Origin of the sequence: Acinetobacter sp. COS3, assembly GCF_000475335.1 — a bacterium.
Lineage (GTDB): Bacteria > Pseudomonadota > Gammaproteobacteria > Pseudomonadales > Moraxellaceae > Acinetobacter > Acinetobacter venetianus.
Genome location: NZ_AXCD01000025.1, coordinates 1 through 57,006 on the forward strand (window position 1 = coordinate 1; position 57,006 = coordinate 57,006).

Sequence of the window (57,006 nt, forward strand, 5' to 3'; positions counted from 1 at the left end):
CTTTTTTTGTCGTGTACAAAGTCGCTTTTTATATTATTGAGATGTTTTGAAACATACGAAAACTCGATAGCCATACAAGACATATGGTTTTTGCTATACTAAGGTCACTCCCAACATCTCAAGCGTAAATAATGACTGAACTTTGTTATCCAAGCTGTGCCAAACCTCAAACTCGTCGTGGTGAAGAACGTCGTCTTGCACTTTTGCTTTGTGCAACTGATTTGTTTTTAGAACGAGGTTATGACGCTGTGTCTTTGGATGATATTGTTAATCATGCTGGCGGCTCTAAAGCATCGATTTATAAATATTTTGGCAATAAAGAAGGTCTTTTTACTGCGATTTGTGAATATCGTCGTGAACTTTTCTTTGCTGGCGTATGCTTTCCATTTGATCCTGAAAGAATCAATTTAAGAAACTATTTAACTCAAACATTACAACGTTTCTACCAACACATCATACTACCTGACAATATCGCTTTTATGCGCATGTTCACCGAACAATCGCAGAAGGACATACAACTCGCTCAGTATTTCTATGACAAATGTGCCTTAAATATCCAAGACACGATTGCTTTTGCTCTCGAATACGCCCACTCAAAGAATGAAATCTATTGCTTGCAACCTAAATTCTCCGCAATGATGTATTTTGGTATTTTGAGAGATGTAGAATGGCGCAACTTAATGGGGTTAGATGTCCCTGAAAATAATGCTGAAATATTTGATTATATTAATTATTCTGTCGATTTATTTTTAAAAGCCCACCAAAAGGTCTAATTCTTTTGCATTTTTTTGGGTGTATAGTATAGTAGTCAATTCATTTTTTGTTCACCACCCATTAAATAACAATTAATTATTGTTTTTATTCAATAATTATTGTGGGAGTAATTATGGCGCTTCGGCATTTCCTAACTTTACGTGACCTATCCTCTTTAGAACTGCAACGCATTTTAGATCGTGCTCACGAGCTCAAACGCATGCAGCATAGCAATACGGTATTTCAGCCTTTTGTTGGCAAAGTTTTGGGAATGATTTTCGAAAAATCGAGTACACGTACTCGTATTTCATTTGAAGCTGGTATCTGCCAATTTGGTGGTAGCGCTATTTTCTTATCTCCTCGCGATACCCAACTTGGCCGTGGCGAACCGATCGAAGATTCAGCACGTGTTATTTCAAGCATGCTTGATATTGTGATGATCCGAACTTTTGGTCATGACATCGTAGAGCGTTTTGCTTCTTATTCTAAAGTACCTGTGATTAATGGTCTGACCGATGACCATCATCCATGCCAACTTTTAGCTGACCTACAAACTTATCAAGAGCATCGTGGTAGTATTGAAGGCAAAACAGTTGCTTGGATTGGTGATGGCAATAATATGTGTAATTCATATATTGAAGCTGCACATATGATGGGCTTTAAACTGAAAATTGCTGCACCTGAAGGCTATGAACCAAAACCTGAGTTTTTAGCTGAATTTGCTGATTGTGTTGAAGTGTTCAACAAAGCTGAAGATGCCGCTGTAAATGCCGATTTAATCGTTACTGATGTATGGGCAAGCATGGGACAAGAAGAAGAGCAAAAATTACGTGAGAAAGCTTTTGCTGATTTCCAAGTGAACGAAAAGCTCATGGACTTAGCTCATCCAGACTGTTTATTCATGCACTGCTTACCTGCACACCGCGGTGAAGAGATTTCAGAAAATATGTTAGATCACAAAAATGCAGTAGTTTGGGATGAAGCTGAAAACCGCCTTCATGCACAAAAAGCACTGGTGGAATTTTTGCTCAATGAAAATCTAAAAAAAGACTGATTTGTGCATTAAAAAACAGCATCTTCTGATGCTGTTTTTATTTATAAAATCTAAATTGAACACTTAAATAAAAAGACTTATAGTAGCAACAGCTTTTACAATAAATTTCTCATAATATGAGAACTGCAACCCACTATGGTACAGCGGACGTTATGACTTCACTTGAACAAGCACTTTCTCAAATACCAAGCTTTTCTTTAGTTCACGAGCATCTATTTACCTCAGCTCAACCCAGCGCTGAGCAGCTTCAACAGATTAAAGAATATGGTTGCAGCACAATTATTAACCTTGCAACCAGCAAGTCTGAAAACCATTTATCCAAACAGGATCAAATTTGTTTAGATTTAGGTCTAAATTACATTTACATTCCGATTGATTGGGATGTACCATGTTCTGAGCAATGTTTATTGGTCTTAGATTTAATTGATCATCTTGTACAAAATGAAATCGTTTGGTTGCATTGCGCCAAAAATATGCGTGTGAGCAGCCTAATGTATTTATATCGCCAATTTTATATGAATTTGGATATGCCAGCCGCACAAGAGCTATTGCATCAGATTTGGGAACCAAATGAAACTTGGACGGGTTTAATTCATAGCATTACTTTACAACTGCAAGGCCGTAAAGCAACACAAGAATTACAACAATCTCTAATCAACAGTAATCATTTCGCTTGATGTGAAACCAATACTGTCGCGGTTGCCAATATCCCTTCTTGGCGACCTGTAAAACCCAACTTCTCAGTTGTTGTGGCCTTAATGCTAATTTGAGTAATATCAACATCAAGTACATCAGCAATACTTTGGCGCATTTCTAAATTATGTTTTGCGAGTTTTGGACGCTCACATGCAACTGTGATATCTGCATTATTTAAATGATAACCACGATCCAAAATCAACTGATAAACATGTTTGAGTAAAACACGGCTATCAGCACCTTTAAATTCAGGGTCTGTATCAGGAAAATGTTGCCCAATATCTCCCAACGCTAAAGCTCCCAACAATGCATCACATAGCGCATGTAATACGACATCACCATCTGAATGTGCCTTTAGGCCATGCGTATGTGGGATTTTTATACCTGCCAAAGTAACAAAATTACCTTCTTCAAACGCATGTACATCAATCCCTTGACCAATACGAATATGAGCAACCATATGATTTTCCTTTTACAATATACTGAACTAATCTTGTATTCAGGCTTTCTATTTCGCTATAGTACATTGAGCAAATTAGACTGAAAGTATAAGTGATTATGCTGTTTAACACTGTAAGAAATCAATTAAAGAAATCTGGTTACATCCTGACATTGAGTTGTTTTTGCTCAACATTTGCGTTTGCAGCTTCGATCGAATGTTCAAATCACAATATTGAACTAGGTAAAATATGCTCTAAAAAATATGAAGAGCAGCGCACACAGTTAAATACCAAGTTTCTAACCGCTTATTTAGTGACAGATGCTCCTTTACAACTATTGCATGACACACAAACCCTTTGGCTAAACCAAATAAGGCAGTGCAAAACCAAGTCATGTTTTCAACAGCAATTTGATGCACGTATTGATGATTTGAATTTTTTCACATCAATGAACCAAACATTGACACAGCATTATTTAAAATATGAACATGGCAAAATTGCAAAACAACCTGTGCATTTAAAAGTTCATCAATTAGATAAAGACAAATTAAAAATTGAAGGTTTGGCTTATCGCAACCCGAATAATCGAATCGAAACTCAGACTATTTCACTTTTGTCATACAGCACGCCAAGTGAAAAAAATGAAATTATCGACAATGAAAAAAAATGCCAGTATCAATTTGACTATCAAAAAGCATTGTTGGTTGTGAAAACAAAACAAAAAGGTTGTGAACGTTTTACAGGTATTTACCGTCCATACGATTAAGCTTTTATAGAAAAATAAAGCCGATGTTTTCACATCGGCTTTTTAGTTTTAGCGAGGGAATTTTTGAGCAATCTCTTGGCTAATGATTACTGCTGTTGCAGCAGATAATGTCCAACCAAGATGACCGTGACCTGTATTATAGAAAACTCTCGATTGTTTACCCTGCTTAACAACTGGCAGCATATTCGGCATCATTGGACGTAAGCCTGCCCAAGGAACTGAATGCTCTGTTGAAATATCAAAATTTTGATTTACCCAATTAATCAAAGGCTGGATTCGGTCTGCGCGTATATCACGGTTATAACCATTGAATTCTGCCGTTCCTGCAACACGGAAACGATCAGCGCCAAGACGAGACGTTACGATCTTTGCACTTTCATCCAATAAACTCACCCAAGGTGCATTTTGTACACTGCGTTCATCTTTCAATTGGACTGTAATTGAGTAGCCTTTTACAGGGTAAACATTGACACTATCACCAAGTAAGTCAGCAAGCTGATAACTGCCTACGCCACCACAAACTAAAATAACATCTGCCTCAATTTGAGTCAGTTGATTAGTATCTGGATCAACATTTTCCGAACTGTTTTTACAATCAACAACTACTTTGTCTTGTAGAAACTTCACATCAACAACATCTAAACCAAAACGATATTTGACCCCATATTGTTGCGTTTTTTCAGCAAGTCCAACAGAGTATTTATGAATATCGCCCGTAGCATCACCTGCCGTATAGTAACCACCATAATAATTACCTGTTAGATTAGGCTCAATCGCTTTCATTTCTTCAGGCGTAATCGCATTTCGCTCTAGTTTCCCTTCAACTAAAACATCATTTACTCTTTTAGCGATTTCAAAATCTTCTTTGGTATGGTACATGTGCAAAATGCCACGTTTTTCCAAATCAAAGGAAATATTTTCTTTCTCAGCAATTTCAAAAAGACGTTGTCTAGCCAACAGGGCTAAACGGACTGTTTCGATTGTATTAGCTTTATAATCTTTAATATGAGTCAGGAACTCAACCAACCAACGGTATTTGTGCACACTAAACGATGGGTTGAGCAATAATGGTGCATCTTTTTTACTCATCCACTTAATACCTTTCAGTACCGTAGATTTCTGGTTCCAAACTTCAGCATTACATGCTGATAATTGACCACCATTTGCAAAAGAAGTTTCCATTGCAGGGAACAAATGGCGATCAATAACGGTCACCTCATATCCCAATTTAATTAATTCATAAGCAGACGTTACACCTGTAATCCCCGCACCAACTATCACAACATGAGGCATAGCAAACTCCTAGAAATGCATAACATTTCTTAATGCATAGCCCCATCTGTCATGGTACCTGAGAGTTTCGGCAAATGATTACCAATTAATCATCGAGCCATCCCCTTCGGTGAGTGTTACACGTAGAAGACCTTAGTTTATGAATAAATTCCTACGTGTAGCGCACTACTCTCCAGATTGTATTTCTATTATTACAGTCCTTCTGCCTGAGAGTTTCCGGGGTCGTTGCTCCTTCGGCGAGTTCTTTGCAGAACCTCTCTCCCGCAATAATATTTATATCCATATAAGCAATATATATGCCGTCTCAACATTCCAACACTAAAATCTTGTAATTGTTTTTAGGTCAAGACTTGCTCTATCTTATCAGTGAAATAATAAAAAAGCAGGTTAAATAACCTGCTTTTTCAAATTAAAATTTACATTGTAAAATTTGATCTGATAGTTGACTTTTCCAAAGATCACGTAATGTTGGTAAATAGAATTTTTCACCAATCATAACTAGTTCCGCATCAATAAGCGCATGAATCTCATGCATCAAGATATAATCCAAAGCAATCAATGATAATTGCTGATGCTTTTGAGAAATTTGCTTACGTTTGAATTGTGCTTTTTTAACCAAGTCATTCGCAAAGTTCTTATCTTTATAAGCTGTAATTGCGCTCAAACGAAGCTCGATAATCCCCCAACCTTCTAATAGTTTTTTAAATGTTTCAAAGTCTTTTGACTTTGCTTCCCACGTCACATTCTCCAAGTTATTGTCCTCTGGTAAAACAGGTAACAATAAATCCGCAGTACTTGGGAAAATTTTCTTTAAATTCAACAGAAACTTAACAGGATTTTCGTTTGGAAGATCAGCAAACTGGATGTTAGTTTTAGTATCTGTTAAATAGATATTCAGCATAATGAAGCAACAATCAGATAAATCAAAAGCATATTGTACGCAGTTCACTTTATAAAAACTACTCATAAAAAATCCCTCTTTAAAAGAAGGATTGTTTGTTCGGTGCTAAGGCTTACTTGCTATTTGGAGATACCATATTTTCAGGTTTGACCACCTCATCAAATTGCTCTGCTGTCACTAGTCCAAGTTCAACAGCAACTTGTTTTAATGTCTTATTTTCCTTATAAGCTGTTTTAGCAACTTTGGCCGAGTTTTCATAACCAATTACTGGGTTCAGTGCAGTCACCAACATCAATGAGTTATGTAAAAAGTGATCAATTTTCTCTCTGTTCGGCTCAATGCCCACCGCACAGTGATCATTAAAGCTATTGCACGCGTCACCAAGCAACTGAATGGATTGTAATAAGTTATATGCAATGACAGGCATGAAAACATTAAGTTCAAAATTACCTGATGCACCTGCAACGTTAATCGTTGTGTCATTACCTAAGACTTGAGCAACAACCATTGTCATTGCTTCGCTCTGAGTAGGATTGACCTTACCAGGCATAATACTCGATCCAGGTTCATTCTCAGGAATACGAATTTCTCCAAAGCCACAACGAGGGCCGCTCGCCAACCAACGAATATCGTTGGCAATTTTATTTAAACTCGCAGCCAGTGTTTTCAACGCACCTGAAGCAAAGACAGCGGCATCACGCCCCGCTAATGCCTCAAATTTATTAGGCGCAGTGACAAATGGTAAACCCGTAAGCAGTGCCAGTTGCTCTGCTGCTTTCACTGCATAATCAGGATGCGCATTTAACCCCGTACCTACAGCTGTACCACCCAAAGGCAACTCATATAAACCAGCCAATGCTTGATTTAAACGCTTCAATCCATGCTCTAACTGAGATACGTAGCCGCTAAACTCTTGACCTAGGGTCAAAGGCGTCGCATCTTGTAAATGTGTGCGACCAATTTTAACAATGTCGTCAAACTCTTCAGATTTCCGCTGTAAAGTTTCTTTCAGTTTCTCAACAGCAGGAATGAGTAACTCATTGATTTGCAAACTAGCAGCAACATGGATTGCCGTTGGGAAGGAATCATTTGTTGATTGCGCCCGATTGACGTGATCATTAGGATGTACTGGTTTTTGAGCACCTAATGCTTGACCTAGTTTTTGATTCGCAATATTTGCAATCACTTCATTGCAATTCATATTGCTCTGCGTACCGGAACCTGTTTGCCACACGACCAATGGAAATTGTGAATCCCATTGCCCAGCAATCACTTCTTCAGCGGCACCCACAATATATTGACTTAGATCTTCAGGAAGTTGTTTCAGATCAGCATTAGTAATCGCAGCAGCTTTTTTTACCAAACCCATTGCGCGAATCATTGCGCGCGGTAAACGCTCTTGCCCTATTTTGAAGTTTTGTAAGCTTCGCTGAGTTTGAGCGCCCCACAAAGCTTCATTAGGGACTTCAACTTCACCCATTGTGTCATGTTCAATACGCATTTGCATAAACAACCTCTGCTCTATTTGGTTGAAAATATTTTGGGCTGAAGCAAATAGATGCTTTGGCTAATCAATATCCATTAAAAATTTATTGGAATATTTAACGGATAGTTATTATCCTAATTAAACCACGCATTAATGTAAATAAGAATCATTATCCTAATTACCTTTTAATGTATTCAAATAAAAACGCCACTCATCTTCAATCATCTGACTTAAAGGCCTTTTTGGCGACCAATTTAAAATGCGTTCGGCTTTTTCAATTTTTGCACCCAGCTGAGCCAGTTCCTGATGTTGATAAACTGCAGGTTGCACGCGTACTTCAGTTTGGGTTACTTTTGAAACTTCGTCCAAAAGCACCTGTATTGAAGTCATTTGATCATGCGCAATATTAAAGTTTTCCAAACAACCTTGCTGTGTTGTAAACCAATTCAATGTTGCTAATACAGCATCACAAACATCGAGGACGTGTAAAAAACTCCGCTCAACGGTACCATCATCCGTCTCTGCTTGATTTTGTAATTCAATAGAATCACGTTGCATTGCTGCAACTTGTAAAGCCAAAGGCACAATATTCTTAGGAAGTTGAGTAACATATTCACCCAATACTCCGTGCTCAAATGCGCCGACGATATTGGACAAACGAAGGTTCACAATCTTCCATTCATGGTCAACTCTATATGTATCCGCGATAATATTTTCTACCATTTGTTGCGTACGAACATATGGATTTGGATAGTTATAATTAAATTCAGTTGCTTCAGTCAGTTCAGCATCAGATTTTCCATAAACTGCCAAACTAGACAGATTAACGAGTTGCCTAACTCCCATTCGCTGCATTGCGCGAAGTAAACTCATAATACTGCTGACATTGTCATTGTAGTACTCAAGAGGTTTTAAGTTGGATTCCTCCAGTGATTTAAAACTCGCTGTGTGAATCACGGTATCAATTGAATATTGTTCAAAAACTTTATTTAAAGCAGGCGTATTTCTTACATCAAGCTTCGCAAATGGAATATACATTCCAGAAATATATTCTAGACGCTCCAAGGTCTGCAAAGTCGAATTGGCTAAGTTATCAACAATGACGATCTCTTGACCGCGGGCCAATAGACTCAAAGCAATATGTGAACCGATAAAGCCTAAACCACCTGTCACCAAAATCATTGTATACTTACCTTCTTTTTAATATATCCATCATCGTTTTGTCTTCGCGACCATAGTGAATGTTCAATGAGTACACTACTGTTAATTACCTCAGCACCTACTTCGATTATGGCTTGGCATGCATTTGGTTTAGCGCAAGCACTGCAAAATAAGCATGAGGAATTTCGTGTCTTCTTTTACCAAGACGGTGTTCATGTTGCGAATGATTTACAGTGGTATCCTGATGATCAACGCAACTTAAAACAAGAATGGCAAAAGCTTGGCATTCGACTCCCTGTCTGTGTCAGTGCTGCCCTTGCACGGGGTATCACTGATGCCAGCAATGCACAACGTCATTCACTTCAACACCACAACCTAGCTCAAAGTTTTGAGTTAGTTGGACTTGGAGAGCTTGCTGATGCTGTGCAAAGCTGTTCTCGTTTAATTCAATTTTAATTCAAGTTTTTTAATAGAGTGTTGCTTTAAAAAGGTAAATTGTGTGAAATCTGTACTCGTCATCCTAACGCAGCCCAATTTAACTAGTTTGCAGATCAATGAAAGTTTGTCTGCAACTATGGTTTTAGCAACCTTTGGTATTTCTGTCAAAGTATTATTGAAAGATGCTGCACTAAGTTTATTGGACAATAAATTAGAGTTCGATCAATTGAAATTCGCGTTTAAAATCGCTGCCAATATGGTCGAAAGTTTTGAATTTTACGACCTGACGCCAATATTGGTTGAAACTAAAAATCAAGCGCTACCAATCGTAAAAAATACTGATCAGGAAATTGAATTTATCAACATTCAACCTGAGTTTATTCAATCATTTGACCATGTTTTATATTGGTAAGGTCATTTATGCAAAAGCACACTCTTTTTCTTGTTCAAGCACCCTATGCTAATTTAGATAAAATCTGGACTGAGTTACCTCTGATGGCTCAAGCCAATGATTCTATTGTTGTAATGGGTGAAGCATTACTTCACATTCCTGAGAATATTTTGGCTGCTTTTCCTCCTATCTACTGTTTAAGTAACGAACAAAACCTACTCAATGACTCAGTAAAAGATCGAATGAGCATCATCGAATATTCGCAATTTGCAGATTTAGTTTTACAATTTGAGCGTTCTATTTCTTTGAAATAAAGAAATATGAATTTAATTTAAAATTTACTTAGGCTATTTTATGCAATTAGAATTGGATCAAGATGGTCATTTGGTGGATTACACCATTTGGAATCAAGAAGTTGCACAAGAACTCGCTAAATCTTTGGATTTGGAATTAACAGAATGGCACTTTGAGGTGCTTAATGCTGTTCGTCAATTCTATCAGCAGTATGGTCATTCGCCAGCAACTCGTCCGTTGATCAAGTTTTTAATGAAAACTGTGAGTCCTGAAATCAACAATGCTGAGCTGCAACAAAGATTCAATACAGGTTTAGTCGCTCGTCATTTAAGTCGACTTGCTGGTGTGCCTAAACCTGCAAATTGCTTATAAATATCATGTTCAAGCAAATTTCTTTGCACAAGCAACACAAATAATGACTGCAACGGTTACCATAAACATTGCAACACTCACTTGCTCGTGTAAGAGGACAGCTGCTATTGCAAGCACAAAAATCGGTTGAAGCAACTGCAATTGACCAACCTTTGCAATGCCGCCTTGTGCCAAGCCTTTGTACCAAAAAAAGAAACCAATCAACATACTAAAAATCGAAACATAAGCTAACCCCAATTTTGCCTGTACAGGAATCAACTGAAAATTTGTAGGTAAATACAAATACGAGAGCAATAACATGATCGGAAGTGTTATTAACAATGCCCAACAAATCACTTGCCAGCCACCTAAATGCTTTGACAACTTCCCACCTTCTGCATAACCAAAACCACAAAGTAAAATCGCCACCAACATAAAAAAATCACCAGAGTTAAATGACCAACTTTGCGTTTGAAACAACATAAAAGCAAAAACAAGAGAAGCACCGAAAATAGCAAATAACCAAAAGATTACACTTGGTCTTTCTCCACTACGTATGACACCAAAGATAGCCGTAGCCAATGGCAACAAACCAATAAAAACGATGGTGTGCGCTGCACTCACATACTGTAAAGCAAGTGCGGTAAAGAGTGGAAATCCGACAACAACACCTATCGAAACATATAAGAGAGAAAGCCAGTCTTGTCTTTCGGGTAATTTTTGTCGAGAAAGTATGAGGAGAAATAATGCTAAAACACCAGCTATAGCCGCCCTCGCTGCAGTTAAAAAAGTCGGGCTCATATCCATCACGGCAACTCGAGTAGCTGGCAAAGACCCTGCAAATATCACGACACCAACAAGCCCATTCAACCAACCATCACGCATCGCTTTCATATGTATTCTCCAAACCTATATGGAGAATTTAAACTGTGATAAGGTAACTGCACCATACACAATACAGTACAATATTAAATAACTGTATTGGTATCAAAACCAATACAGTTGAGATCATTCATGAAAAATACAAAAATAGATTTTGTGGTATCGCATATAAACGAACAAATTAAGACGCGGTCATTAACAACAGGCTCACGGCTTCCTTCAGTGCGTGCTTTAGCCAAAACACTGAATCTATCTATCTCAACAATCGTTGAAGCATATGAAAGACTGGCTGCTAAAGGCCTAATTGAGTCTAAAACAGGCTCAGGTTTTTTTGTCTCAGCACCTTTAGCTCCTTTATCTATCTCAGAGATCCATCCTAAAATAATCGACAGAACGATTGATCCACTTTGGATTTCTAGACAATCTTTAGAAGCACAACAAAATGTTTTAAAGCCGGGCTGTGGTTGGCTACCAGATGACTGGATGCCACACGAAAATATACGCAAAGCCATCAGAACGGTTTCAAAAACCCATGCCAATATCCTGACAGATTACTCAACACCGCTTGGTTTAAAGTCACTTAGAGAATTAATTTCCCGTAGAATCTTGAACAAAGGTATTGAAGCATTACCTGATCAAATCTTACTGACGGATTCAGGTACACAAGCGATTGATTTAATTTGTCGTTATTTTCTTAAACCAAATGATGTGGTTTTAGTCGATGATCCTTGTTATTTCAATTTCCATGCTTTACTCAAAGTTCATCAAATTCAGATCATTGGTATCCGATATACTCAAACTGGGCCAGATTTAGATGCATTTGCAGAAGCAATCCAGACCCATAATCCTCGGCTCTACATTACGAATTCAGGTATACACAACCCAACAGGTGCTGTATTAACACCAACAACCGCTTATCAAGTTTTAAAATTGGTTGAGAACTCCAATCTCATCGTAATTGAAGATGATATTTTTGCTGATCTTGAATTAAATCCAGCCCCTCGCCTTGCCGCCTTAGATGGTCTTTCTCGTGTAATACAAATCGGTAGTTTCTCAAAAACATTATCTGGTTCTGTACGGACTGGCTATATCGCGAGCAAATCAGAATGGATTGATGATTTGACCGATATTAAAATTGCGACAAGTTTTGGAGGTAATCATCTATCCGCTGAAATTCTGTATATTGCACTTACAGATGGAAGTTATCGCAAATATTTAGAGGAATTAAAAATACGGCTTGCAAAAGCGATGGATTTTACAATCAAAAATTTAGAAAAATTAGGAATTCAGCCTTGGCTTAAACCTCAAGCAGGCATCTTCTTATGGTGTGAATTAGATAAGCATTTAGACAGTTCTCGTATCGCACTAAAATGTCTTGAACAAGGTGTTATTTTAGCACCCGGAAATGCATTTAGTCAGAGTCAGCAATATCAAAACTTTATCCGATTTAATGTTGCACAATGCCAAAATTCAAAAGTTTTTGAAGTCCTATCTCATGCTATAAAACATGAAATAGAACAATATCCATTATGAATTAAGCTGTTTTTTGCTTTTGTTCAACAAAGGCAAAATATCCTGGACCAGCGGCTACGCGTACATCTTGGACATGAATAGGATCATTACATTCAGAGCAAACTACTTTAGGATTAATTTTTTTACCACAACTTTTATGAGTAAATTCAAGCGGCTTCCCCATTCCTAGATCCATCCATTTATCCGCCCATTGCACCATCGCAAGGATGATTGGATATAAATCCAAACCTTTTTCAGTAAGTTGGTATTCAAAACGTTCTTGGCGTTGTACATAAGGAACTTTGACTAAAATTTCATGTTCTACTAAACGCTTCAAACGCTCAGAGAGAACATGCCGCGTCAATCCTAAGCTACGTTGGAAATCATCAAAACGGCGTACACCCATAAAAGCATTCCGCAGAATTAACATTGTCCAACGATCGCCCAAAACTGAAAGTGTTCTCGCGACAGAACACGGCTGATCACCAATTTCTTCCCATTTCATTATTATCACCTGATTATTTTTAAAGTTTTAAAAAGACATCTTCCATGTCTTGAACCGTAATGTTTAGAATCTAAACAATATAAAATATACACTAAACCACCTTTGCTATCAGATGCAATATTGGCACTTGGCTAAAAGTACCAAAAATGTATCGATTCGATAACTTGATGGAAATCAATCAGCTGATAATAAACAATCCAGATAATTCGCGACCTGCTTCTAGCTTTTCATTTGCTGGAATTCGCACTAAACAGTTTGCCTGCATCAAATTACTGAGCATATGTGATTGCTGCTTCGCCAAACTTTTCAGTTTTAATTGGCCTTGTTCAAAATAAGCATACATTCTTAAAAAGCGTTCACGTGCATCCGACTTGAGATCATGGGTTAAAATACCATTAAACCATTGGATGTCTTGTCGTTGATTTTGCAACGCATCAAGTAAAACTTTGCCGTAAACCTGCATAGAAACGTAAACCGCAGCAGGATTCCCTGGTAAACCTAATAAGTAGCAGTGGTGTAGATTGTACTTATATTCAGCAAAAAACAGTGGCTTCCCCGGTTTCTGTTTTACTTTCCAAAAAATTTGCTCAAACCCTGTTTCAAACGCACATGGACGTACAAAGTCGTAATCACCGACTGAAACACCACCTGTGGTAATAATCACATCAAATTGCTGTTTTAAACGTTCAAAACACTGAGTCACCAGTGAGGCTTCATCAGCAATATGTAAGATCTCAACCTCTAGCCCATAGTCTTTAAACCATGCTTTTAAAAGTGGACCATTGGCATCAAAGACTTTACCTGCTTTGAGATCATCTGCTGTTTCAGCGACTTCATCACCCGTGATCACCACAGCGACTTTAGGGATTTTAAATACATTGAGTTGTTGAACACCTGCCATGCTTAAAGCAGCTAATCTACCAATATTGATTTTCTGGCTGGCTTCGGCAAGCGTTTGTCCCAGTTGGACTTCTTCACCAGTAAAACGAATATCTGCTTGTGGCTTAATGTGTTCAGCTAAACGAATTTTTTGATCCGACTCAATCGCAACAATCTCTTGTCGGGCAACATGCGTCGTCCCCTCTGGTACTTTACCACCCGTAAAAATACGAATCGCCTGCCCATCTAAAAGTTGATGTTCAGCATCACTCCCTGCTTTAATTTCGCCAATCACATGAAATACACTGTCTTGAAGCTGCTCAGCAGTCGTATGTAAAGCATAACCATCGACAGCACTTTGTGAAAAACTTGGCAAATCAACAGGCGAGAAAACATCTTGAGCTAAGTAACGATTGAGGCATTCCCCTAAAGGTAATGTCTCTGTCCTTAATGTTTGAGGTGTTGATCGCATCAACGTAAGTGCTTCATCAATACTTATGAGACCTTTCTCAGCACCACATCCCGACATTATTCATATCCTCCTGGATGCGGTAGATCACGACAAACATCAAAGATATGTACCAAGGCAGGCAAAATGGCAGCCATTGATTCACTTGCACCACCACGACTTCCCGGTAAAGTCACAATCAATGAACGATCAATAAATCCTGCAACACCACGTGACATGGCAGCATATGGCGTCCGTTTTTGTCCAAATGCACGCGCGGCTTCCATCAAACCATCCAATTTACGTTCGAGTAATGGTTCTAATGTATCTACAGTAATATCGCGTTTACCAATCCCTGTACCACCAACAGTCATTACGCAAGCATAGGATTTTGTTAACTCTAAAACTAAATCTTTTAATTGGTCAGATTCATCAGGCAAAATTTGATAATGAATTGGATCAAAACCCGCCTCAGTCAAGGTTTCAACCACAGATTTGCCAGCTGTATCAGGTTTACGTCCCGCAGCAACGGTATCAGATAACACAATGACTGCCGCAGAAACAGGTTGACGTAGCGTCCGTTTAAAATGTGATTTTCCGCCCTTTTTCTTCAGCAATTTACATTGATCTAGGCATAACTCATCAGGTTCACAATGCGGTTTTAACATATCGTAAATCGTTAAACCTGCAAGACTCGCCGCTGTCAGTGCTTCCATCTCAACGCCTGTTGGCCCAATCGTTTCAACAGTGGCTAAAATCACGACATGATCATCTTGCAACGTATAATCAATATCCGCACGGTAAATCGGTAACGGATGACAAAGCGGAATCAGTTCATCTGTTCTCTTTGCCGCCAAAATACCTGCAATACGTGCTGTTTTAAGTGCATCACCTTTTTCGGTATTTCCATCGCGAAGTAACTGAATACAATGTGGTGGGGCATATAAAATTGCTTGTGCTTCTGCAACACGATAACTTTCGGGTTTCATCCCTACATTTTTCATTTTTACTTCCTAAGACTTAATCGTGTGTATGTGCACAATGTTCATGGTGATGATGTGCATGTTTTGCACTTTTTTCTTCTTTAGCTAACGAAAAACTTGTTTGCTCAGTTGCATCTTTCCGAATACAGCAACCTTCAACATATTGGCTCGTTCCATCCATAAAAAATTCTTCTTTCCAAATCGGAACTTCATGCTTGACACGTTCAACGGCCTCTTCACAGGCTTGAAACGCTTCACTGCGATGTGCAGCATATGCAATTGCAATAATCGCTGTTTCACTTACATCTAAATAACCAATACGATGAATCACGCGGACATAAGAGACTTCTGAATATTTAGCTTTTACGTCCTGTTCGATTTCACGAATCATTTTCTCAGCAACAGGCGTATAAGAGGTATATTTCAATGCCTTAACGGCTTTACCTTCATGGTGATTGCGTACTGTGCCAATAAAAACATTGACACCACCACATTCAGGAAAATCTTGAATCGGATCAAAACTATCCAAGCTTAAAGCCTGATCTTGGACTCTGGCGAACTCACGCATTTTTCATCCTCCAGCTACGGGTGATAATAAAACAAGGGTACATGATGTCGGCAATGAAACTTGTCTTGTCACAATATCTTCGCCAATTGCACATGCACATTTTTCCATAGCATGTGCTGCATCAGGATATAATCCAACGATATGTGTTAAAACATCTTGAACCTGTTGATCTGCTGCAAACTCAAATGCAAGTGCCTTTGGTAACAAGCGCTCAATCGCGCCAAAAGCTTCAATTTTGATTTCAATGGTTTGCATATTTTCCTTAGACCACCTTTTTTAACTAACCGCCCAGCATGTGCATACTGATTTTACGTACTTGTTGATTCTGTATTGCATGATAACCTTTTGCCTTACGCCAAATATAAGGCTTAATCTGCTGATCAAGTTGTTGAAACATTTTTTCTTTGATCGCTCGTTGTAGATAAGGTTTGATATTTAAACCTTGTTGAGCAAAGAGACAGTTATACAATTCACCTTGAGCCGTTAATCGAATCCGATCGCAGTCACCGCAAAATGAGTGAGTAATCGTTGAGATAATACCTATCGTATATTGATCATCTAAACGGTATTGACGCGCTGGCTCATGCTGTTGTTGCAAAACATGAATGTCATAATGAGGTTGTAACTGCGCCAAAATATCGGCTTCACTCACCACAGCTTGATCAGTCCAATGCTGATCGCCATCTAAAGGCATAAATTCAATAAAACGCAGTGGAATGTTCTGTTGTTTCGCCCAATTGACCATCGGCAAAATCTGATCTTCATTTTGTCCTTTGATGAGCACACAATTAATTTTAAATGGCAACCCCACACTTTGCGCCGCTTGAATACCACTTAACACGGGTGCTAAATCTTTTTTCGTAAGTTGTTTAAATTGATCAGCATCCAGACTATCCAAACTAATGTTTAAATCATCCAAACCTGCTTGTTTCAATTGTTCTGCGTATTTCGCCAGATAATGACCATTGGTCGTGATCGAGATTCGCTTTAAGCCAATTGCTCTTAGGCTTTGTAAATCACGAATAAAATGAACCACACCTTTACGCATCAAAGGTTCACCACCTGTAATACGGATATTTTCAATGCCTTGCTTAACCATATATTGGCAAAAGACCAACAAAGCCTCAAAACTCAATAAATCTTGTTTTTTCATCCATTCTGGATGCTCAGGCATACAATAAACGCATTTGAAATTGCATCGATCAGTTACGGAAATCCGTAACTTACGCTTAATACGACCATACTGATCTTGCAAGATCGGTAACATCGTTTCAGGGCTCTTATGCTTCATCATATGCACTCATTTTGGGAACACTTTTCTTCGTCTAAGCACAAGTAGCGTGCATTCTTGTTCTTTGCCCAAACTTAGAAGTTTTAATATAGCAATAATTATTCCAGTATTAAAAGCCAGTTAAGTGCTCTGTAGTTTATTCGTTCAAATAGACAACTCTTTCAATCTACTCATGAAAATACACAATGTCTTGAGTATTTTTGTTGTATTGACATTGCACCACTTTAGATCATAAAAATGAAAATTAGGAATAATGTGGTGCAAAATAGTCAACTCACTTAAGCATCTAACCGTTCTAATCGAACAGGTACATATTTATGATATGGTGTCTTCGACAATGGATCACAATGTTCTGTCGAGGTTAACCGATTCAGTTGTGGCCCAATTGGTTCACCATCACGGTAACGAATTCCATAACCATGAGGCAATGACACCACACCTTGACGCATTCCTTCATCTAACTCAACGACGACTTGAATGTTTCCATGTTCAGATACGCATTGCAATGCGTGACCCGTTTCCACACCAAAATCAGCAGCATCTTGAGGATTCATTCTCAAACGCCCTTCCGCATCCACTTTGCGCCAAGCAGGATCACGATAAATTTGATTGGCATTATAACTACGGCGTTCGCCTGCCAATAAAATAAATGGGAAACTATCACTCAGTTTTGCAGCTTGCTGTTTTAACTGAGCCAGCTCAATCAACATCTCAGGAATAGCCAAACGGATTTTTTTATCTTTGTACGCAATCAAGTTCCAAACGTCATCGTATTCATGTTGAGATAACACAATCCCTGAACGTTGTTTCAAAATTGCTTGAAATAGTTTCACACCTAGATTCAAACGATTACCTTGATAGCCGGCTTGTTTCACAGCCTTATAGTGCTGAGCAGCGTATTGCATACATAAAGGTAATAACAAAGCAGTTGATGCAGCATCGTCAGGCAATGTTTTACCTAAGGTTCGATAAACAATTGAAGCGGCAAAAGGAATCTGTTTCTTATTTTTTGCAAAGCTAGCTGCCAAAGCAGTGAAATAAGCAAGAAAAGCTGTTTTTGCCGAATCTTTTTCAGCAATTTTGCTTAAAATTAGAAATTGTTTAGGAATGACCTTCATTGCTTCTAGTAACCGTGTATAAATCTCTGCTTCAGGTAAGGTATTCCCTTGTGGTTTGAATAAAGGATGACGTAAATGGAAACCATTTTTAGGAAATTCTAAGTTAAATCCCGTGAACTCCCATTTCTCAAACTGGCTATGCGCAGGCAAAATATAATGCGCTAAACGTGCTGTTTCAGTCATTGCGACATCCACAACCACCAACAAATCTAAAGACTGAAATGCCTGCTCATATGCTGCCGTATCCGCATAAGTGAGTAATGGGTTGCAACTATCGACAAACACCGCACGAACACGCTGATCACCCGCTTTTAAAATTTCATCTGGCAAAATGTTCGGTGGAAAAAATCCAGAGATTGGGAACATTTTATGATAAACCGTACGGCGATATTTAGGATTTCGCTCATCGGTATTGGTGAGAATTGGGACAAACATGGTATGTAAATTATTAGTGCCTTGTTTGCCAAAATTCCCAGTCAATAAATACAAAAGCTTTTCTAAATAGCCATTTAAAGTCGTATTTAAGGTGTGTTGAATCCCTAAATCAATCCGCACACAGCCACTTTTGGCTTTGGCAAAATCACGCACGATTTGATAAATCAGTTCCACGGAAACATCTGCTTTTTGAATATATTGTTCGACTGGAACTGCAAGAAAAGCTTTCTTTACTTCTTCAAAGCCATGCGTATGTTGTTGAATAAATGCTTGATCATATAACTCTTCACGCAACATGATCGCAATCATGGCAGACATTAAATAAGAATCTGTTCCAGGCTTTAATTGAACGTGAATATCTGCCTGTTTTGCAGTTTCGGTGACACGCGGATCAAACACCACCATGGTACGATTTGGATCTTTCTTAATATGTTTTAGCGTATCTCGTGCATTAGGAATGCCATGTGCTTGAAACGGATTTGTCCCGATAAAGAGCACATAATCTGCATACTCTACATCTTCAGTGGTATGACATTCTTGACTACCAAACAAACGACCATTGACCCAAAAATCACCTGTTTTCTCTTGCGCCAAAGAGTTATACGCATAAAAACTTTTCATGGCATATAGCAATTGACGACCATACGCTGCACCTAAGTGATTACCCTGACCACCGCCACCCACCGATGCAAATGCTGTTCCGCCATAAGTATTTCGTATATGGACAAGCTGATCCGCAATTTCTTGAATCGCTTGTTCCCATGAAACTTCTATAAATGAACCATCTGCCTGTCGTTTTAGTGGTGAGGTTAAGCGATCAGCATGTTGTTGATAATGCTGTAATCTCGCGGCTTTCTGACAAATATAACCTTGGGAAAAATGATGTTGCTCATCCCCCTTAATTTTTTTGAATTGATTATTTTCAATTTCGACACTTAAACCACAATTACGTGAACATAGAATACATGCTGTCACATCTTGTCTTACAGCTAAGTTTGTCATTTTTATTTCCCCAATTTTTTATTGAAATTGTCCCATTAAACAAATCTGGCCTTCAGAACCAACAACTCGAACAAAACATTGATCTTGCTCCATACTGATCTCAACTTGATTATGCCTAGACGGCAATTTCACAGGTTTTAAAAATCGGATATCGATTTGTTTTGTAGACTCAGGCAGAAACTCAAAACCACGAGCAAATACGCCAAAACCATGCAAAACTTTCTGACCAAAACTCGATAGTTTTGCAAGTGGTCCAACCCAGTGTATTGGATTGAAATCACCCGTTAATAGCGCAAATTTAAAGCCATCATCAGCTGTTGCTGACCATTGCCCTAAAGTTTGCCAATTTTTTTGATCTACCTTTTCAGTACGTTTCATCTTTTTGAAATTTGGCAAAATAAATGCCATATGCAATACGGCTTCAATCAACTCTGGTTCGATGACTGTCCCTGTTTTGATCTGCACCGAAACTCTAGCGAGACCATTGCGTTCGTCAACCTGTGAAATTTTGGCTTGAACCATGAGCTTTTCATTTCGAGGAAGCTCACCATGTATCGTCAAACTTACCCCTTGATTGATCACTTGGCTCAATGGATAACTGGTTTGCAATAATAATCGTGTCGCAAACGATAATCCCCATTGTGAAACCATATGCGCGGGGATTGAGTTGTTATATTTATTAGGTGATGCACCACTCCATTGAATATAGTGCTCAATCAATTTAGTACTTGGTGGATCAATAATTTCCGTAATCGGAGCTAAAGCTTGCCAATTCACTGTGGCTACTTTCTTTTTAGCAATACTTCGCAACCCGATCTTACCCAATCCTACTAGCGTTGCTTGATGTTCAAACAGAAATTGCAGAGGTATCTGCTGATAACGTAAGGCGACCATTTGGCGCTCCTGTTGATTTTATTTTTCTAGCATTCTTATTTTGATCAATCTTAATATAGACATGAACAGAAAATAAGAAGCACAATGTTAAACATATTAGTTCCAAAATAGAACTTATAAATTTAAAGGTCAATAGCTCTTATCAGAAATTCATAAAAACAATGTATCAATCAAAAATGCACTTCATACAAAATAAGCGCTTTTAAAACGTGAAAAATCACTATTCTTGGTTTAATCTCAAGGATATTGAAAAAAGGCTTTGAAAGAACAAAACTCCTTCAAGCTTACATCACTATTGGTTAAATAAATTTCAAGAGAAAATGAATGGATTCAAAGCAAATTCAAGACCTTATTAATCAGCATCCTATCGTCAAAGATTTGATTGAACTCAAAGAAACTGTTTGGTTTAATCCTGAATTCACAACACTGGCTGAAGGCTTACCATTTGTTGGTCTAGCCAAAAAAGATATTGATGATGCACGAGATCGTTTAGCACGCTTTGCACCCTACTTGATGGCTGTATTCCCAGAAACGAGTACGACAAATGGCATTATCGAATCAGAACTGACTGCCATTCCAAATATGCAAAAATATCTAAAACAGCATTTTAATCAAAACATTCAAGGTACTTTATGGCTAAAAAAAGATAGCCATTTACCCATCTCAGGATCAATCAAAGCACGTGGTGGCATTTATGAAGTGCTTTATCACGCAGAACAGCTTGCACTAAAAGCAAATCTACTCAATCTGAATGATGATTATTCAAAACTGAATAGTGATGAGTTTAGAACCTTCTTTAGTCAATACAGCATCGCTGTTGGTTCTACTGGTAATCTTGGGCTGTCCATCGGAATTATGAGTGCAAAATTGGGCTTCGATGTCACCGTTCATATGTCTGCTGATGCACGCCAATGGAAAAAAGACAAATTACGCTCACATGGTGTCACTGTTGTGGAATACCAGCAGGACTATGGCATAGCTGTACAAGAAGGTCGAAAAGCGGCATTAAAAAATCCAAATTGCTTTTTTATCGATGATGAAAATTCAAAAACATTGTTTTTAGGTTATGCCGTTGCTGGTGAGCGTTTAAAACAACAATTGACTCAACAAGGAGCCATTGTTGATCAAACACACCCTCTATTTGTTTACTTACCTTGTGGCGTTGGTGGTGGGCCTGGTGGCGTTGCTTTTGGTTTGAAAATGGCTTTTGGAGATAACGTTCATTGTATTTTTGCAGAACCCACTCATTCACCGTGCATGTTACTCGGCGTAGCAACAGGTCTACATGATGAAATTTCAGTTCAAGATATCGGTATTGACAATGTCACAGCTGCGGACGGATTAGCTGTAGGTCGTGCATCAGGTTTTGTTGGTCGAGCAATGCAACGGTTATTGGATGGTTTTTATACATTGGATGACCAAACCATGTACAACCTGCTTGGGATGCTCAATCAGTCTGAAAGTTTAAAGCTAGAACCTTCTGCTTTGGCTGGAATGCTTGGCCCAGTTCTGGTTCATTCACATTCAGACTATATTGATTTACATCAATTTACTGAGCAACAACTTCAGAATGCAAATCATATTGTTTGGGGTACTGGCGGTGGGATGGTACCAGTAGAGGAAATGCAAAAATACCTTAGCAAAGCTTCTGCATAATCTCAATTAAGGACTAAATATCTGTTTAAATGCTTTCATTTGACGATATTGTTGCAACTCATCCAAAGAGTTAATACTGTGGCAAAACAAGCTTTGTTTTTGGAATGCCACAGTTTGCGCATGCAACTGCTTGAAACAATCACGCAAACTGAGTTTATTCACTGCAATTTGTTGTTCTAAAACAGCAAGACTTTCCCTTTTTAACAGACAAAATGGATAAAGTGCATCACCATTCATAGAAACGTAAACTGCCGCTGCTTGCGGGTTTTTCTCTAACATCCGATGCAATTTAGTCAAAACTTGCTTCGGAATATAAGTGACATCACATGGTATAAACAGCGCGTGATCCGCTTGTACATGTGACCAAGCACTTTTCATTCCCATTAACGGGCCAAAGAAACCATTTTGATCATCAGAAAAACACTGAATATCAGGTTCTATGCTTTTATAAATCGAATTGTCTCTATGACTATTCACCCAAATATGTTGGACTTCTGGTTTGAACCTTTGACAAATTTTGGAGAGCTGAATCTGATCATCAAACTGCTGCAATAGTTTGTTCATCCCATTCATACGACGTGCTTGCCCTCCCGCCAAGATCACCAGATCTGTAGCGGGAAAATCGGTATTCATGCCTCAGCCTCCACTTGACAGGTTTTAATCAAACCACGAATTTCGGGTAAACATGAACCACAATTTCCTCCTGCTTTTAGACATGCAGTCACTTGTTTCTCATGTGTCATATTTTGCGTTTTAATTGCTTCAATAATTTTGTTTTTTCCAACTTTAAAGCAACTACAAACCAATGGACCATCATTATTGGTTGCAGACATTGGCATGCCTGCAAGCAAAGCTTTGCGATGCAAGGCACTCAAGCGTTCACGTTTAAATAAACTTGCGACCCAATCACGATCAGGCAACATATCGGATGGCGCAATATAGAGGCTCGCAATCAAAATGCCATCTTTCAGAATCACACTATGGCTCATCTGAGCAGAAATATCCTCAATACTCAACCATTCATAGGTTTCATCAATAAAGGGTAAAAAACTTTTCAGGTTTTTCTGCGTTTCATCAAAGTGATGACGATCAGCAATTTCATAACGTAAAGCTTTAGCAATTTTTACTTTAGCCCACCAAGCACAGCTATTCAGTGAAGCTTTAATATGATGCTCAAAACCATCACGAACATAGAGTACACCTTGCCAAGTCGTATGGAACGGTTGAATCGCAACAGGTGTGTGTTTGAATTCAGGTTCACCCGAAATGGCATCGACCACTGGATTGACCACTTTGCCAATTCTAGCATCTGAAGCGACTTGCTCAGTCCAATGAATCGGTGCAAAAATTTGACCACGGCGCACACCTTGCGCCAACGTCACCCGTAGCACGCAACTGCCCCATTCTGAACGCACTTCAACGAGTGCTTTGTCACGTATACCAAATTTTAAAGCATCATTTGGATGGATTTCACAAAATGGTTCTGCACGATGTGTGGTTAAGTTTGCTGATAATCCTGTACGGGTCATGGTATGCCACTGATCACGAATACGACCTGTATTGAGAATAAGCGGATAATCTTCCGAAATCGAATGAACAGGATCAATCGCAACTGTTGGAATCAATTTCGCCTTGCTATTTTTATGACTAAAACGACCTTGATCAAAAAGTTGCTCAACAGCAATACTTTGTCCTTTTTCCCATACAGGCCACTGTGTCGGTTGCAATTGGTCGTAGGCTTCAACTGATAATTCAGTTAAACCTTTTAAATTAAAATAGCGAAAATTTTCAACTTGATCACGCTGATCAAGGCTTGCATTTTGAAACGCCGACAAAGCTGCATGTTCATTAAAAATGTCACATGCATGATTAAAGTCAAAGCCTGTAAATCCCAGTTTTTTCGCAACTGCAGAAACTGCCCACCAATCCGCTTTGGCTTGTTTCGGTGAATCTAAAAAGGCACGTTGACGTGAAATACGGCGTTCAGAATTGGTCACCGTGCCATCTTTCTCCCCCCAACCAAGTGCTGGTAACAACACGTCGGCATACGCTGTGGTATCAGTTTCAGCACAGATATCTGAAACAACCACAAACTCGCATTGGTCTAAGGCACGTTTCACTTGATCTGCATCTGGCAAACTCACCACAGGATTGGTTGCCATAATCCAAATGGCTTTAATTTTGCCACTTTCAACTGCCTTGAATAAATCGACCGCTTTCAATCCTGCTTGTGTGGCAATGGTGGGACTTTGCCAAAAATCTTGCACAAGGTTTTGATGCGATGGGTTTTCCAAATCCATATGTGCCGCAAGCATATTGGCTAAGCCACCAACCTCACGTCCACCCATGGCATTCGGTTGGCCTGTCATTGAGAATGGCGCTGCGCCTAACTTACCAATTTTTCCCGTGAGTAAATGGCAATTAATAATGCTGTTTGCTTTATTGACCCCTTGAGAAGATTGATTCACGCCCATCGAAAATAGCGTGACTACTTTTTCTGTTTCAGCAAACTTCTCAAAAAACAGTTGTAATTTTTCAGCTGAAATCCCTGTACGTTTTACAATACTGTCGAAATCTTGTTCGGTCGCGCTTGCGTCTAATAGTGCTTCTAAACCTTCTGTATAGGATTCAACAAAATGATGATCAACATGATCGTTCTGATACAAGTGCTGCAACAAACCATTAAATAAAACAACGTCTTGCCCAGGTAAAATTGGCAAATGCAAATCAGCTTGTTCACAAGTACTGGTAAAACGTGGGTCAACAACCACAACAAATAAATCTGGATTTTTATTTTTAGCCTGCATAATGCGTTGGTACAATACAGGATGACACCATGCTGTATTAGAACCAACTAAGACCACCATGTCGGCATATTCAAAATCTTCATAGCTGGCTGGAACGATATCTTCGCCAAAAGCACGCTTATGCGCTGCAACTGCAGAAGACATACATAAGCGTGAATTGGTATCAATATTGGCAGTGCCTAAATATCCTTTAACAAACTTATTGACCACATAATAATCTTCAGTGAGCAACTGCCCAGAGACATAGAAGGCAACGCTATCACGACCATATTGATCAATACATGCTTGAAATTGTGTCGCAATTTTTTCCACCGCAGCATCCCAAGTGGTTGCTTCACGATGATTTTTACGTCCAAACATTGGACTCAATACGCGTGTTTCTAAACCCAAAGTATCGGCTAAACGACTGCCTTTAATGCAAAGTCGACCAAAATTAGATGGATGTTCGGCATCACCAGACACTTGAACCGTTGTGCCATGTGCTTTATGTTGCACCTCAACATTGACACCACATCCCACGCCACAATAGGGACAAGTCGTTTTTGTAATGATTTTTTCTATATGATCGGAGCGACTGTGTTCTAAATTTTGAATACTGTTCATGACTGCCCCTCTACCTATTTTCATCTCTGACTGCGTTTCGTATTCGATTTCAGTTTAGGGGATGACTCCCCTAAACCAAAGATGACTAACCTGCTTTTTTCATTGCAAAATCTTTACCAAACAACAATTTATTTCTAAAACCTGAAATCGGTGTTTGATCAGCAATCAGATCGGCATACCACATACCATCTTCTGTATCACCAAATAGCACCGCACCGATCACATGATCTTTCTGAATGATAATTCGTTTGTAAATTTGACGTTTTTCATCGTTCAAAATGATGTCTTCATAATCTTCTTTCGGCTCAAAATTTCCTGCCGAGAACACATCCACACCACTGACTTTTAACTGTGTCGGTACGGTTGGAGACTTGAACGTCAAGCTGCCATGCTCTGCAAGATGTGTTGCGCAGATAAATGCTTGTCCCCACAATGGTTCAACCAAACCAAAAGTTTGATTACGGTGTTCAATACATTCACCAACCGCGTAGATACTTGGGTCAAAAGTTTGCATGGTGTCATTGACTAAAATACCACGGTTACAGCGTAAGCCTGCACTTTGTGCTAATGCAATATTTGGACGAATACCCACCGCAAACACCACTAAATCAGCGTCTAGTACCGTACCGTCTTTCAAACGCACTTGGCTGACATGACCATCTTTACCGATCAAAGCTTCAGTATTCGCTTCAGTCATGATTTTAATGCCTTTTTGCTCAATGCTATGACGTAACATGCCACTCGCACGGCTATCAAGCTGACGTTCCATAATGCGATCCATCAGATGCAATACAGTCACGTTCATACCACGTTGTACCAAACCATACGCTGCTTCGAGACCAAGTAAACCTCCACCAATCACCACTGCATTTTTCTTGCTTTGGCTATACTCGATCATGGTATTGACATCGTAAATATCACGGAAGCTAATCACACCTTTTAAATCCACGCCTTGGACTGGAGGAATAAATGGTGATGAACCTGTTGCAATAATCAAGCGATCATAATCAACACTTTCACCTTTCTCTGTATGTACAATCTTACGGGTACGGTCAATTTTCACCGCAGGATCATCCGCAATAAATTTGATTCCTTTATCGCTATACCATGCATGTGGATGCAACATAATGTCATCAATGGTTTTTTCACCTGAAAGCACTGGTGACAACATGATTCGATTGTAATTACCCCATGGTTCTTCACCAATCACGGTCACTTCATAACGATCAGGTGCCATATCTAACAAGTCTTCAAGACAGCGCATACCTGCTAAACCATTGCCAATCAACACCAGTTTTAATTTATCTTGTGATGTTCCATTATTGGTGATGTAAGTCTTTTGTGGTGTCGGGTTGACCCACACACGACCATTTTCAATTTTGGTCGGGAACACTAAAAGTTTTTGATCTTTATCTTCCAAACAACGCCCAGTTGCTAGACTGAAATGCTGTTTATAAATCGGTGACGCAATCACGCGCTCACCCTGTAGATCACCAATAATACCGCGAGCCATAACATTCGCTTGGCTGAATGGATCTTTATTACTCAATGCGTAGATACGGTTTTCATTTCCAACACGGAATAAAGCAACGGATTGCCCTTCAATCAAAGCACCGACACCTGTATTCGGTGTAATATCGCTCAAATGGCATACATCTACCCACTGATCATTTGGAAGCATATTCATATCTTTTAAATTGGTCATTTTGATTCTCCTTATGCTTCAACCATTGGGATACGATCAACTGAACGTTCAGCTTCATTTAATGGACGAATTTGATCACGTACTTCTGTAAATTGAATGTATGGATCGGCTTGTTGTTCTGCACTTGCATTGATATAAGTTTGGAAACGTTTACGGATCTCAGGATTTTCAACGGCAGTACGCCATTCATCTTGATATGTTCCAATCACGTGAGACATACGATTTTCAAGTTCTTCAGCAAGTCCTAGAGAATCTTCAACAATCACCGCTTTGAGATAATCTAAGCCACCTTCCATATTGTCACGCCATACGCTGGTACGTTGTAAACGATCTGCGGTTTGAATGTAGAACATAAAGAAACGGTCGATATAGCGAATCAAAGTTTGAGTATCCAAGTCAGAAGCCAAAAGCTCTGCATGACGCGGTTTCATACCACCATTACCGCAGACATATAAATTCCAACCTTTTTCAGTTGCAATCACACCAACATCTTTACCTTGTGCTTCAGCACACTCACGTGTACAGCCTGACACCGCCATTTTCAATTTATGAGGTGAACGTAAGCCCTTATAACGATTTTCTAATTCAATCGCTAAACCAACAGAATCATCCACACCATAACGACACCACGTACTACCGACACATGATTTCACCGTACGTAATGATTTACCGTAAGCATGACCAGACTCAAAGCCAGCGGCATTTAACTCTTCCCAAATAAATGGTAATTCATGTAGTTGCGCACCGAATAAATCGACACGTTGACCACCTGTAATTTTGGTGTATAAGTTATATTTTTTGGCAATTTGCCCAACAGCAATCAAGCCATCTGGTGTGACTTCACCACCCGCCATACGCGGAACAACTGAATAAGAACCATCTTTTTGAATATTCCCCAAGTAGTAGTCGTTACTGTCTTGTAGGCCCGCGTGGCTTGGTTCTAATACAAAGTCATTCCAGCATGATGCTAAAATATTGGCAGTCATTGGCTTACAAATATCACAACCTAGACCATGACCATGTTGTTGAATCAAATCATCAAATGTTTTGATTTCATTGACACGTACTAAGTGATAAATCTCTTGACGTGAATATGGGAAATGCTCACACACATGGTTATTAACGGTTACACCTTGACGTTGTAACTCAGATTTTAAAACTTGTGTCACCAACGGCGCACAACCACCACATGCTGTTGCAGCTTTAGTACATTTCTTTAAAGCACCGAGTGAAGTTGAACCATCACAAATCGCTTGGCAAATATCCGCTTTAGATACGTTATTACATGAGCAAATCGTTGCACTGTCTGGAAGTAAATCAACGCCACTACCGCCTGCTTTCGCACCAGAATCAGCAAAGCCTGGCATGATCAAGCTTTCAGGTGTTTCAGGCAGTGCCAAACCATTCAACATCATTTGCAAAAGGTCGTTATATTCTTTCGCATCACCAACCAGTACAGCACCTAACAGTTTCGTCTTATCAGCATCAACAACAATTTTCTTATAAACCAATGCATCTTCATCAGCAAAGAAATAGCTTAATGAGTTTGGTGTCATACCGTGCGCATCACCAACCGAAGCTACATCTACGCCCATTAACTTCAATTTAGTGCTCATATCGGCACCCGCGAAGCTATGTGTTTCTTCGGCAAGGATATGTTTTGCTGCGATACGGGCCATGTCATAACCCGGCGCAACTAAACCATAAATTTTATTATCCCAAAGCGCACATTCACCAATGGCATACACGTTGTCATTTGAAGTTTGGCAATAATCATTGATTTTAATACCACCGCGCTCACCAATTGCTAAGCCGCTAGAACGTGCCAACTCATCACGTGGACGAATACCTGCTGAGAATAAAATCACATCAGTTTCAAGTTCACTGCCATCAGCAAACTTCATCACATGCGTTGCTTCACTACCTGCCTCAATCGATGAAGTCGCTTTTTGAGTGTGAACTTTAACACCTAGATTTTCGATTTTTCGGCGTAAAACTTTACCACCTAGATCATCGATTTGGACAGCCATTAAACGCGGTGCAAACTCAACCACATGTGTTTCTAAGTTTAAATCACGTAATGCTTTTGCTGCTTCTAGACCGAGCAAACCACCACCGATTACCACACCTGTTTTAGCATTCAAACTCGCTTCGCGAATTGCGTCTAAATCTTCAATGGTACGATATACAAAACAGTTTTCGCGATCATTACCATCAATTGGAGGAACGAAAGCATAAGAGCCTGTTGCTAAAACCAACTTATCGTAACTAATCACATCACCCATGCTGGTAGTGATCGTTTGATCTGCTGTATCAATGGCAATCGCTTTTGTATTTAGTCTTAAATCAATGCCATGTGCATCCGCGAAATCGAAACGAGCAAGTGACAAATCTTTTGCTGATTTACCAGAGAAGTATTCAGTTAAATGTACACGATCGTATGCGATACGTGGTTCTTCAGCGAGAATTGTGATTTCTAATTCATCATCAGCTTTTTCTAAGATGGCTTCGATGAATTTATGCCCCACCATACCGTGACCAATCATCACTAATTTCATTGTGTTTCTCCTAAAATCTAATCTGGGTTAAGCTGCGCTGTTTTGTTCTGTACCACGTTCCAACACTGCTTGTTCGAATAAGCGTTGTTCTTTTTCTTTATGCTCTACCGAAAATCGGATCAGCATGACAGAACTCGCTGCTACCACCACCAAGCCACCTAAAACCATTAAACAAGTTTGAATATCGAGCATTCCTTTCAATAAGAAACCTGCTGCAACTGCACCCACGTTTCCACCTGCACCGATAATGCCTGCTACACCACCAAGTGCTTCACGATCAATAAAAGGAACCAATGCATAGGTTGCACCACATGCCATATGGGTAAACAGTGCAAATACGGTCATGCTCAAGATTGCAAGTGCTGCGCTATTCATATGAGAGAACAGCATGAGGAATAAGCCTTCGCCTAAAATGAGAAGGAATAGAACTTTAGTACGTCCATCCAAACCTTTTTTAAGTGCGACTCTATCTGAAAAGATACCGCCAAGCGCGCGAGCAAATAGTGCAAGTAAACCAAAGATACCCGCCGCTAGACCTGCTTCTTTTAAACCAAAACTGAAATGATCTACGTAGTACATCGCAATAATGTTATGAATAAAAATTTCTATACCGAAGCATGCTGCATAAGAGAAGAAAAGAATCCATACACGGTAGTTACGTGCTGCATGCATCAAAATTGCAAGACCGCCTTTTTTGTCGCTACCCACCACCACACCTTGGGCACGAAGCTCTTTGTAATCACCTTGAGGGCAGTCTTGAGTAAATTTCCAGTAAAGTACACCGACAATCAGCATCATCACACCCGGTACAAGCAGTGCAATTCTCCAACCCATCGCTTGCTCAACACCAAACATCACCAATGCAGAAAGCAATAGCGGCATAATCGCTTGTGTCGCACCACCACCCGCATTACCCCAACCTGCTGACGCAGCATTTGCAGTGCCCACAACATTTGGGGCAAACATGACACTGGTATGATATTGAGTAATTACGAAGCTCGCGCCAATTGCGCCGATGAGTAAACGGAAGAATAAGAACGACTCGTAGCTATTCGCTGCTGCAACACCAAAGACAGGAATACTGCCAATCAGTAATAAAGCGGTATACGTTTTACGTGGGCCATATTTGTCACACAGCGGTCCAACAATCAAACGAACAAGAATCGTGATCGCAACTGCTGCAATATTGATATTCGCGATTTGATCTTTGGTTAAATGAAATTCACCTGCAATGACTGGCATCAACGGTGCGCAAGCAAACCAAGCAAAGAAACAAACAAAGAATGCAAGCCAACTGAGGTGAAACGCTCGCATCGCTGGTGCGGAAAAGCTAAAGAGCTTAATTGATGTGGCTTTTTTCGCCGATAAATCTAAAGACATTGCCATCTCCCATACTGAACGTATACTGCTTTGTTGACACATCAAGCTGTGTTAACAAACCGATCAGATCGGACATCGTTGGCCGTCTTACAATTTTAAAAAGTCGTCTTTGACTGAGATTAAATAAGCAAGTATTATGCCAACTCATGATTGGTTTTTAATTAAAAAATTAAATTATTGTTTTTATTATATTTTAATACTATATCATGGTTTCTATAAATCCTAAAATATGCTTTAACATCATGCACTATAAATAATGACCTGTTTTATTGCATCCTCATCTATGCTTCAAAAAAACTCTTTTTTTGCACCATAAAGATACAAAATCCATCTTTTAAGGATTCCAACATCGATTTTCATTTCATCATCACAAAAGCAGCGATACAATAAAGCGCATAAACAACAAGTCTATAAAGGAATTGCACCGAATAAGAATTTCTTTATGGCACTAATATTGCTTCAAAAACAATGCTTACGGCACATTCATGTGCTCATATCTATAGATTGACCTTTATACTTATGCCGAAACTCAAAATCGCACTCATTGACGATGATCAGGCTCGAGCGGAATACATTAAGACCAGTTTAATTCAACATGACTTTGATGTAGTTGCTTGCTTTACACTCGATCACCTGAATATTTTTAAATTAGAACATCTTCAAGCAGACGTAATTCTGCTTGATATGGATCACCCACATCGTGATGTCATTGAAAGCTGTGTGAGTAACTTTGACTTACCTACTGTTCTCTTCACCAAAAACACAGATAAAGACACCATCAAACAAGCTGTCGATGCGGGGATCACAGCCTATATTGTTGATGGTATCGACCCAAGTCGCTTACATACCATTTTGGATATTTCTATTGAACAATTTAAAAAGCACAAGAAACTCGAATGTGATCTCAGAGATGCAAAAACTAAACTTGCAGATCGTAAAGATGTTGAAAAAGCCAAAGTTCTACTCATGCAATTGCATGGATTGACTGAAGACACTGCATTCCAGTTACTACGAAAAAATGCAATGAGTCATCGTATGACGATTGGTGAAATGGCACGTCGCCTGCTTGATGCCCAAGAATTGTTAAATAATCAAATAAAGGATGAATAGATGAGCCATTCAGTTGAATTAGGAAACTTAGAAAAAACCGAATTGCAACTTGGTTATATTCCTTTGCTTGATTGTGCCGCGTTATTGTGGGCAAAACATCGAGGCTTTTTCCAAGAAGTTGGGCTAGAGGTCACATTAGTCAAAGAAGCATCATGGGCAAGTCTCCGTGACCGTCTTGCCTTTGGCTTATTAGATGCTGCACATTGTTTATCCGCAATGTTACCTGCTGCTGCAATCGGTGCAGATCAAATTGGCATCCCTTTACAGACACCTTTGGTTTTAAGTGAAAACCGTGCATTTATTAGCTTAAGTCAAAAACTATGTTTTGAACTCGACATACAAAAGCAAGACTCTGCACAAGTTACTGCAAACAAATTGGTTGGTTATATCAAACAGCAAAATCCAGTGTCTTTAGCGCATGTATTCAAACATTCGATCCATCATTATTGTTTGAGAGAATGGTTAGCTCTCGCTGATACAAAGCTTGCCCATACGATCAAAGTGAAAACCTTACCACCTCCGTATATGGTTGAAGCACTGAGTAATCATTTAATTGATGGCTTTTGTGTAGGAGAACCTTGGAATACTCAAGCTGAGTTACAAGGTCTCAGCCATATCGTTTGTTCAAGTCAACAAGTTGCGCCAAATGTCGCTGATAAAGTACTTGCTGTGACTCAAGAATGGGCTGCGCAGAATCCAAATACACTCATTGCATTAAGCAGCGCCATTTTGAAAGCTCAACGAGAACTTCAAGTCTTAGAGGATTTCAGTCCTGTTTGGGAGCTTTTGACTGAGTTCGATGTCATACAATTCAATTGCTCAGCTGATGTACATGTTGAAAAGTTTTATACCATCCAAAATATCATTCGGAATTTTGTGCAAAATACGGCTGAGCCTAAAACCAATGATTTCGAATGGCTTTTTCAACAAATGCAAAAGTGGAACAGTTCAAATGACCGAGCAGCATCCTATGAAATTCAAGCATCTAGTTGTCTTTTGCTAGATACTTACACTGCTGCACTTTCAATGACAAAATAAAAAAAGCTGTCTTTGTAAAAGACAGCTCAAAAATCAAGAATGACGTGCATTCATCATCAACAAGTCCTGAGTAATAATGATTTTAAATGATTAAACTTAACTTTTTCAGACAATTTTATGTCATTAATCGCCACCCGAAATGACACAATTCATGCTTTTTTGCCAATCGCTAAGCACAGCAAATTGAATAAAGAGCAAACAACGACCTTAATCGATAATGATTAGTGACAAAGCCTTGTATAAACCATAAAGACTATAAGGATATTTCATGTATTCGAACGCAAATAACAGAATGACTCGTGCAAAACTAATGTTCACTCGCAAACAAGAACCATCAACTAAAAACATAAAAAACAGTTATTTATGCTTAAATTATTCGACTAATTACCTATTCCATTGTTTTTACAAAATGAATAATTTGGTCCACCAGTGAGTAGGCCTAATCATCACTAAAAATAGCGATTCATTTTTTTTGACTTCCGAGTTACACAAATCACCTCTACGAAATAAGGGATTTCAGTTTAAAATATTCAAAAAGCAAAATATCTAAAAATTTGTCATTTTTTAACATTGCCAATTCCTTGCAAAGTTTTCATTATATGCACCATGCTTGGTATGCAAATTTCTTCACTGATTAAAACAAATTATAAAAAAAATGCAGAATTTTGTGCCATAATAAGCAAACTTTGCAGACATCTTGCAAAAAACCTTTGCAGATTTAGAATTGGAGCAGGCTGAATGAGCTCAACCATTTTGGTGATTCACGGACCGAATTTGAACTTGCTAGGAAAGCGCGAACCAGAGGTATATGGTTATCTCACTTTAGATGATATTAACCAACAACTCACTGCTCAAGCTCAAAATGCATCTTTAACCCTAGATACTTTTCAAAGCAATTGGGAAGGTGCGATTGTAGATCGCATTCATCAAGCGCAAAACGATGGGGTAAAATTTATTATTATCAACCCTGCTGCGCTAACACATACCTCAGTTGCTGTACGTGATGCCCTTCTCGGCGTTGCGATTCCATTTATTGAAGTTCATTTGTCAAATGTTCACGCACGTGAGGCATTTCGTCATCACTCGTATTTATCAGATAAAGCCATCGGCGTGATTTGTGGCTTAGGTGCTAAGGGTTACTCCTTTGCACTCGATTACGCTATCGAAAAAATTCAATCTTCTAACTAATTTATACATTTGCAGGAATGCTCACTCATGGATATCCGTAAAATCAAGAAACTCATCGACTTGATGATTGAATCTGACTTACAGGCGATTGAAGTTAAGGAAGGTGATCAATCCATCTCATTAACTCGTCCAACACCAGTTTATGCTGCTCCAGTTGCTGCTGCTCCTACAGCTACAGCGCCTGCTGCACCTGCTGCAAAAACACCACGTGGCGCAGTAGAAACCTCACCAATGGTTGGTGTGTTCTACGCAGCTCCAAGCCCTGGTGAAGCACCGTTTGTAAATGTAGGTCAAACTGTTTCAGCGGGTGAAACGCTTGGTATCATCGAAGCAATGAAGATCATGAACCCAATTGAAGCAACTCAAAGTGGCGTAATTGAAGAAATTCTAGTGAAAAATGGCGAAGTCATTCAATTTGGTCAGCCACTTTTCCGCTACCGTGCTTAATCAGTTTGGGGATTTCTATGTTGCAAAAAGTATTAATTGCAAACCGTGGTGAAATCGCTTTACGCATTACGCGGGCTTGCAAAACTCTTGGCATTAAAACTGTTGGTATTTATTCTGATGCCGATAAAGACTTGATGCATTTACGCTTTGTTGATGAAGCAGTATGTATCGGGCCGGGTGCAAGTAGCGAAAGCTATTTAAATATTCCTGCAATTATTACTGCTGCAGAAATTACAGGTGCTGATGCCATCCACCCGGGTTATGGTTTCTTATCTGAAAATGCTGAATTTGCTGAAATTGTAGAAAATTCAGGTTTTATTTTCATTGGTCCACGTCCTGAACATATTCGCCTTATGGGCAATAAAGTATCAGCGATTATTGCGATGAAAAAGGCAGGCGTACCGACAGTACCTGGATGTGACCATGCCGTAACGATCAATAATGCGCTTGCTGAAGCTAAAGAAATTGGCTTCCCATTAATCGTTAAAGCTGCCGCTGGTGGTGGCGGTCGTGGTATGCGTATTGTTGAACGTGTCGACACACTTCTCGAGTCAGTTCAAGCTGCTCAACGCGATGCTGAAATGTGGTTCGGTGATGATACCGTGTATATGGAACGCTTCTTACAGAAGCCTCGCCATGTCGAAGTACAGGTATTAGGTGATGGTAATGGTCACGCGATTCATTTATATGATCGAGACTGTTCTTTACAACGTCGTCATCAAAAAGTGTTAGAAGAAGCGCCTGCACCAAACCTACCAGAACAAGCACGTGCAGATATTTTAGAAGCATGTGTAAATGCTTGTAAATTGATGCAATATCGTGGTGCTGGTACGTTTGAATTTTTATTTGAAGAAGGTGAATTCTTCTTCATTGAAATGAACACGCGTGTTCAGGTTGAGCATCCAGTTACTGAAATGGTGACAGGTGTTGATATTATTGAACAGCAACTTCGTATTGCTGCTGGTTTAGGTTTAGAACTTGAACAAGATCAAATCGAAGTTAAAGGTCATGCGATTGAATGCCGTATTAATGCAGAAGACCCAACGACGTTCTTACCTTCACCCGGTAAAATCGAGAGCTTCTATGCTCCGGGCGGTGCTGGCATACGTTTAGACTCTCATATTTATCAGGGTTATAGCATTCCACCATACTACGATTCGATGATTGCTAAATTGATTTCATATGGTAAAGATCGTGAAACATCTTTATCTCGTATGCGTCAAGCTTTAGATGAAATGATTTTGACAGGTATTAAAACCAATATTCCATTACACAAAGACTTAATCTTAAAAGATAAAAACTTTTGTGAACAAGCAATGGATATTCACTATCTAGAAAAACATTTGCTCAAACAGCTCGAACCACAAGCTGAGAAAGCATAAATAAAAAAGCCTCTTAATTTTAAGAGGCTTTTTTATATCTAGAAAATCTTATGGTAAAACTCGGCGTAGCGTTGCAAAGCACTTGTCGCCTTTTTCATTAGCGCAGAAATCAATCGTATGCTCATTTTCCCATTTCACGAAATATTGTGAAACTTCACCAGTCTGATCTTGCTGTTGACCTGAACAATCAACTTCATTGTTGTCATATTTGATCTGTAAAATCAGAGCTGGTAATCGCTCTTTATGATCGTCAGAAGGTTGATAATCATAAAGACCATAAGTCCATTCTTTACCACTCTTGATAACGACATCGCTCATACCACGAAAGTTATAGTACTCTACACATTTTTTATTATTTGCGATTTCCATTCCCCACAGCCCCATAATTTCAGGTCGAGTAATGACGCGAATTGCATTTGCCTTAGCTGCTTGTTGCGCTGTTGCTGTATTTGTCACTGTCTCTGCCATCGTCCATGTCGAGCAAGCACATAATAATCCAATAATATAAATATTTTTCATAGATTTAATTAAGTCGTCTTCTAAAACGTTCCATGGCCTTAACTTAGCATATTTTTTAAGAAAAACACTTAATCATAACCATATAAACACAATATTTTTGTCGGACGATTTATTTGATTGTGATCTAATTTTTTTAAGGTATTCTTGATGATTAAAATTATTTCTTTGTACTTTATAAAAATTTAGCTGAAGGGATAAAGGCTATGAAATTTTCTGAATACATCCAATACGACGGTTTAGGTTTAGCTCAGTTGATCAAACAAAAACAAGTTCATCCTTCTGAGTTATTGGAAATCGCATTAGAACGTACAGCTCTGGTTAACCCAAAGCTTAATGCAGTCATTATTCCAATGTACGAGCAAGCAAAACATCGTGCTCATCAACCTAAATCAGGTATGTTTGCTGGTGTTCCCTTTCTGGTCAAAGACTTATTTCAAGAATATCAAGGTATTCCAACCTCGTACGGAAGCCAAGCACTCAAAAATATAAACTATACGCCTGATTTTAATGCTGAAATTGTCAATCGTTGGGAAGAAACAGGTATTATTACATTCGGCCGTACCAATACGCCTGAGTTTGGGATCAAAGGCATTACTGAACCTGATGCTTGGGGTACTTGTCATAACCCTTGGAATTTAAAACATAATAGTGGTGGCTCTTCTGGCGGTTCAGCATCGGCTGTTGCTGGCGGTTTAGTTCCAATTGCAGGCGCTGGTGATGGTGGCGGTTCAATTCGTATTCCAGCATCTTATTGTGGTTTATTCGGTTTGAAACCGAGCCGAGGACGTACGCCTTGGGGGCCACAATATAGTGAAGCGATGCATGGTGCTGCAATGCAGCACGTCTTGAGTAAAACGGTTCGAGACAGTGCGGCTATGTTAGATGCAGTACAAGGTCCAGAACAAACTTCGCTATTTAAAATTGAAGCACCAACCCAGAAATATTTAGATGTCATTCAACAAACACCTAAAAAATTAAGAATTGCATTTAATACTGCATCACCGATTGGTACTAAAGTATCTAAGGATGCGATTCAAGCCGTTCATCAAACAGCAAAGCTTTTGGAATCATTGGAACATATTGTGGTTGAGGATCGCCCACAAATTGATGGAATGGCATTAGCAAAAGATTTCGTCACAACTTGGTTTAGTCAATTCTCTTATATGCAAGCGCAAATTAAGCAAATGTCAGGCGCAACGGATCATGATTTTGAACTTGACTCTGTGGCTTTGGCTGCTTTTGGGGCTAAAACCACTGCCACTGAATATATTCATACTTTGAATAATTGGGGACACTACAGTACTCAAATGAATCTTTTCTTTGAACAATATGATTTATATTTAACACCAACCACCGCTTCGGTTGCCCCGAAAAATGGAGAGGTCGCAACCCCTGCTTGGCAAAAGCCAATTTTAAAAGGTCTTTTAAAAGTTGGAAAAGCACATTATTTAGCTCAAGGAAAGCTAGTTGAGCAAATGGTGAGAGATAATTTAAGTTGGGTTCCATTTACGCAACTTGCCAATGTAACTGGTTTACCTGCTATGTCTGTCCCACTCTATTGGAATAAAAATGGCTTACCTTTAGGAAGTCAATTCATTGCACCTTTTGGTCGCGAAGATCGTTTACTGCAACTTGCTGCTCAGCTTGAACAGGCACAACCTTGGATGCCAGAATATCAAAAGATAAAAATCTAAATGATCATTAGGCTGTTGTTTCAACTTGATTCGGCAGCCAAATTACCAACATCAAGCCCAATAGCACGACGATACTCGCACAGAGAAATATCGTCGAGCCTGAAAAAATCTGCCAATAATGTCCCGCTAACAAACTACCTGATGCGACGCCTAATCCCCACATCGTGCTATAGAGTGCTTGACCACGTCCCTGCTGTTCTGCTGAAAAGTTTTGGAAAATAACTTTCATTGCAATCAAATGGAATAAGCCAAAACTAAATGCATGTAAACATTGTGCAAGAAGTTGTCCTATAAAATTAGCTCCAAGCATTCCCACTAAAAACCAACGCAAGCTCGTAAATAGCAAACAAATGATGACCAGTGATCGCCATGAGAATCTCGTAAAAAAGACTTTTTGAGCGATCGCAAACATGACAATTTCAGCAATAACGCCTGTCGCCCATAATGAGCCGATCTGTGTAGTACTAAACCCAATTTCTTTCAGAAAATTACTATAAAAACTGTAAAATGGTGCTTGTGAAAAAAGCAAAATAAATTCAATTGTGAAAAATGCCGCAATCATCGGCTTTTTTAAAATCGGCAATAACGGTTCTAATTTTCTTTGTGAGCTTGGTGCATGTTCTGGCTCTTTAATGCTAAAAGACCATAAAAAGGCTAAAAATGAAACGGATAACAGTAAAATCGGTAACATAGAAATCGGAATAACTTCTAACAATGCTCCTATCGCAAACACACCTACGATAAAACCCACAGATCCCCATTTACGTATCTTTCCATACAGCTCAGCTCTCTTTTCGCCTAACCAAAATAAAGTGACCCCTTCAAATTGTGCCAAAATTGCATTTTGAAAAAAGCTAAAAATCAGCATCAGCAAAGCCACGGATTGAAAACTATTTGGAATAATAAAAATCGCAAACCAAATGCAAGCTTCCATCCAAGTTGCAACTCGAACCAAAAGCATCCTTTTACCTGATTTATCTGCAACCCACCCCCAAATAAATGGCGCAAAAAAACGAGTAATGATTGCAATCGAAGATAAAATACCGATTTCCTGATAATTAAAACCTTGATCTTGTAGATAAAGATTCCAATAAGGCATGAACGTGCCAACAATTGAATAGTAGAAGAAGTAAAAACCACCGAGTCGGGTTTTAATATTCAATGATTGCAACAATTTAAGAAACCCTTTGGTGGCTTAATGCCAAGCTGAAAAGAGATGAAATATTTTTATAATTCTATCTTATTTAAACATTGAGTTCTTAACTCTAGATAGAGAATGATCAATACTTTTTCTGTATTTTTATAAAAAAATAGAGCCTCTCGGCTCTATTTTCTTGATGGTATCAAGCTGACTTCGCCAATACTTCAGCCATTGCTTTGGCAACTTTATAAACATTGTTCATGTTTAAACCAGCCACACAAATACGGCCACTGCGAACTAAGTAGATCGCATATTCTTCACGAAGCGTGTCCACTTGTTCAGCCGTTAAACCTGTATAGCTAAACATCCCTTTTTGATTCACAAGATAGCTAAAGTCACGATCAGGTAAGGCTTTAGTCAACTCATCTTTGAGGATGCTACGCATTTTAATAATACGCTCACGCATCTCTTTGACCTCACCTTGCCATTGTTGGTTGAGATCAGCGTCATTTAACACTTGATCTACCAACCAAGCACCTGTTGTTGGTGGGCTAGAGTAGATACGACGCACCGTTGCTTTCAACTGACCAAATGTGCATTGTGCGGCTTCAGCATCATCACAAACGAAAGTTAAACCACCAACACGCTCACCATACACTGAGAAGATTTTAGAGAAAGAGTTGCTGACAATAAAGTTCAAGCCCGCTTGGTCTAAAGCACGAATCGCATAAGCATCTTGTTCCATACCATCGCCAAATCCTTGATAAGCAATGTCGAGGAATGGAATCAGATTACGCTCTTTTAATACTGCAATCACTTGATCCCACTGTGCTGGACTTAGATCCGCACCTGTTGGGTTGTGGCAGCAAGGATGTAACAACACGATGCTTTGCTCTGGCAAAGTTTTTAATGTCGACAACATACCGTCAAAATCAACACCACGTGTTTTAGCATCAAAATATGGATAGAAGTTGCTCTTGATGCCAGCGCCGTTGAAGATCGCAACATGGTTATCCCAAGTTGGCTGACTCACCCAAACTTCTGAATTTGGGAAATAAGTTTTTAAGAAATCTGCACCGACTTTTAATGCACCTGAACCACCAAGCGTTTGAATGGTAGCAACACGACCTTGTTGAATTGCTGGGCTGTTTGTACCAAACAATAATGCTTGAATCGCATCACGGTAAGGTTTAAAGCCTTCCATTGGGAGATAATGTTTGGTTTTATCATTTTTAGGTGCAATACGTTTTTGCGCTTCGATAATGGTATTAAGCTGAGGAACGATACTGTCTTCGTTGTAGTACAAACCAATACTCAAGTTAACCTTTTCAGCGCGAGAATCAGCATTAAACTGTTCCATTAAAGAGAGGATTGGATCGCCTGCATAAGGTGGGATATGTTGAAACATTAACAATGTCCTTTTTTGAACGGTCATCACTTCCACCGTTCTTTTATAACAAAAGATAAAAAGAAAATAGGACTGAGGATAAACTCAGTCCTATCCAAAATTTAGAGTGAAAATCTAAAGCTTATACATCAGCATTATATGCAACGCTTGGTTGTGCATTTTTCAACTTACGTTGCTTCATGTAATAAGCAAACATTAAGCACAGAATCCAAGCTGGAATCATCATCACCGCAATACGCATATCCGCAGTCAATGACATCACTACAAGAATACACAACATGAATACGATGCAAAGGTAGTTACTAAATGGATAAGCAATACTCGGAAACTTAGTCGTTTGCCCTTCTGCTAACATCGCCTTACGGAACTTCAAGTGTGTCCACGAAATAACAATCCAGTTAATTACAATCGCTGCAACCACCAACATCATTAGCAAGCCAAAGGCTTTATCAGGGAACGCATAATTCAACAGTACACAAAGCACCGTCACAAAAGCAGATACATATACGGCGTTGGTTGGAATACCGCGCTTATTAATTTTCTTTAGAAACTTAGGTGCATTACCTTGCTCAGCCAAACCTAATAACATACGACTGCTGCAATAACTTGTGCCGTTATAAACCGATACAGCAGCAGTTAATATTACAAAGTTCAAAAGCGTCGCAACACCTTGGCTGTCTAATGAAGCAAAGACCATCACGAATGGACTACCGCCCTCTGCCATTTGATTCCATGGGAAAAGTGCAAATAAAACAAACAATGTCGCAATATAGAAAATCAAAATACGATAAATAATTTGATTTACAGCTTTAGGTAAGGTTTTGTCAGGATCACGTGCTTCGGCAGCCGTAATACCAAATAGTTCGATACCACCAAAAGCAAAAATGATCACAGCCATTGCCATGACTAAACCTTCTACACCAAATGGAAAGAATCCACCGAGTGCCCAAAGATTGCTGATGCCTGCTTGAGGTCCTGCTGTTCCTGTCGCAAGTAAATATGAACCGAAGGCAATCATCGCCAAAATTGCAAGAATTTTAACAATAGAGAACCAAAATTCCATTTCGCCAAAGAATTTGACGTGTAATAAATTGATACCGTTAATCAAAATAAAGAAGGCTAAAGCTGAAGCCCATGTCGGGATTTCTGGCCACCAATATTGTATATAAAGCCCAATTGCACTTAATTCGGCCATACACACTAAAACATTGAGTACCCAGTAGTTCCAGCCTGACATAAAGCCTGCAAATGACCCCCAGTATTTGTATGCGAAATGACTAAAAGAACCACTTACTGGTTCTTGTACAACCATTTCTCCTAACTGACGCATCATTAGAAATGCAATAAAGCCTGCGATTGCATAACCTAAAATAACTGAAGGTCCTGCAAGCTTGATTGATTGTGAAATACCAAGAAACAGTCCTGTACCAATTGCACCACCTAGCGCGATAAGCTGGATGTGTCGATTGCTCAAACCGTGTTTCAGATTTCCTTGCTCTGGTTTTGACATATGATTATTCTCATCCTTGTCACGTAATTTTTTTGTATTAAATTACGTATATCATAAATTAATCAAAAATGCCTATAGTTGATCGAAAAATAATTAATTTACTTTTCTCATAACCGCGCATATAAGCAGAAAATTCAACAAATAACAATAATTATGAAATATGTAATTAAATTATGTATTGCGTAATTAATAAATTTAAGTATGATAGAACTCATAACGGTTAATCCTTCTTCTTAATCACAGGAAAATATTGTTACTCAACTGAGAGTATCTACATATTTTTCAATAAGATGATGAGGGAAAAGTAAAATTTATGGCTTCGTCCAGATAGAATTAAAGACAAGGAAAGTAAATCATGTCACAGAATTTAAGCTCTTTTGTTGAGATTCAAGCTCTATCAGATTTCACAATGCATAATTTGCCATATGGTATTTTTAGTGAAACACCTGACGGTAACAAACGTGTTGGTGTTGCAATTGGTGATTTAGTCCTTGACCTTGCTGCTTTAGAAACGCATGGTTTACTACAACTCGATGAAACTATTCGCTATTTCGATCAGCCAACACTCAATAAATTTATCGATTCAGGTAAAGCAAACTGGCAAAAAGTACGTCAAACATTACAAAGTCTACTTTCAGCGGACAATCCAACGCTTCGTGATAATACGGAATTACGCCAACAAGCTTTTTTTAAGCAAAATACGGTAACTTTACACTTACCTCTACAAGTGCCTGGCTATACCGATTTCTATTCGTCTAAAGAACATGCGACGAATGTAGGTACGATGTTTAGAGATCCAAAGAATGCGCTTTTACCAAACTGGAGCGAACTTCCTGTCGGATATAATGGTCGTGCAAGCTCAGTGATCGTCAGCGGTAAAGATATTATCCGCCCATCTGGACAAATCAAACTACCAAATGAAGATCGTCCAATTTTCTCTGCAACACGCAAGCTGGATTTTGAATTAGAAACAGCTTTTGTGGTCGGTAAAGCAACTGAACTGGGTCAGCCAATTGCCATTGAAGATGCATGGGATCATATCTTCGGTATGGTTTTACTCAATGACTGGTCAGCTCGTGATATTCAACAATGGGAATATGTGCCTCTTGGCCCTTTCAATGCAAAAACTTTTGCGAGCGCTATTTCGCCTTGGGTTGTTACGATGGAAGCTCTTGAACCATTTAAAGTAAAAGGCCCAACTCAAGAACCAAAACCACTGTGCTACTTAGAAGAAAACGTTGCGAATAGCTATGACATTCATCTCAGCGTAGAAGTACAAAGCCCTAAATCGCAACAAACTGATGTGATCTGCGAAACCAACTTCAAATATATGTATTGGTCGATGGCTCAACAACTTACTCACCACACCATTGCAGGTTGTAATGTTCAAGTTGGTGATCTTATGGGATCGGGTACGATTTCAGGTCCAACTGAAAACTCATACGGCAGCTTACTTGAGCTTACGTGGAATACGACCAAACCATTAACCCTTTCAAATGGTGAAAAGCGTGGCTTTTTGGAAGACGGCGACCGCGTCATCATGAAAGGTTATTGTGAAAAAAATGGTATTCGTGTTGGCTTCGGCGAAGTTTCAAATAAGGTCTTAGCTGCAAAAAGCTTTCGCTTTACTGAAAAAGAGGAAGCAAGCTATGAAACTGTATAGTTACTTTCGTAGCTCCGCAGCTTATCGAGTACGGATCGCTTTGAATCTCAAAGGTCTCGATTATGCGACTCAAGCAGTTCATTTGGTTAAAAATGAACAGCAGCAAGCTGAATATAGCGTATTGAATCCAAGCCAGCTGGTTCCAACCCTGATTGATGAAGAGCAAAGTTTGCTGCAATCTCTAAGCATTTTGGAATATTTGGAAGAACGCTATCCAGCAACAGCCTTATTGCCTAAAAATTTGATTGAGCGTGCCAAAATTCGTGCCTTTGCTCAAGCAATCGCTTGCGATATTCATCCACTCAACAATTTAAGAGTGCTGAAATACTTACAAGATGAACTGAGCTTAACCAACGAACAAAAAAGCGAATGGTATCAACATTGGATTTTAGAAGGCTTTAAAAGTCTTGAAGTGCAATTGCAGCGTTCAAATGGTCAATTCTGTTTCGGAAATTCAGCCACAATTGCTGACTGTTGCTTGATTCCCCAAGTCTACAACGCAAAACGCTTCAAAGTAGATTTGAGCCCATTTCCCAAGATTGAATCAATTTATCAACACTGTCTTACCATCCCAGCATTTTTACATGCCGCACCAGAACAACAACCAGATTGGGAATAAAGAAAAAGGAGTTTTATGATGAGCTTTGCAATTAAAAAAATTCACCACGTCGCGTACCGCTGTAAAGATGCCAAAGAAACGGTTGAGTGGTACAAAAAAATGCTCAATATGGATTTCATCTTGGCATTTGCAGAAGACCACGTTCCTTCAACCAAAGCCTTTGATCCTTATATGCATTTATTCTTAGATGCAGGACAAGGCAATGTACTGGCATTTTTTGAACTGCCAACGCAACCTGAAATGGGTCGTGATGAGAATACACCGCAATGGGTACAACATATTGCTTTTGAAGTTGAAGACCAAGACGCTTTGTTACGTGCAAAAAAACACTTAGAAGAAAATGGTGTGAAAGTATTAGGCGTAACCAATCACGGTATTTTCCACTCTATTTATTTCTTCGATCCAAACGGTCATCGTCTAGAACTCACTTATAATGATGTTCACGCAGATGCGAAAATTGCACGTATTACCGAAGAAATGAAACTCGAGATGTTAGATGAATGGAGCCGTACTAAACGTGCGCCTCACCATACTCATTTCCTTCATGAAGAAGAATTAGGAGTATAGTCAAAACATCGCAGCATCGTATTGGCAAAGATGAATACATCATTGCCGCTTGAGTTTTTATGACATTCCAGCAGCAACGGATATTCAGATTCGAAACCGAATTGCTGCTTAATCACTTTCAGCGCATCGGCATTGGAGCAGATTGTCTTCAATGCCGATTTTTTATCGCTCAAGAATGATCAATAAGCAAACTTTTGTTGTATTCTGCTGCTATATGAACAAAAGTAAAAACTCATTTTTGAGTCGTTATATACTTATAGAATTCGCCTATTTGCATCATTCAAAAAGATGATTTCTATTTTGAAACATGCTCAGGCATCATGTGTAACATTGAATATCTACTTGAAACAAATACAACTGGATAAATGCGGATTAAGGGTTAGTGAATGATTGAAGAAAAATTATCTGGTGGCGTTCAATCACTCGAGGTCGGTTTATCTGTACTTAATGCGCTTTTAGAGCATAATAAACCGATTATTTTAAAAGACTTATCTAGTAAATTAGATATGCATCCAGCCAAAGTGCATCGCTATTTAGTGAGTCTTATCCGCATGAATTACGCAAAGCAACTCGATGCAGGCCAGTATGCGCTTGGAGATCAAGCTTGGCGTTTAGGCTTAAATTGTATTCAACACACGGATGTTTTACAGCTTGTACAGCATCTGATTTATGATCTGCAAAGTAAGATTGGTTGTGGTATTCAAATTAGCAAGTGGTCTCCTAAGGGCCCTTTAGTCGTTCAATCTATTGAATCTAACCATCCTATTTCGATTGTAACCAAAGTCGGTTCAATCATGCCTTTGGTGAATTCTGCCGCTGGTCGTGTCTTTGCCTCTTATTTACCTGAAGCAGTCATTCAACCTTTAATGTTAGCGGAATGGGAAAAAGCAGCTCAAAATCATTATCAAATTAAGCCTTCGAGCTGGGGTGAGTTTTTACCTTTAAAAGAGAATATCCTGCAACAAGGCATGGCTGTTGCAAAAGGTGATTTATTGGTTGGGATCAATGCTGTTGGTCTACCGATCTTTAATGCACATCAAGCAATGGAATTTTGTATCGTTGCACTAGATAGTGAAATGTTCCTACCTGTTCATGATGGTAGTGAAAAGCTAGAACTATTTAAGCGCGAAGTAGCCGCAATTAATCAATATATCAAAACACGTTAATTATTTTTCTTATTCAATAAAAAAGCCAAGATATTGATCTTGGCTTTTTTGATTTGATATTTGCTTACTTAGCTTCTAGCACACCACGGCGGATTTGATCACGTTCAATTGATTCAAATAACGCTTTGAAGTTACCTTCACCAAAACCATCATCATCTTTACGTTGAATAAATTCAAAGAATACAGGCCCAAGCATATTTTCAGAGAATATCTGTAACAACAGCTTTTTCTCGCCCTCTTTGGTATTACCATCCAAGAGAATGCCGCGTTTCTTCAACTCATCCGTCGGCTCACCATGTTCAGGTAAACGCTCATTTAACATTTCATAATAGGTTTCTGGAGGTGGTGTCATAAATTTAAGACCTAAGCCTTTTAACTTATCCCACGTTGAAACTAAATCATCTGTAATGAATGCGATATGTTGGATGCCTTCACCATTAAAATCAGCAAGGAATTCAGCAATCTGACCATTGCCCTTATCAGAGTCCTCATTGAGAGGAATACGAATCATACCGTCTGGTGCAGTCAATGCTTTTGACGTTAAACCTGTATATTCACCTTTGATGTCAAAGTAACGAATTTCTTGGAAATTAAAGATTTTCTCGTAGAAATTAGCCCAGTAATCCATACGACCTTTATAAACATTATGTGTTAAATGGTCGATTTCATTTAAACCCGCGCCACGCGGATTTTTTTCAACATCGTCAAAGAAAATAAAATCATTTTCATAAATATCACGATCTACAAGGAAAATTGGCATACCACCAATCCCTTTAATCGCAGGGATATTTAACTCCATCGGCCCTGCTTGTGAATACATAGGCTCTGCGCCCAATTCGATTGCATTTTTGAATGCTTTCGCAGCATCACGAGTTCTAAAACCCATTGCGCATGCCGAAGGACCATGTTCCTTGTAGAAGAATGAAGCATAAGATTCTGGCTGATAGTTCAAGATAATATTGATATTACCTTGGCGCCATAAATAAACTTTTTTAGATTTATGCTTTGCAACTTTTGTAAAACCGATTGTTTCAAAGATCTGATCTAATCCATTTTCCGTCGAAACAAACTCAATAAAAGCAAAGCCACATAGTTCTAATGGGTTATCTAAAATGTCCATCTAGTTTCCCTTATCTTATATTAGATAAATTCATCCGTTTTAAGCTGAACACAATGTCAATCACTATAGTCATCATAAACCATCTAGCATGATTAACGCTTGTGCACGTTGTTAGGAAAGGTAACAGGTGTTTTTATAAATATGTAAAAGCATCCATGTACTGCCTTTTCCTTCCATGAGCTCACCAAAGCAAACGTGAAAAATACAGTTTTTTGCTTTGGCTCTCAACCATGACATTCATGCTACAAGAAAGATTTAATTTATGCAATACATAATTAAATTATGTTATATGTAATTTTATAATCTTTTAGAAGTCACTTACATATCTGCATATGCTTCAAGTAAAGCTGATATTAGAAGAGAAATAAGACTAAACCTAAACTCGACATTGGTCGGAATATAACAAATGATAAACTTTTAAATGGAGAATAATTCTCATATCTAACAATTCATTACTTGTAGTTATACATCGTTCTTGGCATCGTGAACCCATTACTTAATTTAGGAATCCCTTGCCAATGGCTAGTCCAGCACAAGCTATACGACATAAATTACTTAATACCTTTTTTTCAAGACATTCCGTTTGGTTCCTATGTATTTTTATTGCTTTAACAATTACTTGGTTTAAAACAATTTATACGCCACAGACCATTTATTATTTCATCTCAGACACGTTATTAAATGGGCTATGGTTAGTGACTAGCCTACTGAGTCTTGTTGGTCTTCATGATTTACTGCAAAAGAAACACTCCATCTTAAAAAACTATCCAATCTTGGGACATTTCCGTTTTTTCTTTGAAGATGTACGCCCTGAAATTCGCCAATATTTTATTGAGGCAGATCAAGATGCATTACCATTTTCACGTATGCAACGTAGTCTCGTTTATCAACGTGCAAAAAATGAAAATGCGGATAAACCTTTTGGATCAATCATAGATGTGTATGAGCCAAATTATCGGTTTATTGTTCACTCAATTGCCCCTTGCCCACCTGCTGATCCAACAAGCTTCCGAGTTCAAATTGGCAATTTGCAATGTAGCCAGCCTTATAGTGCTTCTATTCTGAATATTTCAGCGATGAGTTTTGGAAGTTTGAGCGCCAATGCAGTTCGCGCTTTGAACAAAGGTGCAAAACTGGGACATTTCTACCACGATACAGGTGAAGGAAGTCTGAGTCCCTATCATCTAGAAAACGGTGGCGATATCGTTTGGCAAATTGCGAGTGGATACTTTGGCTGCCGTACACCAGAAGGACTATTTGATCCTGAAAAATTTGCGGCACAGGCGAAACAACCTCAAATTAAAATGATTGAGCTTAAGCTTTCTCAAGGTGCTAAACCTGGTCATGGTGGCATTTTACCTAAACATAAAATTACCGAAGAAATTGCTCAAATTCGTGGTGTTTCTCGTGACCATGACTGTATTTCTCCATCTAAGCACCCAAGCTTTAATACCCCAATCGAAATGATGCATTTTATTCAAAAGCTAAGAGAGCTTTCTGGTGGTAAACCAGTTGGTTTCAAACTATGCATCGGTCAACCTTGGCAGTTCATGAGTATCGTAAAAGCGATGCTAGAAACAAAAATCATTCCTGACTTTATTGTTGTGGATGGGTCTGAAGGCGGTACGGGTGCAGCACCTATTGAATTTAGTGACTATATTGGTACTCCATTAAGAGAAGGGCTACGTTTTGTGCACAACACTTTAGTTGGAGCTGGTCTACGCAGTCAGGTCAAAATCGGTGCAAGTGGTAAAATCATTAGCGCCTTCGATATTGCTAGCACCTTTGCACTCGGCGCTGATTGGGTGAACTCTGCGCGTGGATTTATGTTCGCTGTTGGATGTATTCAAGCTCAAAGTTGTCATACCAACCAATGCCCTGTTGGCGTTGCTACTCAAGATAAAGACCGACAAAAAGCGATTGATGTCCCGAGTAAAGCCGAACGTGTGTTTAGCTTTCACAAAAATACGTTACATGCTTTGTCTGAAATGATTGCAGCAGCAGGCTTAAATCACCCTTCTGATATTAAAGCCCACCATCTTGCTCAACGCATGAATGATCGTGAAATCAAAAATTATGCACAAATTCATTTCTTCCTTAAAGAAAATGAATTACTGCAAGGTAATTTAGATGATGATGAGAATTTTTATTATCGTATGTGGAAATTGGCTGACGCGAATCAATTTTAATTAAAGAAAAAAGCCGTTCATTTAGAATGGCTTTTTTCAGATTATTTGTTCAATTTCTAATGAGAATTGAGTTGATTAAAAAATAAATCCTATAGACATTTATCTCTTACGTTTCAAAGAACATGTCGGGTTAGTTTGAGTAAGCAATGTATTTGTTGCTGCATTACAGCTCAAATAAACACTCCCATCATCAGTGCAAATTCTTGCAGCATATAATCGACTATTATTTTCAAGGGTTTGCGTCGGATGACTCGAATAACGAGCCAGACGCTCCATATACATAATACGTTGTTTACACTCTGGGAACTGTACCATAGCTCTTTGAAATTCAGATCGTTTTGCTGAAACTTTAGTGTTGTTACTCGCTAAATCTTGCGTATATGCATTTTTTTCATTTGAAATTGCCTGCATACGTCGCTGTTCAAGCGATTCACACTCCCCATTGAATCCATCAGCAGCAGAACCAGTACATGCAATTTTTTGACTTGCTTTTGCTGAACAAGGGCTACTTTGATACGAAGTCCCTTGATTGGTAACGCACTTATATAATTCTTGCGCATGGGCAGAATAACAGAAACTCATAAAGCAAAAAGCATAAATGATCTGTGCTATCGATTTTGACATGACAACCCCAACATATAATTTATTGATAATTTTTATAATGTTAGGGATTCTATCATTTTGATATTCAGTTAAAAAGTAGTCTAATAATAATAGTTATTTGGTTTAGCATGTAAAAATGCAGGGATTAAACCAGTTAATGCTGCACGAATATCTGCACGCTCATTAATCAATTGATGCGAACCTTCTTCTAACATCAACAATGTTTGTAATCTAAATTTTCGGCGAATATATTCGATGTTATAACGCCAATCTACAGTTTGATCTAACGCTCCTTGCGCTAACCAGACAGGAATTCTACAAGCTGGCCGATGCTCCATTTCAAGCATCCATTTTGACATTGCTAGAATCCAATCCATCCCCATCATCCGTGGCTGTAATGGGTCTTTTAAGCGAACAAAACGTAGAAATTCAGGATTATGGTTATTACGACGGAAATGGCGCGGAACTTGGCTTTTTATTCGACGAATAATCCCCAAACCAACAGAATTATGCCACCATGCTGTTTTTGCAGGGCGTATCAAGGGAGAAAGTAACAAAACACGGTCAACTATCGGGTCTTCTCTGCGTTCAGCAAACTCTAACAAATGGTGCATCCAAATCGCACCACCTGTACTTTGCCCTATACCCAACCACGGCTTTGGTAACTGCTTTGCACCTCTAACTGCATCATAAACAGCATGTAAAACTTGTTGATAATGATCAAAATTCTGAATACTCGCAGGTGAACCATTACTTAAACCATGCCCAGGAAGGTCATAAGTAACAATACTAAAACCTTGATCTAATATTTCTTTGATAATCGGCTGATAAATTCCGCTATGCTCTAAATAACCATGTAATAAACAAACGGTACCTTGTATTTTTTGTTGCTTTGGCTGAAATACTTGCACATGGAGTCGAAACAAAGGCATTTCTACATAGCCTTGCCAATGTTCACAGTCCAATAAATGCAAACCATAAAGTTTGCGATAAGCTTGTAGCGCTAATGAAACCTCACTTTTTTTTGATAAATCTAAAGGTTCGAGCACTTGAGGTGTCGTTTCACGATTAGGAACAGGTAAATCAAGCTGTTTTAAAATTGTCGGATTTAAAAAAGGAATATTCGACATTATGGTACCTCCCGACAATCACTTGATCCAAACAACATATCACGAATCGTAGCAAGCATTTCATAGTTCGCACGGCGGCTATGATCATAATTTTGCTCGCTTGGACGCCATTGAGTTAAAGTCGTAGGCATTGGTGCGATCACAGGCACCGTTTCTATTCCATTCAATGCAAATAAACGACGGGTACGAGGCATGTGGTATTCATCAGTAATCAAGATCACGGTTGGCGCACCACCTTTTTTCTGAAGTAATAAAGAACTAAATCTTGAGTTTTCGCAGGTATTCATACTTCGATTTTCAAGTAATTTTGCCTCTATTCCACGCTCTTTTAACCACGCCTGCATATATGGTGCTTCGACACCACTCAGCACAATCGGTAAATCATATTTCTCTTCAACTTCAAGCGTTTTTTCTAAGCGTAACCGAGTGTAATTATTTACTACGATGTCTTTACCATTTGCACCGAGCGTTAAACCACCACCCAACACAACAATTGCATAAGGCTTAGATGAGCTATTGGTCTCGATTACACCATCTTTATTTTTTTTGATTTCGACTAAATCTTTATTAGTTTCATCTTTTTCAGCATCTTCAACAGGTAACTCGATTGGAAATGTTTCTAAAAAAGAAACATATTTTTCCATCAAAGCCTGATTATCTGGTGTATTCCACTTTAAAAAATCAAGTGGTGTACTTGCTGCTACCGCTGAGCTTTCTTGGTCTTGTTCAGCTGGTTGATTGATCATCGGAATGTTAAGTTTTTCAGCTTCTTCATTCTCTTTTTCTTGCTCTTCATTAATAAGCTGCTGTAGCAACTTATAACGAGCTTGTATCAATCTTAAATCTTCTGGTTTTTCTGACTGAAAAGTTTTTTCCATCAATTTGAGATAAGCCTGCCGCGCAATCCAAAGATCTGAACCAGGCTCTAAGGTCTCATGTTCACTCAATGCTGCTGATTTTTGGCTTTCAGCAGCAACTTCATTGACATCTACAGGAACAAAATAATTCAACCCTTTCACGACAAACTGTGAGTAAAATGGTGAATATAAAAAAAGCACAAAACAGCCTAAAAGTACGAATAAAATTGTAATTACTCGTACTAAACTGACCATCCAATGTACTTTAGCCATAAATCTCCTCATTCACCATGAGCTTGAATTAAACCCTGCTCATTATATAACACAGGTTCAGGCTCTAAACGAATACTAAACTTTTGTTTTACATCACTTTGTACAGCTTGATAGGTATTCCGAACATCATTCAGTGTAGCATCAGCATAATTGACCAAAACCAATGCTTGCTTATGAAACATACCTACTGAACCCAACTGTTTACCCTTCCATCCAGTTTGGTCAATCAGCCAACCCGCAGCCACTTTAACATTGCTATTTGGTTGTGGATAATGAGGAATGTTTGGAAATTGTTGTGCAATTTTGTCAAAGTCACTTTGCGTAACAATTGGATTTTTAAAGAAACTCCCGACATTTGGAAATTCTTTAGGATCTGGAAGTTTGCTCTGACGGATATGAATGACTTGATTCTGCAAATTTTCAGCAGTCAGGAGATCACCTACTGCTTGCTTTAAATCACCATAATTCAACTTCAAATCAGGATGCTTTAATAATTTAAAAGTCACAGCAACAATGATATAGCGATTCGGATGATCTTTGAAAATACTGTGCCGATAAGAGAAATGGCAATCTTGAGCAACGATCGAGCTAAATTGTTTTAGCTCACGATCATATACTTGTACTGAATCAATAAATTCTCCAGCTTCGACACCATAGGCACCAATATTTTGCACAGGCGATGCGCCAACTAAGCCAGGAATCAACGCAAGGTTTTGCAAACCAAACCAATTCTGCTGCGTACTATATAAGACAAAATCATGCCATACCTGACCTGCTCCAACTTGAACAGTTACTCTACGCTCATCTTCGGCAATAACATCAACACCCTGAATATTGAGATGCAGGACTAAAGCATCAATTTGTTGGGGCAATAACACATTGCTACCGCCAGACAACACTAAAACATTCAAAGATTGTTGTTCTGCGAAGGCTAAAGCATCAACAATATCATTTGGATGGTGAATCTCAATATAATGTGAAGCGATGGCATTAAGATTTAAAGTATTTAACGCTTTAAGCTGAACCTGCTGTTGTACATGCATGTAAATAGAATCCTATTGCCCTACATTCAAATGTTGTTTAAAAGCTTCAATCCATGCTTGGCTACTTGACTCGCACTGATCCAGTACCCGATCAAATCCATCAGCGCCACCATAATATGGATCTGGAATGGCTTGTTGCTTAAAGTTTGGATCATGTTCGCTCATCAAAGCGATTTTCGCCCGGATTTGATGTGTACCATACTGATGAATTGCTTTTCGTAATAAAGTCTGAATATCATCAAAGTTTTCATGATCCATCGCAAGGATCAGATCAAACTCAGTAAAATCTGTAGCTGTGATTTGTCTTGCACGTAGTGTCGAAAGATCATAACCACGTTGCGCAGCATGCTTTTGACTACGAATATCAGGTGCTTTGTTCGGGTGGTAATTACTTGTACCTGCCGAATCTACGATTACATCTAAACCATGCGCATCACAATAATGTTTAAGAATGGCCTCAGCCGTAGGAGAACGACAGATATTTCCCAAACAAACACACAACACCTTATATGGCGTTTTGGATGGCATATTCACCTCAAATCTACACTTTTTTACAGCGTCTTATGTTAAGTTATTTGCACAATGAAACCTATAGTCACTTCATATAAAAATGTTGTATTTATTAGGGTTTGTTAACATTTTATCTCATGATGTAATTGATCAATTATAAAGTGTGAACAAATTCAAAACATAAGGATGTATGTATGAACCCATTTCAATTTCAAACTGTTCCCAATATCATCTCGGGGCTTGGTTCCATACAAGAACTTAAAAATATTTTAACTCAACAAAACTATCATAAAGCCCTGATAGTGACTGATGCTGGCATGATTCAACATCAACTTCACTGGCCAATTGTTGATATTTTGAATCAAATTGGTGTTGAGCATATTATTTACTCAGATATTCAAGCCGATCCGCCAGAACATATTGTTTTAGAAGCAGTCGATTTTGCAAAACAAGAAAAAATTGATGTCATTATTGGTTTTGGTGGTGGCAGCTCTATGGACGTTGCGAAAATCATCGCCCTCCTCGCGCACCCGCAACAACAGCAAGCTTTAACTGATATTTACGGCGTAAACCAAGCTAAAGCACCACGTTTGCCTCTTGTGCTGGTTCCAACAACAGCAGGAACAGGTTCAGAAGTCACACCGATCTCAATTGTCACAACTGGCGCAACAACCAAAATGGGCGTTGTTTCACCTGTTTTATACGCGGATGTCGCTATTTTAGATGCAACTTTTACCCAAGGCTTACCGGCGCATATCACAGCAGCAACAGGAATTGATGCAATGGTACATGCAATTGAAGCTTATACCTCAAATATTAAAAAGAACTTTTATGCTGATATACTGGCGAAGAATGCTTTAAAACTGCTCAACAACAACTTAGCAAAAGTCTTAAAAGATGGAAGTGATCTTGAAGCTCGTCAAAATATGTTGATGGGATCAATGTTGGCAGGACAGGCTTTTGCAAATGCACCTGTTGGTGCGGTACATGCCCTTGCGTATCCATTAGGTGGGCATTTTCATCTTTCGCACGGTCATACCAATGCATTAGTACTGGTTGAAGTTTTAAAATTTAATGCACCAAAGGCAAAGCAATACTATGCTGAATTGATGCAACTCATGGATCCAAGGAGTAATGGGTGCACAGATGGCCTCTGCGATCTATTCATTGATCATATGCAAAACCATCTCGATCAAAGTGGTCTAACTTTGAAATTAAAAGCGCTCGATGTACCTGAAGCTAAGCTTCCACAACTCGCTAAAGATGCAATGTTACAGACTCGACTGCTCCAGAACAATCCAAGAGAAATGACAGAACAGGACGCTTTCAACATTTATCAGGCGATTTACGCATGAGTAAACCTATTTTAAAAACCCGCGAACAATTTAAGTTCTTTTTTCCAATTCAGACTCGCTGGGCTGACAATGATATTTATGGTCATGTCAATAATGTTACTTACTATAGTTATTTTGACACAGCAGCCAATTCTCTCTTAATTCAAAAAACAGGTTTCGATATTCATCACAGTGAAATTATTGGTTTAGTGGTTGATTCTGCATGTAGTTTTCTACAAGAGCTATCATTTCCAGAAATGATTGAAGTGGGTGTAGCGATTGGAAAAGTTGGCAATTCATCACTTCGTTATGAACTCGCTATTTTCAAGCAAGGACAAACCCAAGCTGCTGCGCAAGGTCATTTTGTGCATGTCTTTGTAGATCGTGAGAATCGAGAGAGCACCGCGATTCCTCAAGAAATGCGTGATGTCCTTACAAACTACTTATTAGTGCAATAAGCATATATGGAGCAAAGGGAAATTAAGATTTCACCTTTGCTTTTACCTTAGGGCTTTAACTGAATATTCTGTAATTCCGCATCAAAGGTTTCAATCAAACCTTTCAACGTTGGTTCTTGTTGTAACAAGTTCACTGCTCGATGAAATGCTTTTTCCTTACGTACAGCCTGCATCGCAAATGGTGTGGTGGAATCAACTTGCCCATACTTCACCGAAAATTGAGTATTGATCCAATTTTCTTTCAAAGCACTTTCTAAAGCATGTTGTAACTGAGTCAACATTCCCTCGTATTCTTGCGGAATATGAAATACAGATGCACCATCAATCTGTCCTGTCATCACACCATGTTGGGCTAACTCTTGAACAGCTGGCGAAAGTTCACTATTTCTAAACCAATATTCCCACTTTTCTAAATTCCATTCACCTTCGAGCACCTGCACTGGAAGCTTCAAAATATCTTGTGGCATTAAGTTATTTATCTCAACATCTTGCTGTTGAGACGATGCAACCTGTGCCACAGCCTTTTCTAAAAGAGGCTCAATGATTTCAGATTCAGAAACCATAGAAGCTTCTGACTGATCAACTAATTGATTGGTTGCATCGTCCCGCACAATTTGCTGAGAATTTTGCTCAATAGGAAAAACGAGTACATCATCTGACTGAGTAATATCAAAACTTACTGTTTGAGATTCAGCCTGCTCTAAACCAATCAGCTGACCACCTTCCGCATCAAAAACCATGAGATGGCTATCTTGATCTTGCATAGCAGGTTCAGGTTCAGGTTCAG

52 protein-coding genes, 1 pseudogene and 1 riboswitch are annotated in these 57,006 nt (G+C 38.9%); of the genes and pseudogenes, 23 read left to right on the plus strand and 30 right to left on the minus strand.

What is annotated here, in order from left to right; genetic code table 11:
- The first annotated feature begins 131 nt into the window (after nt 1–131).
- The 3 genes from IO68_RS26840 to IO68_RS26850 all read left to right on the plus strand — a co-directional run bounded on the left by IO68_RS26840 (nt 132) and on the right by IO68_RS26850 (nt 2,484).
- Nucleotides 132–773, plus strand: coding sequence for a TetR/AcrR family transcriptional regulator (locus IO68_RS26840; RefSeq protein WP_023013567.1), 642 nt, complete (start codon nt 132–134; stop codon nt 771–773).
- A gap of 113 nt (nt 774–886) precedes the next feature.
- Nucleotides 887–1,807: an ornithine carbamoyltransferase gene (gene argF, locus IO68_RS26845; protein WP_023013568.1), complete on the plus strand. Its 921-nt coding sequence runs from the start codon at nt 887–889 to the stop codon at nt 1,805–1,807.
- 152 nt (nt 1,808–1,959) lie between these two features.
- A complete protein-coding gene (locus IO68_RS26850) occupies nt 1,960–2,484 on the plus strand; it encodes a protein tyrosine phosphatase family protein (protein ID WP_023013569.1) in 525 nt (174 codons plus the stop codon).
- Here the strand turns inward: IO68_RS26850 and ispF are convergent.
- Nucleotides 2,472–2,963: a 2-C-methyl-D-erythritol 2,4-cyclodiphosphate synthase gene (ispF, locus tag IO68_RS26855; RefSeq protein ID WP_023013570.1), complete on the minus strand. Its 492-nt coding sequence runs from the start codon at nt 2,961–2,963 to the stop codon at nt 2,472–2,474. The genes IO68_RS26850 and ispF overlap by 13 nt on opposite strands.
- Before the next feature lie 98 nt (nt 2,964–3,061).
- Between ispF and IO68_RS26860 the strand changes: the two genes are divergently transcribed.
- Nucleotides 3,062–3,709, plus strand: coding sequence for a hypothetical protein (locus tag IO68_RS26860; protein ID WP_004879317.1), 648 nt, complete (start codon nt 3,062–3,064; stop codon nt 3,707–3,709).
- Between the two features lie 48 nt (nt 3,710–3,757).
- Here IO68_RS26860 and IO68_RS26865 read toward each other — a convergent pair whose 3' ends face one another.
- From IO68_RS26865 to IO68_RS26880, 4 genes are all read right to left on the minus strand, one after another.
- Nucleotides 3,758–5,002 (minus strand): D-amino acid dehydrogenase, encoded by a 1,245-nt coding sequence (locus tag IO68_RS26865; protein ID WP_023013571.1) that lies wholly within the window; start codon nt 5,000–5,002, stop codon nt 3,758–3,760.
- 184 nt (nt 5,003–5,186) lie between these two features.
- A riboswitch (glycine riboswitch) is annotated at nt 5,187–5,276 on the minus strand.
- A gap of 135 nt (nt 5,277–5,411) precedes the next feature.
- Complete coding sequence (locus IO68_RS26870; RefSeq protein ID WP_031234823.1) at nt 5,412–5,903, minus strand: hypothetical protein; 492 nt, start codon at nt 5,901–5,903, stop codon at nt 5,412–5,414.
- Nucleotides 5,904–6,015: 112 nt separating this feature from the next.
- Complete coding sequence (fumC, locus tag IO68_RS26875; RefSeq protein WP_023013573.1) at nt 6,016–7,410, minus strand: class II fumarate hydratase; 1,395 nt, start codon at nt 7,408–7,410, stop codon at nt 6,016–6,018.
- Between the two features lie 153 nt (nt 7,411–7,563).
- Entirely contained in the window at nt 7,564–8,571 is a 1,008-nt protein-coding gene (locus IO68_RS26880; RefSeq protein ID WP_023013574.1) for an SDR family NAD(P)-dependent oxidoreductase, read from the minus strand.
- 66 nt (nt 8,572–8,637) lie between these two features.
- On the opposite strand from IO68_RS26880, the gene tusD reads away from it, so the two are divergent.
- From tusD to IO68_RS26900, 4 genes are read left to right on the plus strand one after another with little or no spacing between them, the layout of a single operon-like run.
- A complete protein-coding gene (gene tusD / locus IO68_RS26885; RefSeq protein ID WP_007482254.1) occupies nt 8,638–9,006 on the plus strand; it encodes a sulfurtransferase complex subunit TusD in 369 nt (122 codons plus the stop codon).
- Between the two features lie 43 nt (nt 9,007–9,049).
- Nucleotides 9,050–9,400, plus strand: a complete 351-nt coding sequence (locus IO68_RS26890) for a hypothetical protein (RefSeq protein ID WP_004879310.1) — start codon at nt 9,050–9,052, stop codon at nt 9,398–9,400.
- A gap of 8 nt (nt 9,401–9,408) precedes the next feature.
- On the plus strand, nt 9,409–9,693 hold the full coding sequence (locus IO68_RS26895) for a hypothetical protein (protein ID WP_023013575.1): 285 nt from the start codon (nt 9,409–9,411) through the stop codon (nt 9,691–9,693).
- Nucleotides 9,694–9,733: 40 nt separating this feature from the next.
- The gene (locus IO68_RS26900) at nt 9,734–10,045 is read left to right on the plus strand and encodes a TusE/DsrC/DsvC family sulfur relay protein (protein WP_023013576.1); all 312 of its coding nucleotides are present in this window, start codon (nt 9,734–9,736) and stop codon (nt 10,043–10,045) included.
- 9 nt (nt 10,046–10,054) lie between these two features.
- Here the strand turns inward: IO68_RS26900 and IO68_RS26905 are convergent, their stop codons facing one another.
- Entirely contained in the window at nt 10,055–10,918 is an 864-nt protein-coding gene (locus IO68_RS26905) for a DMT family transporter (RefSeq protein ID WP_023013577.1), read from the minus strand.
- A gap of 120 nt (nt 10,919–11,038) precedes the next feature.
- Here IO68_RS26905 and IO68_RS26910 point away from each other — a divergent pair, with 120 nt between their 5' ends.
- Nucleotides 11,039–12,439 (plus strand): PLP-dependent aminotransferase family protein, encoded by a 1,401-nt coding sequence (locus tag IO68_RS26910; protein WP_023013578.1) that lies wholly within the window; start codon nt 11,039–11,041, stop codon nt 12,437–12,439.
- Nucleotide 12,440: 1 nt separating this feature from the next.
- Here IO68_RS26910 and IO68_RS26915 read toward each other — a convergent pair whose 3' ends face one another.
- The 8 genes from IO68_RS26915 to IO68_RS26950 form a co-directional block, all read right to left on the minus strand.
- On the minus strand, nt 12,441–12,923 hold the full coding sequence (locus IO68_RS26915; RefSeq protein ID WP_004879302.1) for a winged helix-turn-helix transcriptional regulator: 483 nt from the start codon (nt 12,921–12,923) through the stop codon (nt 12,441–12,443).
- Between the two features lie 178 nt (nt 12,924–13,101).
- On the minus strand, nt 13,102–14,331 hold the full coding sequence (locus tag IO68_RS26920; RefSeq protein ID WP_023013579.1) for a molybdopterin molybdotransferase MoeA: 1,230 nt from the start codon (nt 14,329–14,331) through the stop codon (nt 13,102–13,104).
- Nucleotides 14,331–15,254, minus strand: coding sequence for a bifunctional molybdenum cofactor biosynthesis protein MoaC/MoaB (gene moaCB, locus IO68_RS26925; RefSeq protein ID WP_023013580.1), 924 nt, complete (start codon nt 15,252–15,254; stop codon nt 14,331–14,333). Before moaCB ends, IO68_RS26920 begins: the two co-directional genes overlap by 1 nt.
- Before the next feature lie 16 nt (nt 15,255–15,270).
- Nucleotides 15,271–15,801: a molybdenum cofactor biosynthesis protein MoaE gene (locus tag IO68_RS26930; protein WP_023013581.1), complete on the minus strand. Its 531-nt coding sequence runs from the start codon at nt 15,799–15,801 to the stop codon at nt 15,271–15,273.
- 3 nt (nt 15,802–15,804) lie between these two features.
- Nucleotides 15,805–16,056, minus strand: coding sequence for a MoaD/ThiS family protein (locus IO68_RS26935; RefSeq protein ID WP_007482271.1), 252 nt, complete (start codon nt 16,054–16,056; stop codon nt 15,805–15,807).
- Nucleotides 16,057–16,081: 25 nt separating this feature from the next.
- Complete coding sequence (moaA, locus tag IO68_RS26940; protein ID WP_413540714.1) at nt 16,082–17,101, minus strand: GTP 3',8-cyclase MoaA; 1,020 nt, start codon at nt 17,099–17,101, stop codon at nt 16,082–16,084.
- 269 nt (nt 17,102–17,370) lie between these two features.
- Nucleotides 17,371–19,647, minus strand: coding sequence for a molybdopterin-dependent oxidoreductase (locus IO68_RS26945; RefSeq protein ID WP_023013583.1), 2,277 nt, complete (start codon nt 19,645–19,647; stop codon nt 17,371–17,373).
- Between the two features lie 18 nt (nt 19,648–19,665).
- On the minus strand, nt 19,666–20,541 hold the full coding sequence (locus IO68_RS26950; RefSeq protein WP_023013584.1) for a MaoC/PaaZ C-terminal domain-containing protein: 876 nt from the start codon (nt 20,539–20,541) through the stop codon (nt 19,666–19,668).
- 324 nt (nt 20,542–20,865) lie between these two features.
- Between IO68_RS26950 and IO68_RS26955 the strand changes: the two genes are divergently transcribed.
- Nucleotides 20,866–22,197, plus strand: coding sequence for a D-serine ammonia-lyase (locus IO68_RS26955; protein WP_023013585.1), 1,332 nt, complete (start codon nt 20,866–20,868; stop codon nt 22,195–22,197).
- 6 nt (nt 22,198–22,203) lie between these two features.
- Here the strand turns inward: IO68_RS26955 and IO68_RS26960 are convergent, their stop codons facing one another.
- The 5 genes from IO68_RS26960 to IO68_RS26980 all read right to left on the minus strand — a co-directional run bounded on the left by IO68_RS26960 (nt 22,204) and on the right by IO68_RS26980 (nt 31,250).
- Nucleotides 22,204–22,830 (minus strand): molybdenum cofactor guanylyltransferase, encoded by a 627-nt coding sequence (locus IO68_RS26960; protein WP_023013586.1) that lies wholly within the window; start codon nt 22,828–22,830, stop codon nt 22,204–22,206.
- Nucleotides 22,827–25,607: a nitrate reductase gene (locus IO68_RS26965; RefSeq protein WP_023013587.1), complete on the minus strand. Its 2,781-nt coding sequence runs from the start codon at nt 25,605–25,607 to the stop codon at nt 22,827–22,829. The genes IO68_RS26960 and IO68_RS26965 overlap by 4 nt, the downstream gene beginning before the upstream one ends.
- 85 nt (nt 25,608–25,692) lie before the next feature.
- Nucleotides 25,693–27,312 carry a nitrite reductase small subunit NirD gene (gene nirD / locus IO68_RS26970; protein WP_019384359.1) on the minus strand — a complete coding sequence of 540 codons (1,620 nt, stop codon included), beginning with the start codon at nt 27,310–27,312 and terminating at the stop codon, nt 25,693–25,695.
- Between the two features lie 11 nt (nt 27,313–27,323).
- A complete protein-coding gene (gene nirB / locus IO68_RS26975; RefSeq protein WP_007482290.1) occupies nt 27,324–29,870 on the minus strand; it encodes a nitrite reductase large subunit NirB in 2,547 nt (848 codons plus the stop codon).
- 27 nt (nt 29,871–29,897) lie between these two features.
- The gene (locus tag IO68_RS26980) at nt 29,898–31,250 is read right to left on the minus strand and encodes an MFS transporter (RefSeq protein WP_023013588.1); all 1,353 of its coding nucleotides are present in this window, start codon (nt 31,248–31,250) and stop codon (nt 29,898–29,900) included.
- Nucleotides 31,251–31,769: 519 nt separating this feature from the next.
- Here IO68_RS26980 and IO68_RS26985 point away from each other — a divergent pair.
- From IO68_RS26985 to accC, 5 genes are all read left to right on the plus strand, one after another.
- Nucleotides 31,770–32,360: an ANTAR domain-containing response regulator gene (locus IO68_RS26985; RefSeq protein ID WP_004879286.1), complete on the plus strand. Its 591-nt coding sequence runs from the start codon at nt 31,770–31,772 to the stop codon at nt 32,358–32,360.
- Nucleotides 32,361–33,398, plus strand: coding sequence for an ABC transporter substrate-binding protein (locus tag IO68_RS26990; protein WP_023013589.1), 1,038 nt, complete (start codon nt 32,361–32,363; stop codon nt 33,396–33,398).
- A gap of 738 nt (nt 33,399–34,136) precedes the next feature.
- On the plus strand, nt 34,137–34,586 hold the full coding sequence (aroQ, locus tag IO68_RS26995) for a type II 3-dehydroquinate dehydratase (RefSeq protein WP_004879281.1): 450 nt from the start codon (nt 34,137–34,139) through the stop codon (nt 34,584–34,586).
- Between the two features lie 27 nt (nt 34,587–34,613).
- Nucleotides 34,614–35,033, plus strand: a complete 420-nt coding sequence (gene accB / locus IO68_RS27000; protein WP_004879279.1) for an acetyl-CoA carboxylase biotin carboxyl carrier protein — start codon at nt 34,614–34,616, stop codon at nt 35,031–35,033.
- A 17-nt stretch (nt 35,034–35,050) separates the two neighbouring features.
- Complete coding sequence (gene accC, locus IO68_RS27005) at nt 35,051–36,415, plus strand: acetyl-CoA carboxylase biotin carboxylase subunit (protein WP_004879277.1); 1,365 nt, start codon at nt 35,051–35,053, stop codon at nt 36,413–36,415.
- Between the two features lie 48 nt (nt 36,416–36,463).
- Here the strand turns inward: accC and IO68_RS27010 are convergent, their stop codons facing one another.
- Nucleotides 36,464–36,934, minus strand: coding sequence for a hypothetical protein (locus IO68_RS27010; RefSeq protein ID WP_004879275.1), 471 nt, complete (start codon nt 36,932–36,934; stop codon nt 36,464–36,466).
- Nucleotides 36,935–37,137: 203 nt separating this feature from the next.
- Between IO68_RS27010 and IO68_RS27015 the strand changes: the two genes are divergently transcribed.
- Entirely contained in the window at nt 37,138–38,628 is a 1,491-nt protein-coding gene (locus IO68_RS27015) for an amidase (protein ID WP_023013590.1), read from the plus strand.
- Nucleotides 38,629–38,635: 7 nt separating this feature from the next.
- Here IO68_RS27015 and IO68_RS27020 read toward each other — a convergent pair whose 3' ends face one another.
- The 3 genes from IO68_RS27020 to IO68_RS27030 all read right to left on the minus strand — a co-directional run bounded on the left by IO68_RS27020 (nt 38,636) and on the right by IO68_RS27030 (nt 42,687).
- A complete protein-coding gene (locus IO68_RS27020; protein ID WP_201768447.1) occupies nt 38,636–39,802 on the minus strand; it encodes an MFS transporter in 1,167 nt (388 codons plus the stop codon).
- Between the two features lie 169 nt (nt 39,803–39,971).
- The gene (locus tag IO68_RS27025; protein ID WP_023013592.1) at nt 39,972–41,177 is read right to left on the minus strand and encodes an aromatic amino acid transaminase; all 1,206 of its coding nucleotides are present in this window, start codon (nt 41,175–41,177) and stop codon (nt 39,972–39,974) included.
- Between the two features lie 121 nt (nt 41,178–41,298).
- Entirely contained in the window at nt 41,299–42,687 is a 1,389-nt protein-coding gene (locus tag IO68_RS27030) for an amino acid permease (RefSeq protein WP_007482305.1), read from the minus strand.
- A 355-nt stretch (nt 42,688–43,042) separates the two neighbouring features.
- Between IO68_RS27030 and fahA the strand changes: the two genes are divergently transcribed.
- The 4 genes from fahA (at nt 43,043) to IO68_RS27050 (ending at nt 46,702) form a co-directional block, all read left to right on the plus strand.
- Nucleotides 43,043–44,350: a fumarylacetoacetase gene (fahA, locus tag IO68_RS27035; protein WP_023013593.1), complete on the plus strand. Its 1,308-nt coding sequence runs from the start codon at nt 43,043–43,045 to the stop codon at nt 44,348–44,350.
- Nucleotides 44,337–44,969 (plus strand): maleylacetoacetate isomerase, encoded by a 633-nt coding sequence (gene maiA, locus IO68_RS27040; protein WP_023013594.1) that lies wholly within the window; start codon nt 44,337–44,339, stop codon nt 44,967–44,969. The genes fahA and maiA overlap by 14 nt, the downstream gene beginning before the upstream one ends.
- An 18-nt stretch (nt 44,970–44,987) precedes the next feature.
- The gene (locus IO68_RS27045; protein ID WP_007482310.1) at nt 44,988–45,536 is read left to right on the plus strand and encodes a VOC family protein; all 549 of its coding nucleotides are present in this window, start codon (nt 44,988–44,990) and stop codon (nt 45,534–45,536) included.
- A gap of 386 nt (nt 45,537–45,922) precedes the next feature.
- Entirely contained in the window at nt 45,923–46,702 is a 780-nt protein-coding gene (locus IO68_RS27050) for an IclR family transcriptional regulator (RefSeq protein WP_023013595.1), read from the plus strand.
- Between the two features lie 64 nt (nt 46,703–46,766).
- Here IO68_RS27050 and hppD read toward each other — a convergent pair whose 3' ends face one another.
- Nucleotides 46,767–47,822: a 4-hydroxyphenylpyruvate dioxygenase gene (gene hppD, locus IO68_RS27055; protein ID WP_004879259.1), complete on the minus strand. Its 1,056-nt coding sequence runs from the start codon at nt 47,820–47,822 to the stop codon at nt 46,767–46,769.
- Between the two features lie 518 nt (nt 47,823–48,340).
- Between hppD and IO68_RS27060 the strand changes: the two genes are divergently transcribed.
- A complete protein-coding gene (locus IO68_RS27060; protein ID WP_023013596.1) occupies nt 48,341–50,011 on the plus strand; it encodes an FMN-binding glutamate synthase family protein in 1,671 nt (556 codons plus the stop codon).
- A 99-nt stretch (nt 50,012–50,110) separates the two neighbouring features.
- Here IO68_RS27060 and IO68_RS27065 read toward each other — a convergent pair whose 3' ends face one another.
- The 5 genes from IO68_RS27065 to IO68_RS27085 form a co-directional block, all read right to left on the minus strand.
- Nucleotides 50,111–50,635: a DUF4124 domain-containing protein gene (locus tag IO68_RS27065; protein ID WP_004879256.1), complete on the minus strand. Its 525-nt coding sequence runs from the start codon at nt 50,633–50,635 to the stop codon at nt 50,111–50,113.
- 80 nt (nt 50,636–50,715) lie between these two features.
- Nucleotides 50,716–51,744: an alpha/beta hydrolase gene (locus tag IO68_RS27070; protein WP_023013597.1), complete on the minus strand. Its 1,029-nt coding sequence runs from the start codon at nt 51,742–51,744 to the stop codon at nt 50,716–50,718.
- The gene (locus tag IO68_RS27075; protein WP_023013598.1) at nt 51,744–52,874 is read right to left on the minus strand and encodes a YdcF family protein; all 1,131 of its coding nucleotides are present in this window, start codon (nt 52,872–52,874) and stop codon (nt 51,744–51,746) included. The genes IO68_RS27070 and IO68_RS27075 overlap by 1 nt, the downstream gene beginning before the upstream one ends.
- A gap of 8 nt (nt 52,875–52,882) precedes the next feature.
- On the minus strand, nt 52,883–53,917 hold the full coding sequence (gene murB, locus IO68_RS27080) for a UDP-N-acetylmuramate dehydrogenase (protein ID WP_023013599.1): 1,035 nt from the start codon (nt 53,915–53,917) through the stop codon (nt 52,883–52,885).
- 12 nt (nt 53,918–53,929) lie between these two features.
- Nucleotides 53,930–54,445 carry a low molecular weight protein-tyrosine-phosphatase gene (locus IO68_RS27085; RefSeq protein ID WP_023013600.1) on the minus strand — a complete coding sequence of 172 codons (516 nt, stop codon included), beginning with the start codon at nt 54,443–54,445 and terminating at the stop codon, nt 53,930–53,932.
- A gap of 176 nt (nt 54,446–54,621) precedes the next feature.
- Between IO68_RS27085 and IO68_RS27090 the strand changes: the two genes are divergently transcribed.
- Nucleotides 54,622–55,782 carry an iron-containing alcohol dehydrogenase gene (locus IO68_RS27090; protein ID WP_023013601.1) on the plus strand — a complete coding sequence of 387 codons (1,161 nt, stop codon included), beginning with the start codon at nt 54,622–54,624 and terminating at the stop codon, nt 55,780–55,782.
- Entirely contained in the window at nt 55,779–56,219 is a 441-nt protein-coding gene (locus IO68_RS27095; RefSeq protein WP_023013602.1) for an acyl-CoA thioesterase, read from the plus strand. Before IO68_RS27090 ends, IO68_RS27095 begins: the two co-directional genes overlap by 4 nt.
- Nucleotides 56,220–56,266: 47 nt before the next feature.
- Here the strand turns inward: IO68_RS27095 and IO68_RS27100 are convergent.
- Nucleotides 56,267–57,006, minus strand: a pseudogene (locus tag IO68_RS27100) (DNA polymerase III subunit gamma/tau); the annotation flags it as partial.

Bases quoted from the DNA above. Each gene is read 5' to 3' on its own strand.
- moaCB (WP_023013580.1), bottom strand. From the start codon at position 15,254: ATGAAAAATGTAGGGATGAAACCCGAAAGTTATCGTGTTGCAGAAGCA.
- IO68_RS27025 (WP_023013592.1), bottom strand. From the start codon at position 41,177: ATGTTTCAACATATCCCACCTTATGCAGGCGATCCAATCCTCTCTTTA.
- accB (WP_004879279.1), top strand. From the start codon at position 34,614: ATGGATATCCGTAAAATCAAGAAACTCATCGACTTGATGATTGAATCT.
- IO68_RS26915 (WP_004879302.1), bottom strand. From the start codon at position 12,923: ATGAAATGGGAAGAAATTGGTGATCAGCCGTGTTCTGTCGCGAGAACA.
- IO68_RS26895 (WP_023013575.1), top strand. From the start codon at position 9,409: ATGCAAAAGCACACTCTTTTTCTTGTTCAAGCACCCTATGCTAATTTA.
- IO68_RS26930 (WP_023013581.1), bottom strand. From the start codon at position 15,801: ATGCGTGAGTTCGCCAGAGTCCAAGATCAGGCTTTAAGCTTGGATAGT.
- IO68_RS26960 (WP_023013586.1), bottom strand. From the start codon at position 22,830: ATGAATACCGATTTTCCCGCTACAGATCTGGTGATCTTGGCGGGAGGG.
- IO68_RS27010 (WP_004879275.1), bottom strand. From the start codon at position 36,934: ATGAAAAATATTTATATTATTGGATTATTATGTGCTTGCTCGACATGG.
- aroQ (WP_004879281.1), top strand. From the start codon at position 34,137: ATGAGCTCAACCATTTTGGTGATTCACGGACCGAATTTGAACTTGCTA.
- IO68_RS26920 (WP_023013579.1), bottom strand. From the start codon at position 14,331: ATGTCGGGATGTGGTGCTGAGAAAGGTCTCATAAGTATTGATGAAGCA.
- fumC (WP_023013573.1), bottom strand. From the start codon at position 7,410: ATGCAAATGCGTATTGAACATGACACAATGGGTGAAGTTGAAGTCCCT.
- nirB (WP_007482290.1), bottom strand. From the start codon at position 29,870: ATGAAATTAGTGATGATTGGTCACGGTATGGTGGGGCATAAATTCATC.
- IO68_RS26980 (WP_023013588.1), bottom strand. From the start codon at position 31,250: ATGTCTTTAGATTTATCGGCGAAAAAAGCCACATCAATTAAGCTCTTT.
- IO68_RS26945 (WP_023013583.1), bottom strand. From the start codon at position 19,647: ATGACAAACTTAGCTGTAAGACAAGATGTGACAGCATGTATTCTATGT.
- IO68_RS26860 (WP_004879317.1), top strand. From the start codon at position 3,062: ATGCTGTTTAACACTGTAAGAAATCAATTAAAGAAATCTGGTTACATC.
- IO68_RS27050 (WP_023013595.1), top strand. From the start codon at position 45,923: ATGATTGAAGAAAAATTATCTGGTGGCGTTCAATCACTCGAGGTCGGT.
- IO68_RS26870 (WP_031234823.1), bottom strand. From the start codon at position 5,903: ATGCTGAATATCTATTTAACAGATACTAAAACTAACATCCAGTTTGCT.
- IO68_RS27085 (WP_023013600.1), bottom strand. From the start codon at position 54,445: ATGCCATCCAAAACGCCATATAAGGTGTTGTGTGTTTGTTTGGGAAAT.
- argF (WP_023013568.1), top strand. From the start codon at position 887: ATGGCGCTTCGGCATTTCCTAACTTTACGTGACCTATCCTCTTTAGAA.
- IO68_RS26880 (WP_023013574.1), bottom strand. From the start codon at position 8,571: ATGATTTTGGTGACAGGTGGTTTAGGCTTTATCGGTTCACATATTGCT.
- IO68_RS26910 (WP_023013578.1), top strand. From the start codon at position 11,039: ATGAAAAATACAAAAATAGATTTTGTGGTATCGCATATAAACGAACAA.
- nirD (WP_019384359.1), bottom strand. From the start codon at position 27,312: ATGACCAATTTAAAAGATATGAATATGCTTCCAAATGATCAGTGGGTA.
- IO68_RS27030 (WP_007482305.1), bottom strand. From the start codon at position 42,687: ATGTCAAAACCAGAGCAAGGAAATCTGAAACACGGTTTGAGCAATCGA.
- tusD (WP_007482254.1), top strand. From the start codon at position 8,638: ATGAGTACACTACTGTTAATTACCTCAGCACCTACTTCGATTATGGCT.
- IO68_RS26935 (WP_007482271.1), bottom strand. From the start codon at position 16,056: ATGCAAACCATTGAAATCAAAATTGAAGCTTTTGGCGCGATTGAGCGC.
- IO68_RS26865 (WP_023013571.1), bottom strand. From the start codon at position 5,002: ATGCCTCATGTTGTGATAGTTGGTGCGGGGATTACAGGTGTAACGTCT.
- IO68_RS27015 (WP_023013590.1), top strand. From the start codon at position 37,138: ATGAAATTTTCTGAATACATCCAATACGACGGTTTAGGTTTAGCTCAG.
- IO68_RS27075 (WP_023013598.1), bottom strand. From the start codon at position 52,874: ATGGCTAAAGTACATTGGATGGTCAGTTTAGTACGAGTAATTACAATT.
- murB (WP_023013599.1), bottom strand. From the start codon at position 53,917: ATGCATGTACAACAGCAGGTTCAGCTTAAAGCGTTAAATACTTTAAAT.
- accC (WP_004879277.1), top strand. From the start codon at position 35,051: ATGTTGCAAAAAGTATTAATTGCAAACCGTGGTGAAATCGCTTTACGC.
- IO68_RS27065 (WP_004879256.1), bottom strand. From the start codon at position 50,635: ATGTCAAAATCGATAGCACAGATCATTTATGCTTTTTGCTTTATGAGT.
- IO68_RS27090 (WP_023013601.1), top strand. From the start codon at position 54,622: ATGAACCCATTTCAATTTCAAACTGTTCCCAATATCATCTCGGGGCTT.
- IO68_RS26900 (WP_023013576.1), top strand. From the start codon at position 9,734: ATGCAATTAGAATTGGATCAAGATGGTCATTTGGTGGATTACACCATT.
- IO68_RS26950 (WP_023013584.1), bottom strand. From the start codon at position 20,541: ATGGTCGCCTTACGTTATCAGCAGATACCTCTGCAATTTCTGTTTGAA.
- ispF (WP_023013570.1), bottom strand. From the start codon at position 2,963: ATGGTTGCTCATATTCGTATTGGTCAAGGGATTGATGTACATGCGTTT.
- IO68_RS26985 (WP_004879286.1), top strand. From the start codon at position 31,770: ATGCCGAAACTCAAAATCGCACTCATTGACGATGATCAGGCTCGAGCG.
- fahA (WP_023013593.1), top strand. From the start codon at position 43,043: ATGTCACAGAATTTAAGCTCTTTTGTTGAGATTCAAGCTCTATCAGAT.
- IO68_RS27045 (WP_007482310.1), top strand. From the start codon at position 44,988: ATGAGCTTTGCAATTAAAAAAATTCACCACGTCGCGTACCGCTGTAAA.
- IO68_RS26965 (WP_023013587.1), bottom strand. From the start codon at position 25,607: ATGAACAGTATTCAAAATTTAGAACACAGTCGCTCCGATCATATAGAA.
- hppD (WP_004879259.1), bottom strand. From the start codon at position 47,822: ATGGACATTTTAGATAACCCATTAGAACTATGTGGCTTTGCTTTTATT.
- IO68_RS26990 (WP_023013589.1), top strand. From the start codon at position 32,361: ATGAGCCATTCAGTTGAATTAGGAAACTTAGAAAAAACCGAATTGCAA.
- IO68_RS26850 (WP_023013569.1), top strand. From the start codon at position 1,960: ATGACTTCACTTGAACAAGCACTTTCTCAAATACCAAGCTTTTCTTTA.
- maiA (WP_023013594.1), top strand. From the start codon at position 44,337: ATGAAACTGTATAGTTACTTTCGTAGCTCCGCAGCTTATCGAGTACGG.
- IO68_RS26955 (WP_023013585.1), top strand. From the start codon at position 20,866: ATGGATTCAAAGCAAATTCAAGACCTTATTAATCAGCATCCTATCGTC.
- IO68_RS27095 (WP_023013602.1), top strand. From the start codon at position 55,779: ATGAGTAAACCTATTTTAAAAACCCGCGAACAATTTAAGTTCTTTTTT.
- IO68_RS27060 (WP_023013596.1), top strand. From the start codon at position 48,341: ATGGCTAGTCCAGCACAAGCTATACGACATAAATTACTTAATACCTTT.
- IO68_RS27070 (WP_023013597.1), bottom strand. From the start codon at position 51,744: ATGTCGAATATTCCTTTTTTAAATCCGACAATTTTAAAACAGCTTGAT.
- IO68_RS26840 (WP_023013567.1), top strand. From the start codon at position 132: ATGACTGAACTTTGTTATCCAAGCTGTGCCAAACCTCAAACTCGTCGT.
- IO68_RS26905 (WP_023013577.1), bottom strand. From the start codon at position 10,918: ATGAAAGCGATGCGTGATGGTTGGTTGAATGGGCTTGTTGGTGTCGTG.